Here is a 40,738-nt window from a genome sequence, read left to right on the forward strand (position 1 = left end):
TCGTGGCGGACACGCTGGAGCAGGCCGATTTCCTCCATGCGCGCCAGGATGCCGGCCATGCTGCTGCTGAGGATCTGGCAGAGCGCGCACAGCTCGCGCGGCTCGAGTTGCGCGTGCTCGTCGAGCGCGCGCAGGATGCGCCACTGCTGCTCCGTCAGGCCATAGTGGTTGAGGATGGGACGGAAATGCCCCATCAGCGCGTCGCGCGCATTCAACAGCTGCTGTGGCAAGTTGCGGTGGGTGAAGCGCTTGGCCACGGTGACTCCTGATAGTGGTCGTAATGAATCGGAACAAAAAAGCGGACGCAGGGCGTACAGACACGCCTTGACTTACTCATATGCGAGTGATTTAATCACTCACATGCTAGTGAACTACGCATGACTGCCGTTCCACTTTGACACGAAGGATACAGGATTGACCATGCATGACGAGTACCAGGAGCGCATCCGCCATCCGCTCTTGCGCGAGCGTATCAAGAGTGCCGCCGCTGCGGCGGCGCTGATCGAAGACGGCATGACGGTCGGCATGAGCGGGTTCACGCGGGCCGGTGACGCCAAGGCGGTGCCGCTGGCGCTGGCCGAACGGGCGCGCCATGATCCGCTGCAGATCACCCTGATGACCGGCGCCTCGCTTGGCAGCGACGTCGACAAGGTCCTGACGGAAGCCGGCGTCCTGGCGCGCCGCATGCCTTTCCAGTCCGATGCCACGCTGCGCGCGGCGATCAACCGCGGCGAGGTGATGTTCATGGACCAGCACCTGTCCGAAACCGTCGAACTGCTGCGTACGGGCCAGATCGCCCCGATCGATGTCGCCATCGTCGAAGCCGTCGCCATCCTCGACAGCGGCGCCATCGTCCCGACCACCTCGGTCGGCAACAGCGCCAGCTTCGCGATCCTGGCCGACAAGGTGATCGTCGAGATCAACCTGGCGCAGTCGCCGGCGCTGGAAGGACTGCACGACATCTTCATTCCGAAACACCGTCCGCAGCGCGAGCCGATTCCCTTGATGACACCGCGCGACCGCATCGGCACCAGCGCCATCATGATCCCGCCGGAAAAGATCGCCGCCATCGTCATCACCGAACGCAGCGACAGTGCGTCGACCATCCTGCCGGCCGATGGGGACACGGCGGCGATCGCCGCCCACCTGGTGGCCTTTTTCGAGCGCGAAGTCGCGCTGGGGCGGCTGACCGAGCGCCTGCTGCCGATCCAGGCCGGGATCGGCACCATCGCCAACGCCGTGATGATGGGCTTCATCGACAGTCCGTTCCAGCACCTGAGCATGTATTCCGAGGTGCTGCAGGATTCGACGTTTGATTTGTTCGATGCCGGCAAGCTCGATTTCGCCTCCGGCTCGTCGATCACGCTGTCGGCGGCCAAGGGTGCGCAGGTGTTCGGCGACATCGGCCGCTACAAGGACCGCCTGGTGCTGCGGCCGCAGGAAGTGAGCAATCATCCCGAGGTGGTGCGCCGGCTCGGCATCATCGCGATCAACACCGCGCTCGAGGCCGACATCTACGGCAACGTCAATTCGACCCACGTGGGCGGCACGCACATGATGAACGGCATCGGCGGCTCGGGGGATTTCGCGCGCAATGCCTACCTGGCCGTGTTCGCCACCAAGTCGGTCGCCAAGGGCGGCAAGATTTCCAGCATCGTGCCGATGGTGTCGCACGTCGACCACAACGAGCACGACGTCGATATCATCGTCACCGAAATCGGCCTGGCCGACCTGCGCGGCCTGGCGCCGCGCGAACGCGCACAGGTCATCATCGAGAACTGCGTGGCCGAACCCTACCGCCAGATGCTGCGCGAGTATGTGGCCGAGGCGAACCGGCGTGGCGGCCATACGCCGCACGTGCTGGAGCAGGCCTTGGCCTGGCATGTGCGCTACGGTGCTACCGGCTCGATGCTGCCCGAGCAGGGCATTGAAGCGAGCTGAAGACAAAAACGCCGGTCTGCGAAGGTCGGCGTTTTTGTTTGTACTGCGCAATTCCTGATGGTCCCCCAGCCCGGCACGGTCATCCTCGATGCCGGCAGGCTCATTTCTTCTCTGGATCGTGGCCCCAGTTCATCAATGAATAGCGCCAATCGCTCGATGCCGGATCGCTCCGGGTAGGCCCCTGTGCCAGGTGTCGGTGGATGTACCCGACCACCTTGCGCATGTGCGCGATGTCAGCCGCACTCAGGTCCTGAACATGCCGGTGCAACAGTTCGACGATGCGGCGTCCGGACTGGTGCCCGGTCGATTCGGCATTGCCGTGCTTCTGGCCGACCCGCTTGGAATCGTCGGTGTCGAGCCATTTCTCCAGTTGGGCTGGCGTCATGTTCACCGCCTGCTTGAACTCCGCGACCGTCTGCTGCCTGGCTGCGTCCTCGTCATCGGTGCCTGCTTGTTTTGACATGCGTACTCCAAAGAGCATTGCGATTGGCATCGTCGTACGGCAACCGCAGCCAACCATATCGATCGACCGTACCCATCGTTTTAAAGTATCACGACCCCTGTCTTTCCTGGCGCACCAGAAAACAAAAACGCCGACCTGCGAAGGTCGGCGTTTTTGTTTGTACTACTGAATTCTTGGTGGCCCGGGGCGGAATCGAACCACCGACACAAGGATTTTCAATCCTCTGCTCTACCAACTGAGCTACCAGGCCAAGGCGGAGAATTCTAACACGAAGTGGCGGCTCGTCCATAACTTTTCAGAATGCACGCCGCTCAGCCAGCATGCTGCATGCGCCGCCAGCGCGCCGGCGAGGTGCCGGTTTCGCGTTTGAAGGCGCGGGCGAAGGCCGCTTCCGATTCGTAGCCGACTTCCAGCGCCACCGAGGCGACCGGGGCGCGTCCGCCGCGCAACAGGCCGGCGGCCGCTTCCATGCGCCAGCGCGCCAGGTATTGCATCGGCGGCTGGCCGAGCAGGCGCAGGAAGCGCGCGCAGAAGCTTGATCTCGACAGGCCGGCGGCGCGCGCCAGGTCGTCGATGGTCCAGGGCCGGGCGGGGGAGCGGTGGATCAGCGCCAGTGCGCGTCCGACTTGCCGGTCGCGCAGGCCGGCCAGCCAGCCGGTGCTGCCGGCCGGTAGGCATTCCAGGTAACGGCGCAGGGCGTCGATGAACATGGTTTCGCTGGCGCGCTCGAGCAGGGCGGCCGCGCCCGGCTGGCCGCGGTCGGCGCGCAGGGCCAGTTGCCCCAGTTCGGCGTGCGCGGCGGCGCTGCTGGAGGCCGGCAGATGCAGCAGGCGCGGCAGGGCGTCGAGCAGGGGATTGAAGGGGTGGCGGTCGCAGGACAGGAAACCGCAGACCAGTTCGGTGGCGCCCGGACTGGCCGCTTCGCCCCAGGAGAATTCGTACTGGGAATGAAACACGATCGGGATCGGTTTCGGCGCGTCGCGCGTGGCGGCCACCCAGCCGGGATCGATGCGGGTCGGCTGCAGGTCCGGGTCGTTCGAGAGCACGTGGCCGTCGCCGTGCGGCAGGATGACGACGTCGCCCGGGCGCAGGCGCACCGGCGCCAGGCCGGACACGCAGGCCCAGCCGTCGCCCTTGGCCAGCACGTGGTATTCCATCACATGCTCGGCGTCGGGAAACAGCAGCCGGCCCAGCTCGCGCATCGGCGGCGCTTCCACCGCCCAGACCGCGGGAAAGCTGATCTGGTAGAAGACGGCGCCGCGCAGGCGTACCGAGCGCAACACATCGGAGAGGGTGTCGGTTTCCATGATCGTCAGGACGGCCGGGCAAAGCGCGCCGACGCCTGGTCAAGCACGCCGCGCGCCCACGCACCATACTGAAAATTCGATCTCTCGATTTCTTCGATTTCTCGGTTTGTTATGGGGAGGATGACAGCATGGACAAAACAACGCAATCGGTCCCGGGCGCAGTGCCGGGCTCAGTACAAGGGCGCGGGGCTGCGCAGCCGGACTATGCCGCCATCAAGGCGCGCCAGCAGGCGGCCTGGGCCAGCGGCGACTTCGCCATCATCGGCGTGACCTTGCAGATCGTCGGTGAGACGCTGGCCGAGATGGCCGACATCCGCGCCGGCGAGAGCGTTCTCGATGTCGCAGCCGGCAACGGCAACGCAACCCTTGCCGCAGCACACCACGGTGCCCGCGTCACCTCGACCGACTACGTGCCGGCCCTGCTCGAGAAAGGCAAGACACGCGCCGCCGCCGAGGGGCTGGACATCGCCTTCCAGGTGGCCGACGCCGAAAACCTGCCTTTCGGGGACGGCAGCTTCGACGTGGCAATCTCGACCTACGGCGTGATGTTCGCGCCCGACCATGGGCGCAGTGCAAGCGAGTTGCTGCGCGTGGTGCGCGACGGCGGCCGCATCGCGCTGTCGAGCTGGACGCCGGACAGTTTCATCGGCCAGTTGTTCAAGGTCATCGGCAAGGCCGTGCCGCCGCCGGCCGGGGTGATGTCGCCGCTGCTGTGGGGCACGGAAGCGTATATCGGCGAACTGTTCGGGGATGCGGCGGCCGACATCCGCACGGCGCGCCGCCATTATGCTTTCCGCTACACCTCGGCGGCCCACTGGCTGCAGGTGTTCCGCGATTTCTATGGGCCGGTGAACAAGGCGTTCGGGGCGCTCGACGGCCATGGCCAGGCCTTGCTGGAGCATGACATCCTCGAGCTGCTCGATCGTTTCAATATGGCCGATGGGGCCTCGCTGGTGGTGCCGTCCGAGTACCTGGATGTGGTGATCGTCAAGCGCAGCGCTTGAGCGGGGGAGGGAAATAAAAAGAAAAACCGGGCGGTGGCTTGCGCCGCCCGCCCGGTTGCGATGAAGCTCAGCTTTTAGTGCCGATTACCAGCCCAGGTCCTTCAGCAGCGGCAGGGTCAGGTCCAGCGGCGGCGTGACGGTCAGGGTCAGGTCCGAATTGATGTTCGGTTCCATCAGCAGGTTCGGCGAAGCCGAGACGTCCCAGTGCGACACCGACGAGCCGCCCACCAGCGGGTTCGGGGTGTACAGCAGCGGACGGCCTGCCAGGTCGGCGCCGGCCTTGCGGCTCTGGTCGATCATCAGCGAGGCAACGACCGCGCCTGGCGCGGTGCGCGAGCCGTATGGCTTGGCTTTTTCGACGGCTGCCTTCAGGCGGGTACCGTCATCCAGCGACACGCCGACCGATGGGATCGTCACGCTTGGATCGGAGCCGCCCGGAGCGATGGCGCCCGCGACGTTGTTGACCAGCACCACACCGATCGCACCGGCGTTCTGCGCGTTCTTCACCTTGACGGCGAAGCCGCAGGTGCCACGGCTGATCAGGGCGACCTTGCCTTTGACGGCGGCCGTGTTGGCGGCATTGAACGGTTCGCAGCCAGGACCGGTTTCACCAGCCTGGGCGGTGATGTTCGCCAGCGTGCCCAGCTTGCCGGTGCTCGGCACTGCCGGACCGAAGGCCGATGCGTTGTACGTGATCGTCGGCAGCGTCTCGGCCGGGCTGGTGGCTTTCACCACTGGCAGCGGCTTGAGGATGGCGGCGCCGGCGACGGCGTTCGGGCCGATCCAGGCCAGTTGCAGCGGGTTGATCGCCGACGCCTTGCGCTCGGCCGGGGTCATGTTCAGCCAGGTCTTCTTGGCCGTGTTGTCGTACATGAAGCGTTCCCAGATGCTCGGCAGGCCGTCCGGGGTGTAGGCGGTGTATTCCGCGTTGATGCGGTTACCCGACGAGGTGCTCACGCTCATGACCGAGAAGCCCAGGCCGTGGCCCAGTTCGTGCAGCAGGGTAGCGGCGAAGTTCACGGCGGTGCCGGCCTTGCCGTCCAGGCCCAGGTAGAACGGCGCGCCGTCGAGGCAGCCAGGCTGGCCGAGGCGGGCGTTGAACTGGGTCTTGATGTCGACGTTGCCGTAGCCGGTGCCGTCGTCAGGCTGGCCTGCGCTCAGGTTGGTCTTGGCGATCTTGTTGGCCAGGGCCTGTGGGTACCAGGTGCCTGGTTCGCCGCCCGGGAAGTCGTGCCACAAGTTCCATGCCGAAGCGCTGCCCAGCGTGGCCGAGGTCGAGGTGCAGGTCAGGTTTTCCCAGCCGGCCGAGACGACGATCTCGACGTCGCTCTGCAGGTTCTTTTCCCAGACATCGGCGACGTAACGGTAGACGTTGTAGCGCTGCTGGCCAAGCGTGGTGCCCATGTTGCCGCCCACCGGTGCGACCGGGGTCGTGTCATTGAAGCCGTAGCCGGCCGGGTCGCGGCTCTGGATCTTGATGGTGGCGGCTTCAGCGGCCAGGCAGGTCAGGGCGCAGGCGGCGGCGATCAGCGAGCGAGCGGCGGAACGCGAAAATTGAGTGGTGCGCATGTTTACTCCGTTTCAACCTTGGTGGTGTTATGGACGTGACCGGCAGCAGGTGCGGACTGGTCGGCATTGCTCGACTCGTAGGTCGAGATGCTGCCGTCCGCTTGGCGGACCGCATGTACGGAGTTGGTGAACTCGTCGGTCAGGCGCACGCCGCGGGCGCCGCTCTTGTGGTATTTCTGCTGGAAGGCCTGTGGCGCAGCGCGCAGGGTGCGCACGCGGGCGGTCGACGATTGGGCTTGCGCCTTCAGTGCTTCATGTTCCACGGCGGTGGCGTTACGCAGCTTGCCGGTTTCGGCGTCGCGCACGACGGTCAGCGAATCGCTTTGCACTTCCTGGGCGGTCGCGGTGGTGACGAGGCCCATCAGGGCCAGGGTGATGCCGGCGGCGCACAGCAGGCGCTGGCCGGACTGGTGTTTCTGGGACATGACTATCTCCTGGTATTGGGGTATGCGGAGCGCCTTGCGCTCCGGCTTGCAAAAACCGTGTCGCAATCAGCCGCGCTTGCGGCGGCGCGACATTGCCAGGCCCATTGCGCCGGCCAGCAGGATTGCCGTGGTCGCTGGTTCAGGCACTTCGGCGACTTGCAGGCGGTCGATGCCGACATAGTTGGCGAAGTCGGCAGCGCCGGTGTATTGCAGGGCAAAGCGGGCATTGCCCAGGCCACCGCCGATGTTCGCGGCGTAGCGAACCCAGCCGTCAGTACCGACGGTCACGGGCGAGGCCAGCACGAAGTCGCTCAGGGCCTTGCTGCCGTCGCTGAAGCCGAAGGCGATCTGGTCGCTGTAGCCTTCGGCCGCGGCGGCGCGCAGCCAGAACGAGACGGTTGCGCCATTGATACCGGTGGAGAACTCTGGAGTGATCAGCCAGTTGTCGAGGTTCCCGCCTGCGGCAGCGTTGTTATAGTTGGCGGCGGCGTAGCTGTTGGCCGCGCCGTTCTGGGCACGGAATTGCGTCTGGTCGCCCTGATACCAGCCAGTGGTGCCGGCTGGGGTGCTGGCATTGTTCAGCACCCAGCCCTTGGCGGCCAAACCGCTTACGTCGTCAAAACCTTCATTCAACAATGCACCGGCTTGGGCCGACATAGTCATGCCCGAAATCGCTAATGCAACAAGTGCTTTCTTCATCATCTGATGCGCCTCCAAAGTTTTAGACGTTGGGGCAGCTCCCGAAGTGCCGATGGGTGCTACCCCACAATTTCGCGGCAATGTGTCCCTGCCGACCTCAACCGGATATGCATTAAGCGTGCCAGGAAACTATGTCGTTGTTTTCTCAGGAGAAAATTTTCTTGACGAAAAATTTGATGAAGAAATGTAAGAATTTTCGACAAAACTGAGACAGATGATTACATTTTCGCACCAATATGGTGCATTTATTACAACTTATTGTCAATACACTCAATTCAGGCCAGGGATGCCAGCCAGGGCCGCAAGCCGTCGATCGCCTCTTCCTTGGACTTGGCTTCGATCTCGATCCATGGCGCACCGGCGTAACAGGAGGGCATCGTCTCGATCAGGTCGGCATGCTGGCGGTCGTTGAAACCGCTGCGCCCGTTCGAGATGTGGACCAGCTGGTGCGCAGGCTCAGCCCAGGTCTCACGGGCCTTGCGCAGCATCTCGTCCACGCTCGGGTGGTCGTAGCTGGGCAGGTCTTCGTGGACGATGTGGTGATGGGCATCGAACACCATCGGTACCCCGCTGCGCATGCAGATGTCATGGATCTCCTCGGCGCTGTAGGCGTATTCGTCGTTCTCCAGGCCGAGCCGGCAACGGATCGCGTCGGGTAGCGTGCCGATGCACCTCACCAGTGCATCGGCACGCTTGGCCTTGCCGCCGTGGATTTCCAGCAGCGCCCAGGGCGAGCGCGGCTGTGCCAGCAAATCCATGATGTCCGCGTGCATCTGCAGGATCTTGATGCTGTTGGCGACGACCTCCGGCGAATCGGAACTGAGCACGACGAACTGGTCCGGGTGCATCACCAGGCGGATGCCGGCGTCGAGCGCGCGCTTGCCCGAATGCGCCAGGCTTGCGGACAGGGTCTGCAGGATGGCGAGACCCTCCGGCGTGTCGGCGAAGGGGAAGATCGAGGACGGCAGGCGGTACAGCGAAATGCCATTCTGCTGGCAGTAGCGCATGGCCGCGTCGAAGGTCTGCAGGTTGTCCCGATAGATGTCTTCCAAAATCCTGGCTTGGGCATCCGGCGACTGCGCATGCAGGCGCGTGCGCGTGACCGTGCGGTAGCGAATATCTTTTGAATTGGTAATGCAGACCAGGCCCAGATGCGGCATGCGAACCTCGCGTAGTGAGTGAAACGTGAAGAAAAAGTATATGCCGAAGCGTTTCGTGCCCGGATTCAGTTGGCTCTTGGCACGAACGAAGGACCTCCATGCATTGAACCCCAATCGTGTCCAAGGCTGGGCACCGTATAATGCCGTCGACGGGACAACTTCGGGACAATAACGATGAACTCACCACAAAAGACTGAACAAGACCGCATCATGTATCGCAGCGGCGCCGCCGCGCGCCTGGCCGGGCTGCCGGTGGAAACGCTGCGCATCTGGGAGCGCCGCTACAGCCTGTCGGATGCCGAGCGCTCCGAGCATGGCCAGCGCCTGTACTCGGCCGAGCAGGTCGCGCGCCTGAGCCTGCTGAAGCAGCTGGTCGACCAGGGCCATGCGATCGGCGTGCTGGCCGGGCTGGCGCGCGAGCAGCTGCAGGCGATGCTGGCCGCGAACGCCGCCGATGCGCGCGTGGGTACCGGTCCCGTGCCGATCATGCTGGCCGGGCCCAGCCTGGCGCGGCGCGTGGCGGCCGAACGCCAGCCGCTTGGACTCGACGTGCGCGCCAGCTGCGCCCGGCTGGATCAGGTAAGCGAGCTCGGCAATGGGAGTGGCGCCCAGGTACTGGTGGTCGAATTGTCCGAGCTGGACGACAGCGCCATGCCGCTGCTGGCCGCGGCGCGCGACGCGGCCGGGGTTGCCGCCACCGTCGTGCTGTACCGCTTCTGTTCCAGCGCCACGATCCGCGCCTTGCGTGCCCAGGGCTACCTGGTCGCGCGCGTGCCGGCCGACCTCGGCGAACTGGCGCTGCTGTGCCGTTCGGCCTTGGCCGGGCAGCGCCTGCCGGCCGTCGAGGCCAGCGCCGTCGCCGTCACGCCGCCGCGCTTCGACGAGGAGGCGCTCTCGGCCATCGCGGCGGCGGGCAACCGCCTCAGCTGCGAATGCCCGCGCCACCTGACGGACTTGCTGCTGCTGGTCGGCAGCTTCGAGCGCTACAGCGCCCAGTGCGCCAACCGCAATCCGCAGGATGCGCAGCTGCACAAGCAGCTCGAACTGGCCTCGGGACAGGCCAGGGTGGTGCTGGAAGACGCCTTGATGGCGCTGGCGGTGCAGGATGGCTTGCCGCTGCCGCACAAGCTGGCCGGCTCGACTGGATGACAGGGCACACCGCGCCCGGCGCTGGTGGCGGGCGCGGCTCCTTGCTATGCTAGCGCCTATCTTTATAGGAGCGCCGACGATGGCATCGTTGCAGGACCAATTTCTCAAAGCCGGCCTGGTGAACAAGGGCAAGGCAAAACAAGTTCAGCAGGAAAAGAGCAAGCAGCAAAAGATCGAGCGCCGCACCGGCACGCAAAGTGTCGACGAGTCGAAGCTGGCGGCTGCCGAGCTGCAGCGCAAGAACGCCGAACGCGCACGCGAACTGAACGCCCAGCGCGACGCCGCTGCCCAGCAAAAGGCGATCATGGCGCAGATCGTGGACCTGGTGCAGAAGAATCGCCAGAGCAAAGGCAATGGCGACGTCGCCTACAATTTCACCCACGGCACCAAGATCGAGCGCATCCACGTCTCGAACGCGGTGCAGCAACACCTGATGGCCGGCCGCCTCGTGATCGTGCGCCTGGGCGACAGCACCGAGCTGGTGCCGCGCGTCATCGCCGATAAAATCGCCGAGCGCGATGCTTCATTGGTGGTGCGGGTCAAGAAGAGCGAGGCCGTGTCCGAGGAAGACGATCCGTACGCGGACTTCAAGATTCCAGACGACCTGATGTGGTGAACCAGGGGCGCTCTTCTCACCGGGGGCGCTCTTCTCTTAAGATGCGCTTCATGTTGCAGGCTTACGCTGGCGGTTCCTGACCGCCCCGACCGGAACCTCCATGCGCATCCTGCTTGTCGAAGACGATACCTCCCTTGGTGAAACCATCCTCGCCTGGCTGCGCCTGGACGGGCACGCGGTGGACTGGGTGCGGCGCGGCGATTCGGCCCAGACTGCCTTGCTGGCGCACCATTACGACTGCGTCCTGCTCGACCGCGGCCTGCCCGGCCTGTCCGGCGACGCCGTGTTGGGCGCCTTGCGCGCGGCGGGCAATACGGTGCCGGTAATCCTGATCACCGCCTTCAATGCGCTGGCCGACCGGGTCGAGGGCCTGGACCTGGGCGCCGACGACTACCTCGTGAAACCCTTCGAGCTCGAGGAACTGTCGGCGCGCATCCGGGCCGCGGTTCGGCGCGGCGCCAGCCAGGCCAGTAACGCACTCACCCATGCCGGCATTGCCCTCGATGCCGAGTCCCGGCAAGCCAGCCTGCACGGCCGGCAGGTGGCGCTCACCAGCCGCGAATACCACGTGCTCCATGCACTGCTGCTGCGCAGGAACGGCATCGTCACCCGCGCACAGATCGAGGAAAGTCTGTATGGCTGGGGCGAGGAGGTCGAAAGCAATGCGATCGAGGTCTACATCCACAACCTGCGTAAAAAATTCGGCAGCGACAGCATCGTTACCGTGCGCGGCCTCGGCTACCGCCTGAGGGACGATGCCTAGCGCGGGCGCGCCGCCCTGGTCCCTGCGCCGGCGCCTGCTGGCCGCGATCCTGGCCGCCAGCACGGTGCTGTGGCTGGGCAGCCTGGGCACCGTCACCGTGATCGCCTGGCAGGAAACGGGAGAGGTGTTCGACGACGCGCTCGAGGAATCGGCGTACATGCTGATGGCCGCCACCACCGATCTCGACGCACGTGGCCTGCTGGCACCGCTGCCGGCCTCGGAACGCAATGCGCGCAAGGTCGACATGCAATACCAGGTGGTCGCGAACGGCCGGGTGCTCCAGCGTAGCGCCGGCGCACCCGCCGCACCCTTCGTCGCCGCTTTCGACGACGATCACGGTTTCGTCGACCTCGCCGCGATGGGTGAGCGCTGGCGCGTGTTCGTGGTGCGTGACGAGGCGCGCCGCTTCGAGGTACAGGTCGGCCAGCAGGCCGACAAACGTCTCGACATCCTGGAAGAACTGGGCGAAGCGCTGTGGTTGCCGGTGCTGGGTTTTCTCGTTCTGCTGGCCCTAGTGTGCTGGTGGCTGACCGGGCGCGTGTTGCAGCCGCTGCGCCGCACCGCCGCCGCGATCGGCGCCAAGACCCCGGACGACCTGGCGCAGGTGGACACAAGCGGCCAGCCGCGCGAACTGCTGCCGATGACCAGGGCACTCAACGAGGTGCTGGCGCGCCTGGACGCGGCGCTGCAGGCCGAACGCCGCTTCACCGCCGATGCCGCCCACGAACTGCGCACGCCGCTGGCCGGCCTGCACATGCACGTACAGCTGCTGCAGCGCCAGCATCCCGACCTGCTTGCGCCCTTCCAGAAGCTACGCCAGGACATCGCCCGCCTGACGGCACTGGTCGACAGCCTCTTGATGCTGGCGCGCCTCGATCCGCTGGTGCGCAAGCAGCTGGAAGGGCAGGCGCTAGAGTTGGCGCCCCTGTTCGCGCAATTGCAGGCCGAGCATGCCGATGAGGCGGCCCGACGCGGTATTGCCCTGTCGCTGCGCTGCGACATCGAATCCGTGCGGGCGGATCCGCAGATGCTCGCCATCGTACTGCGCAACCTGGTGAATAACGCGCTGCGCTATTGCCCGGCGGGCAGCCGGGTCGAGGTCGAGGCCTGCCGTCATGCGGGCCGCGACCGGATCATGGTGCGCGACGACGGCCCCGGCGTGGACGAGACCAGCCGCCGGCGCCTGACCGAGCGCTTTTTCCGTGTGCTGGGCCAGGAGGAGGGCGGCAGTGGGCTGGGCCTGTCGATCGTCCAGCGCATCGCGGATTTGCACGGCATCGCGCTCACCTTCGGTCCGGGCCTGGAAGGACGTGGACTGGGCGTGACGCTCGATTGGCCTTCTCAAGATCGCGCTTCTTAAGATCGCATTAATGTCGCGCCGGTGTAATGGGCCATCCATTCACCAGACAAGGAGCGACCATGCACCGCATTTTTCAACTGTCCACCATCACGACCCTGCTCGCCGCCTCGGCCTTCGCCATCGCCCAGCCAACCGGCTACACGGACCCCTCGAACAAGCCTGCCGCCGCGGCCGGCTACACCGGGCCGACCAGTGTGCCCCTGGTGACGGCCAAGGATTTACTGGACAAGGGCAAGGACGACCAGGTCGCGCGCCTGCAGGGCAAGTTGCTCAGCCACAAGGGCGGCGAGGACTATGAATTCGCCGACGCCAGCGGCAAGATCACGGTCGAAATCGACGCCAAGTATTTTCCGGCCGGCGTGAGCATCGACCAGAATACGGTGGTCGAGCTGACCGGCGAATTCGATAAGGAAACCTTTGGTGAATCGAGCTTCGACGTCAAACAGCTGAAGGTCGTCGGCAAATAAACAAACAAAACGCCACCGCGGGGTGGCGTCGTGTCGCGTCTTCCAGGCGCTTCAATGATGGAGCGATGCTCCGGTCGTTGCCTGGCCGGGCTGGCCGGGCCGATAGGCCTTTTCGCCTGCCGCGGTGTCGTGATAGTCCTGGAAGCGTACCACTTTACCGTCGCGTATCGTGAACACGTGCACCCAGGGACTGTCGTAGGTGCGTCCGGTTTGCCGGACCAGCCAGGTTGCTTCGCCGGTGACGACGACCTTGTCGCCTTCGGCGATGATGTCCTTCGGTTCGAAGCGCAGCGCCTGCGCGGCCTCGTCGAGTTCCTTGAAGAATCGGGCAATCGCGGCCTTGCCTTTGTGTAGGCCGGAGAAGGGAACGTTGTCTACCTCGGGTTCGATCCAGAGCGCGTCCTCCTGGTAACTCTCCAGGAGCTGCGGGATATCGCCCTTCTGGAACATCTGGTAGCCTTCCATGATTAGCCGCTTGTTTTCCTGTGCATCCATGTCAGCCTCCTGGTATAGCCGGTGAAATCGGCCGTCCAGCGGCAATCGCGTCCGTTCATGCCACGGCCGATCGATCCTTTCAGCGTAATGCGCGGCGCATGGATGTCAAGCCGGACAGGTGGTTCATTCACACAAAGGAGCGCAACATGACGGACGGATTCAAGGTTGGCGACAAGGTGCAGTGGCATTCTTCCCAGGGAACGGTAACCGGCACGGTCAAGAAGAAGCTGACGGAGCCGACCGATATCAAGGGCCACCACGTGGCCGCTTCCAAGGAGAATCCGGAATACCTGGTCGTCAGCGACAAGACCGGCGCCGAAGCGGCGCACAAACCCGATGCGCTGAGCAAGGCATGAGCGCACCAACGACGGCGAGCTCGCCCTCCGAGCTGATCGACGGGCGTATCCGCGAACTGGGCGGCTGGCGCGGCGCCTTGCTGGAGGAGGTCCGGCGCCTGATCCTGCAGGCCGACCCCGAGGTGGTCGAGGAGTGGAAATGGCAGGTGCCGGTATGGTCGCAGGACGGCATCCTCTGCACCGGCGAAGCCTATAAAGCGCACGTGAAGCTGACCTTCCCGAAAGGCGCGGCGCTCAGCGATCCGGCCGGCCTGTTCAATGCCAGCCTGGACGGCAATGCGCGGCGCGCGATCGACCTGAAGGAAGGCGAGCGCCTCGACGCCGACGCCTTCGTGGCGCTGATTCGCAGGGCCATTGAAGCAAATCGTAGTAAAAAGAAGCCATGACCACAAAAACGCCATCGGCAGGCGGCCGCTCCTGACCAGCCGGGTTGTCCGGTGGTAAGCTATTCATGTTGTCACTTCCAACCTGAAGGAATGCCATGAAACCGCTGTTCTCCTCCGACGACGAAGCGAAGGCGGCCGCCTCGCCAGCCGCGCCTGTTGCCACGCCAGCACCCGCCTTCCCGCCGCTGGTGGATCCGGCCCGTTCGCCGGACATGCTGCCGGCATCGCTGTCGGATCCGAGCCCGGCACCCGTCGTGCGCGTCGATATCTCCGGTATCGACGACAAGGCCATCGAATCTCTGGGCGGCTCCACCGGCGCCGGCGTGGCCAAGGTCTCGGCCAAGCTGCTGGGCACCGTGCGCGCGTCGGACGCCGACGTGTTCGGCGCGCAGCTGAACGAACTGATCGCCGCCTCGAAGGGCCTGGACCCGGCCAAGCTGCGCTCGGGCGGCCTGCTGTCGCGCGTCACGAACATGTTTGGCTCGGTCAAGGAAAAGATGCTGTCGCAGTACCAGGTGGTCGAATCGCGCATGGACACCCTGGTGTCGGAGATGACGCGCCATGCCAACGTGCACCGCAATCGCATCCACGACTTCGACGAGATGTACAAGGGCCTGGAAATGTACTACCAGGGCCTGGATGCCGACGTGAAGAAGGGCGAAGCCTGGGCCGACCGGCTGCGCCAGGCGGTCGCGCAGCAGGCTGCACCGGCGAATGCCTTCGAGGCCCAGCAGGCCACCGAACTCAAGCGCCGTCTGGAACGTCTGGAAAAGCGCATCGACGATTTAAAACGCGCCATGTTGATGGCCACGCAGATGGTGCCGCAGATCCGCCTGTCGCAGGACAACGCCCGTGCGCTGACGGACACCTTTACCGACATCGTCAACGTCTCGATCCCCGCCTGGCGCAACGTGTTCTCGCTCTACCTGCTGCAGCTGGAAGCCAAGCAGAGCGCCGCGGTGGCGAATGCCGCCTACGACGCCACCGACGCGGCCTTCCGCGCCCAGGCCGACATGCTGCTGGAGAATACGGAGACGGTGGCGCGCGCCAAGCAGCGTTCCCTGGTCAGCCTGGAAACGGCCCAGCACGTGCAGGCGCAGCTGGTGACGGCCTTCGACAAGCTCGAACAGATTTCGCACGAAGGCCAGCAGCGCCGCAAGGACGAGCTGCCGAAACTGCAGGAACTGGAGCGCGAGCTGATTGCGCGGTTCTCCACGGCTGCGCCAGCGGCCTAACTATCATTTTCACCATAAGGAAAATCAAGCCATGTCGACGACGCTGCAAACCGGCCACCGCATCAACCTCGAAAAGACCGCCCCGGGCTTGAAGCGCGTCCGGATCGGTCTCGGCTGGAAGGTCAACGCGGCCGAGGGCCAGGCCTTCGACCTCGACTCGTCGGTATTCCTGTGCAGGAAAGACGCGAACGACGATCCGGTCATGATCAGCAACGCCCACTTCGTCTATTACAACCACACGACTTCGCCGGATGGCGCGGTCGTGCACTCGGGCGACAACCGCACGGGCGACAAGGATGGCGACGACGAAGTCATCACCGTCGACCTGGCCCGGGTCGAGCCGGAAGTCATGGAGATGCCGATCGTGGTGACCATCCACGAAGCCGAGGCGCGCAAGCAGACCTTCGGGCGCGTCACCGACGCCTACGTCAAGGTGTACAACGACGACACCGGCGAGGTGATCGCCGAATACGACCTCGACGCGGACTACTCGGACAAGACCGCGCTGCAGTTCGGCTCGCTGTACCGCCGTGATGGCGAATGGCGCTTCCAGGCCGTCGGCGCCGGCTTCAAGCTGAACCTGGCGACCTTTATTCGCAAGCTGGGCGGCACCGTCTGAGGACGGCCGCGCTCCTGGCATATCGTGTGACCGATGACACCCAAGGCATTCGAGTTCGGCGCGCAGCCAGAGCCTGCTCCTGATCCGGTACAGCCCCAAGCTGTGCCGCGTGCCTTCGACTTCAGTGACGCCGCTGCACCGGCTACACCTGCTGGTCCGCCGAAGGCGCTGTCCTTCGACGACCTGCCGCCGGTACCGGCATCGTCGAGCCTTACCGCAAAAGCTCCGGCCCGAGCGCTGTTCGAAAGCGAAGACCATCCGGCGGTGCGCGACGCCCTCGCCATCGCGCGGGCCGAGCATCCCTTGTTGTTCGAGCAGGAGGAGGGACGCCTGGCAGTCCTGTTCAGGCGCATCCTGCCCGTCAGGCTGGGCCTGGTCACGCAGTGGGCGGAGGAGCCCCTGCACGAGCAGGCCGCGCTGCTGCAACCGATCACCGAGCTGGTCCTGAAGTTTTCGGAGATAGGCGTGCCCGCACTGCTGGACGCCGCGCTGGAAAGCACCAGAGCGCCAACGGGCATGTTCGAGAAACTGTTCCGCCGGCCGGCGCCGCCCGCCGAATACAAGCCGGCCCTGCTTGCCAGCCGCGCGCAGCTCGTCCAGCTCATGGCAGACAGCGAAGTGGCCCTGCGCAAGCTGGAAGCGTCGGCCAAGGAACTGAATCTGCACGGGCTGGTACTGGCCGTCGTCTCGACGCTGGCCGCCGGCGCCTCGGACGTGACCCTGGATGCGCTGCTGCAGCGCCGCACCCTGATCGGGCAGGCGGTGCGCCAGGCCGAGCTGTCGACGCTGCAGATGGAGCAGGTGCGCCAGCAGGCCGCCGACCTGATTGGCCAGGTGTCGTCCTTCCTGACGGTGACCTTGCCGGCGCTCGAGATGGCGCAGGCGCAGGGAGGCGGATAGCGCGCGTCCGCGTTGCCTTGTGCCGTTCAGGTGCGCCCTGATGGCGCGCTCGGTGAAGCTCACTGATCAAGGAGACGCGCGAATCGAACTATCCTTTCATGTTGTTTCAATGATACTGATGAGCTATGATGTCCTTGCACCGGGTCATGGTGCCCTCTCATTCGCATGCGCAAGTCATTCCGCCAAATGTGAGCGAAAAGATGTACCGCAGACACCCGCGTCCGTGCAGCTTTCCCCTGGAGAATATAGATGAGTAAGATCGTGCTGCGCGCCACTGAACGGTCCGCACTTGAGCGCGCGCTCGACCATTGCAGACAATGGGCTGCACGACATCAGGCAGAGGTAGGGGTTGCAGAGATGGCACTTGGTGCTGCAATCGTGTCGTGGGGCGTAACGAGTGGCCAGATCGTATTGGGCCGGGACGTGGCAGGGAGCCGGCTGCGGGACATCGGTGGCTTGGCGGGACTTGGGGTCGGAGCTTCCGCGTCAGCGGCTCTGGCGATGACGCTGCTGAAGGGCGTGTTTGTCGGCGGTGTCGGAATGGTTGCTGGGGTTACTTGTGTTCCCGCAGCGGTCATCATCGGGGGAGGAGCCGCAATTCTGGGTAGTTTCGGTTACGTGTTGGGAGACCAGCTCGATGCGCTACTCGAGGTATCCGGCGGATTCGGTGACTTGCTGCTCGATGGGGCGGCTGTCGCGGTCGGTGTGGCATTAATCATTGATGGGGCACGTCGAGTCGTGAACGATGAACGGGTATTGTCGTCGGCTTCGAGGTTCAGGGAGGGCGTGATCAGTCTCGTTCCTCAGGCGTCCGAAGCGGTTGCCGCCACGTGGGATGACCTGCAAGCGTTTGTAAAGGAAGCCGCAGACAGTCCTTCGGCATACGCAGCCAGCGGTGCAAGCGCCTTGGCCGGTGCCGCCATCGGAAGTTCCATCGCTGCCGGTTCGGTAACGGTACTGGGATCGAGCGGCCTTGGCGCAGCCGCATTATCCCTGGGCCTGGTTTCCGCACCTGTCTGGCCTATCGTAGCCTGCGGCGCCGCCGGCCTGGCGCTTGGATTAGCGGCATGGAAGGGTGTCCACCATCTACGAGACCGCGACAATTCTCCTACCCCTGCAACTGACGAACCTCCTCATGTTTGACTGAAACAGGACACCGTCAAAGCCGTCCAATCTCATGCATATCGACCAGAATCTTCTCGACTTACTCGCTGAACAAGGTATCAATCCCGAAGCGCAGCAAATTACACTCATGCGCCACGCGGACAAACGTTACCCGCTTGTCAAATACATCGGTACGCGTGCTCTCAACCTGTATCAAGCGGTGCAACCAAGGCGCATGCCGGAAGGAAGTCTTGTAGCATCGTTTTTTGGACACCGGCCTGGTCATGGCCTGTTGCTTGGCGTCTGGCGTGTGCAAGCTGTAATGCCAGCAGGCGAGGCGGTCCGCCAAGGCTTAACCGCAGGCAGCTTCGAGCCGCTGCATGAAGAGTGGACCGGATATTTCCACGATCTTCAGGAAACCGGTTTTCTTGCGGAGCAGCGATTGAAGTTGGAAATCAAGTGGCTGGGCAAGGAGTTGGCCTGGCGAAGGGTCTTGTATCCGGCTGACGCGGCCACTGCCAGAGCTTCCTATCCAGTTTCCATACGACAGGAATGCGCAATCCCGTTCGGCGGGCTGGCCGGTGCATCGCTGGTCATGTCCGAATTGAAAATCGCATTGCAGGATGCCGCCTGGCAGCAAGGATTGCTGGGAATTAGTGCGATCTACCTGATCACGGATGAGCGTAGCGGCGCTCATTACATCGGCTCGGCGAGCGGTCGCCAGGGTCTGCTAAGCCGTTGGGGGAATTACGCAGCCAGCGGGCACGGAGGGAATATTCGGTTGATGCAACTCCTTGCCGACAATCCGGGACGCGAGCTCGACTTCCGGTTTACCGTGTTGGAAGTGTTGCCTGCCGACCTGCCAAAACGTGCGGTCATTCTACGAGAGTCGTATTGGAAAATTGCGCTAGGTTCGCGGGTATTTGGATTGAACCTGAACTAAACAAAAACGCCGACCTGAGGAGGTCGGCGTTTTTGTTTGTACTGCTGAATTCTTGGTGGCCCGGGGCGGAATCGAACCACCGACACAAGGATTTTCAATCCTCTGCTCTACCAACTGAGCTACCAGGCCAAGAGAGGCATGATTATAGCCAGCCGATTCCGGCTCTGCAAGTCCTCGTTGCAACTTTCTTCGGCCAGGGCCGCCGGCGGACCTGAGGTGCGCAGGGGACATCCCGCTATAATGCCTGGCATGACGACCTCAAACTCTTCCTCCGCATCCATCTCAGTTACCCGCTGCGACGTCTGCATCGTCGGCAATGGCGCCATCGCCAAGACGGCCGCACTCGGCTTTGCCCAGGCCGGGCACAGCGTCACGCTGCTGGTGCCGAGCAGCACCGCACCGCATGAGAGCAGTGCCGCCGGCACCGGCGAGCGCCCCTGGGACGTGCGCGTCTACGCGCTGAACCACACGGCGCGCGACTTGCTGTCTTCCCTGAAGGTATGGGATGCGCTCGATCCGGGCCGCGTGGCGCCGGTCGATGCGATGGCGGTCAACGGCGACGGCAAGAATGGCGGCAGCCTCGGCTTCGATGCCTTCGGCGCCCATACCGGAGCGTTGGCCTGGATCGTCGAGGACAGCAATCTGAACGGAGCGCTGGACGCCGCCCTGAAGTTCGCCCACAAGGTCGAGATCGTCAAAGGCTGCGGCTCGCGCCTGACGTGCGGTCCGGACGGTGCCGCCGTGCAGCTGGAAGACGGGCGCCGCATCGATGCCCAGCTCGTGCTGGGCGCCGACGGGCGCGATTCCTGGGTGCGCGGGCAGTGCGACATCGGCATCGATTACCGTTCCTACCACCAGAAGGCGATCGTCACCAATTTTGCTTGCGAAAAGCCGCATCACGGCGTGGCCCACCAGTGGTTCACCTGCGCGGACGGCATCATCGCGCTGCTGCCGCTGCCTGGCAACCGGGTCTCGCTCGTCTGGTCGGCGCCGGAAACCCTGGCCGCTACCCTGGCCGAAGAATCGATGAGCGAGCTGGCCGTGCGACTGTGCGAGTATGCCGACGGACCGCTGGGCGCGCTGAAACCGCTGCAGCCGGAAGCGTTCAAGGCGGTGCCGCTGGCGCTGGTGCGCCCGCATGCCTTGACCGCGCCGCACGTGGCCCTGATCGGCGACGCCGCGCACGCCGTCCACCCGCTGGCCGGGCATGGCATGAACCTCGGCTTCGGCGACATCGTCGACCTGCTGCGCGTGGTGCGCGAGCGCGAGGAGCACCGCGGCATCGGCGACGAGCGCGTGCTGGCGCGTTACGCCCGCGCACGAAAGGAAGATGTTCTTTTAATGCAACTAGCGACCGATGGTCTTGAACGTTTGTTCGGCGCGAACCTGGAACCTTTGCGCGTTGCACGCAATTTGGGCTTAAACTTGCTCGATAAGTTGCCCTTCATTAAGCGTCGCCTGATGGCGCACGCCATTGGACAGTCGTAAAACCTTGAGGAACAAGATAGTGATGTTGAAAACCAAGCTGGCCGTGCTGGCGATGACGGGCCTGATGGCGTCCTGCGTGGGTGCCGAGAATACGACGGAAGCGAGCATCCGCAAGAACATCGAGCCACGCCTGGGCGGGGCCAAGATCGATTCGATCACGGCGACGCCCTACAGCGGCCTGTACGAACTGCGCATCGGTACCGACATCCTGTATGCCGACAAGAAGGGCGAGTTCCTGTTCATCGGCCAGGTGTACGACGCCAAGACCTCGAAGAACCTGACCAAGACGCGCATCGACGACCTCACCAAGATCAAGTTCTCCGACCTGCCGTTCAACATGGCGCTAAAGCAGGTGAAGGGCGACGGCAAGCGTACCATCGCCGTCTTCGAGGACCCGAACTGCGGCTACTGCAAGCGCCTGCGCCAGACCACGCTGAAGGACCTGGACAACGTCACCATCTACACCTTCATGTACAACATCCTGTCCGAGGATTCGTTCGTGAAGTCGAAGAACATCTGGTGCGCGCCGGACCGGGTCAAGGCCTGGGACGACTGGATGATCAACGGCAAGCTGCCACCGGCGGCGCCCGAGAAATGCGAGACCCCGAACGACAAGATCGTCGAACTGGGCCACAAGCTGAAAATCCAGGGTACGCCGGCGATCTTCTTCACCGACGGCACCCGCATTCCGGGCGCGGTCGACCTGGCGGGGCTGGAAGAGAAACTCAAGTCGATCAAATAAGCATGTTGCAGCTGAACGTCAATGGCCGCGACACCGAGATCGACGCCGATCCGTCCACGCCCATCCTGTGGGCGCTGCGCGACAACCTGAACCTGACCGGCACCAAGTTCGGCTGCGGCGCCGCCCTGTGCGGCGCCTGCACCGTGCACTTGGACGGCGCCCCGGTGCGTTCCTGCGTCACGCCGGTGTCGAGCGCCGTCGGCCACAAGCTCACGACCATCGAGGCCGTCGGCCAGGACCCGGTCGGCCAGGCGATACAAGCCGCCTGGATCCGCCACGACGTGCCGCAATGCGGCTACTGCCAGAGCGGGCAGGTGATGAGCGCCACCGCACTGCTGCGCACCAACAAGACGCCGAGCGACGCCGACATCGACAGCGCCATGAGCGGCAACATCTGCCGCTGCGGCACCTACCAGCGCATCCGCGCCGCGATCAAGGATGCGGCCGGCACGCTCGCGTAAGCGGTCGTGAATCCGGTCGGCATTCTGTTGGCGGCCGGACGCGGACGCCGCTTCGACCCCGAGGGCCTGCGCAACAAGCTGTTGCAGCCGCTTCCCACAGGTGAGGCCGTCGTTGTCGCCAGCGCCCACATTCTCCTTTCCGTTGTACCCCGTGTGATCGCCGTCGTGCCGCCGCAGGATGGCGGCGTGGCCGCAGCCTTGCGCGCGCTCGGCTGCGAAGTCACGACCTGCCAGGATGCCGACAGCGGCATGGCGGCCTCGCTGGTGCACGCGATCGCGCACTCGCTGCCGCAGGCGGACGCCTGGCTGGTGGCGCTGGGCGACATGCCGTATGTGGCCCCGGGCACCCTGCGCGCACTGCTCGCCGCGCTGGAAGAGGGCGCCGGCATTGCTGCACCCGTATTCGAAGGACGCCGCGGCAATCCGGTTGCCTTCGGCCAGCAGCACTTGCCGGCCTTGCTGGCCCTGAAGGGCGAGCACGGCGCCCGCGTGCTGCTGAAGTCCGAACCCGTGGCCGAGGTCGCGGTGATGGATCCCGGCATCCTGCGCGACATCGATACGCCGGCCGATCTGTAATCCCTGCCGCGTCGCGGGTTTTGCCGAATCCGTTACACTATGGGAAATCGGCCCGTTCCCTATGTGATCATGAAAAAAACAGCCCAAAAAAAGCAGAGCGCAGTCCACTACACCATTGTCCCGAAAGACCTGGCGGGCCACCTGTTCAACGTCAGCGTCACCGTGCCGGTGCCAAGTCCCGAGGGCCAGGTGTTCGCCCTGCCGGCCTGGATCCCGGGCAGCTACATGATCCGCGAATTCGCGCGCAACATCGTGCGCATCCGCGCCGAAGCGAACGGCGCCCCGGTGGCGCTGACCAAAATCGACAAGCATTCCTGGCGCGCCGCTCCCTGCGCCGGCCCGCTGACCCTGCACTATGAAGTCTATGCCTGGGACCTGTCGGTGCGCGCCGCCCACCTCGACCAGACCCACGGCTTCTTCAACGGCACCAGCGTGTTCCTGCGCGTGCTCGGCCAGGAAGCGGGTCCGCACGAAGTCGACATCCAGCGCCCGGGCGACCCGCTTGCCAAGACCTGGCGCGTCGCCACTGCGATGAAGGAACTGGGCGCCAAGCGCTACGGCTTCGGCAGCTACGTGGCCGCCGACTACGACGAACTGATCGACCACCCGGTCGAAATGGGCGACTTTGCCCTCGCCAGCTTCAAGGCGCACGGCATCCCGCACGACATCGTCATCACCGGCCGCGTGCCGAACCTGGACATGGCGCGCCTCCAGGCCGACCTCAAGGCAATCTGCGAAGCGCAGATTGCGCTGTTCGAACCGGGTACGAAGAAGGCGCCGGTCGACCGCTACGTGTTCATGACGATGGCGGTCGGCGACGGCTACGGCGGCCTGGAACACCGCGCCTCGACCGCGCTGATCTGCGCCCGCGCCGATTTGCCGAGCACCGCCTCGCCGCAGGTGGGGGAACCGAACGAGGGCTACCTGAAATTCCTCGGCCTGTGCAGCCACGAGTACTTCCACACTTGGAACGTCAAGCGCATCAAGCCGGCCGTGTTCGCGCCCTACGACCTGCAGGTCGAGAACTACACGCCGCTCTTGTGGCTGTTCGAAGGTTTTACCAGCTACTACGACGACCTGATGCTGGTGCGCGCCGGGATCATCAAGGAAGCGACCTATTTCAAGCTGCTGGGTAAAACCATCGGCAGCGTGCTGCGCGGCAGCGGTCGCCTGAAGCAGAGCGTGGCCGATTCCAGCTTCGACGCCTGGAGCAAGTACTACCGCCAGGACGAGAATTCGCCGAATGCGATCATCAGCTACTACACCAAGGGTTCGCTGATCGCGCTGGCCTTCGATCTCACCATCCGCGCCAGGACGGGCGGCGCCAAAACGCTCGACGACGTCATGCGCGCGCTGTGGGAGCGCTATGGCCGCGATTTCTATCCGACGATTGGGCGCGGCGTCACGGAAGCCGAAGTCGAGGCGCTGTTCGACGAAGTCAGCGGCCTCAAATTGCGCACCCTGTTCGACAAGTTCGTGCGCGGCACCGACGATCTGCCCCTCGCCAAACTGTTCACGCCGTTCGGCATGAAGCTGGTCGACGAGCGCAAGAGCGGCAAGCCTTCCTTCGACGCCGGCATCGGCCGCGATCCTCTCGGCGCCAAGCTGACGCAAGTGCACGAGGGCGGGGCGGCGCACCAGGCCGGCCTGTCGGCGCTGGACATCGTGATCGCCATCGACGGCCTGCGCGTGAACGGCAACCCGTCGAATGTCGACGCCCTGCTGTCGCGCTATCGCGTGGGCGACAAGCTCACCGTGCACGCCTTCCGCCGCGACGAGCTGATGGCCTTCGACGTGACCCTGCAGGGTGATCGCGTGCCGGGCATCACCCTGGCGCCTGCCGTCGCCGGCAAGAAGTCGGTGGCCTTGCCGCGTCCGAGCGCCGCGTAAATTGCCAGGCCTGGCGCCGCGCCGGGCCTTTGCTGTCTGGTTCCCGTTCTCCCATTCGATGAGGTGCCCGTTGAAAAAGCCGATCGCAGCCGCTGTTCTCGCTCTTGCCATGCCTCTCGCGCTGGCCCAGTCTCCCGCACCGCTGAAGGACGACATCAAAACGCGTCTCGACGGCATGTACCCGTGGCTGGACACGGTCTATAAAGACTTGCATGCGCACCCGGAGATCGCCTTCCAGGAAGTGCGCACGGCGGGCAAGCTCGCCGGCGAAATGCGCAAGCTCGGTTTCGAGGTCACGGAAAAGGTCGGCAAGACCGGCATCGTCGCCGTCTATAAAAACGGCGCCGGCCCGACGGTGCTGGTGCGCACCGAGCTCGATGGCTTGCCGATGGAAGAAAAGACCGGCTTGCCCTACGCCAGCCGCGCCAAGGCGGTCAGCGACGGGCGCGAGAGTTTCGTGACGCACAGCTGCGGCCACGACATCCACATGGCCAGCTGGCTCGGCGCCGCGCGCACGCTGGTGGAACTGAAATCGCAGTGGAAGGGCACCCTGGTCTTCATCGGCCAGCCGGCCGAGGAAACCGTGTCGGGCGCGAAAGCCATGCTGGACGACGGCCTTTTTAAGCGCTTCCCGAAGCCGGACTATGCTTTTGCCCTGCATTCCTGGCCGCTGGCCTATGGCACCGTGGGCTATAACGCCGGCGCCGTGTCCTCGAATTCGGACGCATTGGAAATCGTCTTCAAGGGCCGCGGCGGCCACGGCTCCGCGCCCGACAAATCGCTGGACCCGATTACCATCGCGGCGCGCTTCGTCGTCGACGTGCAGACCATCGTCAGCCGCGAAAAGGACCCGAAGGAATTCGGCGTCGTGACGATCGGCGCGATCCAGGGCGGCACGGTGGGCAATATCATCCCGGATAGCGTGCAGGTGCGCGGCACCATCCGTTCCTACAGCCCGGCCGTGCGCGCCAAGCTCTTGGATGGCGTACGCCGCGTGGCCTTCGCCTCGGCGGCGATGGCGGGCGCGCCGGCGCCAGACGTGCAGCTGATCAGCGGCGGTGCCGCCATCGTCAACAGCGAGGCGCTGGTGACGAAGCTGGAGCCCGTGTTCAAGGATGCCTTCGGCGACGCCAAGGCCCAGCGCATGCCGGCCATGACGGCGAGCGAGGATTTTTCGCAGTACGTGAACCAGGGCGTGCCGGGGATGTTCTTCTTCACCGGGGTGTACGACCCGAAGATGATCGAGGAAGCGGCGCGCGAGGGCGGCAAGCCGATCGCGTTCAATCATTCGCCATTCTATGCGCCGGTGCCGGAACCGTCGATTAAGACCGGGGCGCAGGCGATGAGTCTGGCGGTGTTGAGTGTGATGAAGCGGTAAACGACCGCTGCGGACGATTGGCGGCCGTGCGGTTGATCGACCGTCCGACCGCGTGGGCATGCCCACCCTACGTTACGCCGCTGCCTCGTGACTTTGCCTGTGACGTTGGTGCATCGTAGGGTGGGCATGCCCACGCGTTTTCGTGTCCCGGCATACCCGACGTTTGGCCTCCGCCGCATCGATTGAACACCATTATTGCGGCCCTGCCAGCGACCTCAACTGAAACCGATACTGGTGATCAAACAAGAACGTCTCCGAAAACGTCAGGGCCCGCATGTTCGCCGCCAGCAAATGTGATGGCCTTGGCAAGCGTCCGGTGCGCCGCATCGACGCCAGCGCCACTTCCGACGCATCCGGATCGCGCGAGCGCTGCACCACCACATCCTGCAGTTCCCCATCTTCTCCCACGGTGATGTTCACCACCACGATCGCCGGCAGCATCGGCGGCAGGCGGCCGCTGAAGGTCTGGCCGCTGTTGGCGCGCATGACGTGCTGGGCCACTTCGGCCTTGTAGGCGTCGAGGGTGGGCGACGGCGGTGGAACCGGCGCTTCGGTTTCAGGCGTGGGAAGAATGGCGGCGACGATGCGCTTGGCCGTGGAAGCGACGGGCTGGACCGTGCTGCATCCGCCCAGGGCTGCCAGAAGAAGGAGAAGAGCGGCCCGGGTGCGGATGGAAGTGAACATATCAGTCGAATAATCGTCGTAGTTCGGCGCCAGGGTTGGAAGCGCGCATGAACGCTTCGCCCACCAGGAACGCGTGCACGTTCGCCTCGCGCATGCGTTTTACGTCGTCCGGCACCATGATTCCCGACTCGGTCACGACCAGCCGCTCGCTGCCGATGCGGGGCAGCAGGCCGATGGTCGTATCCAGCGAGACCTCGAAGGTGCGCAGGTTGCGGTTGTTGATGCCGACCAGCGGCGTTTTCAGCTTCAGGGCCGCGGTCAACTCATCACCGTCATGTACTTCGACCAGCACATCCATGCCAAGTTCCATGGCACAGGCTTCCAGTTCCGCCATCAGGCCGTGATCGAGGGCGGAGACGATCAGCAGGATCGCATCGGCGCCCATCGCGCGCGCTTCGTAGACCTGGTACATGTCGACGATAAAATCCTTGCGGATCACGGGCAGTTCGACGGCCGCACGCGCCTGGCGCAGGTAATCCACGCTGCCTTGGAAAAAGTTCACGTCGGTCAGTACCGACAGGCAGGCGGCGCCCCCGTTCGCATAGCTTTCGGCGATCTCGGCCGGACGGAAGTCGGCGCGCAGCACGCCTTTCGAGGGCGAGGCCTTTTTCACTTCGGCGATCACGCCGGCGTGGCCCGCGGCGATGTGCTTGCGCAGGCTCGCTTCGAAGCCGCGGATGCCGGCGCGCAGTTCGGTGTCGGTTTCGACTTCGCGGCGCAGGCTGGGCAGGTCACGGTGCCGTTTGGCGGCGGCGACTTCGTCGGCTTTGACGGCCAGGATTTTATTCAGGATGTCGGACATGCTTGATAAACCTTAATGAGACTTGGACAGCGCCAGCTTGACGCCGAGCCAGACGAACAGGCCGCCGGTGGCGCGGTTGAGCCAGAGCGAGACCGCCGGGCTGAGCTTGATGCGTGCGCTGGCCTTCGCGGTCGTGACCGCCAGTCCCAGGCACCACAGCATGCCGTTGACGTTGAAAATGCAGCCCAGGACGATAAAGGCGAGCGCCTTGTTCGGCGCATCGGCGCTGATGAATTGGGGAACGAAGGCGAGGAAGAAGATCGCGACCTTCGGGTTCAGCACATTGGTGAGAAAGCCCTGGCCGAAGATGGTGCGGTAGGGCAGGGGCGGCAGCACCGGCGCCGCCGACTCGCCATCCTGCCTGCGGCTGCGCAGCAGGCCGATCGTCATGTAGAGGATGTAGGCTACGCCGACCAGCTTCACCACGGTGAACGCGGTGGCCGACGTCGCCAGCACCGCCGACAGTCCCAGCGCCGCGGCAAAAACATGGACCAGGGTGCCGGTCCCGATGCCGAGCGCGGCCGCGCAGCCGGCGCGCCAGCCCTGGGTCGCGCTGCGCGTCATGATCAGCAGCGAATCGGGGCCGGGCATGATGTTCAGGAGCAGTCCGGAAAGCACAAACAGGGGCAGGTCGTGGATTCCGAACATGTTGGCTCCTCAGGCCTGGCCGCCCAGCTGGCGCGTGACGCTGACGAATTGCTCGAGCTTGGCCATGGCCGCACCGGAGGTGATGGCCGCGCGCGCCTTGGCCAGGCCGTCCTCGATCGAGGAGGCCACGCCGGCCGCGTACAGGGCGGTGCCGGCGTTCAGCGCCACGATGTCGGTGGCCGGGCCCGGCTCGCCGCGCAGCGCTTCCATCACGCGCAGCTTCGATTCGGCGGTATCGGCCACCTTCAGGTTGCGGCTGGCGATCATCGACATGCCGAAGTCTTCCGGATGGATTTCGTATTCGCGGATCTCGCCGTCGACCAGTTCGCCGACCAGGGTGCCGGCGCCGAGCGAGACTTCGTCCATGTTGTCGCGGCCCCAGACCACCAGCGCATGCTGGGCGCCGAGGCGCTGCAGCACACGGACCTGGATACCGACCAGGTCCGGATGGAACACGCCCATCAGGATGTTCGGCGCGCCGGCCGGGTTGGTGAGCGGTCCGAGAATATTGAAAATGCTGCGCACGCCCAGTTCGCGGCGCACCGGCGCCACGTGCTTCATCGCGGCGTGGTGGTTCGGCGCGAACATGAAGCCGATGCCGGTCTGCGCGATCGACTGCGCAATCTGCTCGGGCTTCAGGTCGATGTGGGCGCCCAGCGCTTCGATCAGGTCGGCGCTGCCCGAGGACGACGAGACGCTGCGCCCGCCGTGCTTGGCCACGCGCGCGCCGGCGGCGGCGGCCACGAACATCGAGGCGCTGGAGATATTGAAGGTGTTGGCGCCGTCGCCGCCCGTGCCGACGATGTCGAGCAGGTGGGTAGTGTCGGCCATCGGCACCTTGGTCGAGAACTCGCGCATGACTTGCGCGGCGGCGGTGATCTCGCCGATGGTTTCCTTCTTCACGCGCAGGCCGACGGTCAAGGCCGCGACCATGGTCGGCGACATCTCGCCCGACATGATCTGGCGGAACAGGTGCAGCATCTCGTCGTGGAAGATCTCGCGGTGTTCGATACAGCGCAGCAGCGCTTCTTGCGGGGTGATTTTCATGACCGTTCCAGGAAGTTCTTAAAAAGCGCGTGGCCGTGCTCGGACAGGATCGACTCGGGGTGGAACTGCACGCCCTGGATGTCGAATTCCTTGTGGCGCACACCCATGATTTCGCCGTCGTCGGTCCAGGCGGTCACCTCGAGGCAGGCGGGCAGCGAGGCGCGCTCGATCGCCAGCGAGTGGTAGCGGATCACGGTGAACGGGCTCGGGATACCTTTGAAGACGCCGACGCCGGTGTGGGCGATCATCGAGGTCTTGCCGTGCATGACCTGCTTGGCGCGGATGATCGTGCCGCCGAAGGCTTCGCCAATGGCCTGGTGCCCGAGGCAGACGCCGAGGATCGGCAGCTTGCCGCCGAATTCCTTGATCACGTCGACCGAGACGCCGGCATCGCTCGGCGCCTTCGGGCCCGGCGAGATGCAGATGCGGTCGGGCTTCATGGCCGCGATCTCCTGGATCGTGACTTCGTCGTTGCGCACCGTGCGCACGTCTTCACCCAGCTCGCCGAAGTACTGGACGATGTTGTAGGTGAAGGAATCGTAGTTGTCGATCATGAGCAGCATGTTCAGAACTCCCCATCCAGTCCGTCTTGCACTTGTTCGGCCGCGCGCAACACGGCGCGCGCTTTTGCTTCGGTTTCCTGCCATTCCATCTCGGGGATGGAATCGGCGACGATGCCGGCCGCGGCCTGCACGTAGAGGTTGCCGTCCTTGATCACGCCGGTGCGGATCGCGATCGCCACGTCCATCTCGCCGCCAAAGGAGAGATAACCGCAGGCGCCGCCGTAGATGCCGCGTTTCACGGGCTCGAGTTCGTCGATGATTTCCATCGCCCGCACCTTCGGCGCGCCGGTCAGCGTGCCGGCCGGGAAGGTCGCGCGCAGCACGTCGAGGTTCGACATGCCTTCCTTCAAAGCGCCTTCGACGTTCGAGACGATGTGCTGCACGTGCGAGTATTTTTCGATGACCATGCGGTCGGTGACTTTTACCGTGCCGATGTCGGCGATGCGGCCGATGTCGTTGCGCGCCAGGTCGATCAGCATCACGTGCTCGGCGATCTCCTTCGGATCGGCCAGCAGTTCGGCGGCCAGCTCGGCGTCGCGTTCCGGCGTCGAACCGCGCGGGCGGGTGCCGGCGATCGGGCGCAGCGTGACCTTGCGTTCGCCCGCGGGCGAGGTCTCGTTGCGGACCAGGATCTCGGGCGAGGCGCCGACGATCTGCATGTCGCCGAAGTTGTAGTAGTACATGTACGGGCTCGGGTTCAGCGAACGCAGCGAGCGGTACAGGGATAAAGGCGAATCGACGTAGGGCTTGCGGATGCGCTGGCCGATCTGCACCTGCATCAGGTCGCCGGCCATCACGTATTCGTGGGCCCTGGCGACTGCCTTCAGATAGTCTTCCTTGCTGAAGTCGCGCACGGCTTCGGTCCGTACCGAGGCTGTCGTGACGGGCGCATCGACGCTCCGGCGCAGCATCACGCGCAGGTCTTTCAGACGCTGGCGGGCTTTGGCAAAGGCTTCCGGCTGCGACGGGTCGGCATACACGATCAGGTAGAGTTTACCGGACAGGTTGTCGATCACGGCCAGCTCTTCGGTCACCAGCAGCTGGATGTCGGGCAGGCCGAGGGTGTCTTGCGGCGCCTTGCCGGCCAGCTTGCGCTCGATGTGGCGCACCGTGTCGTAGCCGAAGTAGCCGGCCAGGCCGCCGCAGAAGCGCGGCATCCCGGGACGCAGCGCGACCTTGAAACGCGATTGGTACGCTTCGATAAAGTCGAGCGGGTTGCCCTCGTGCGTTTCGACGACGCTGCCGTTGGTGACGATCTCGGTCACGTTGCCGCTGCTGCGCAGCAGGGTTTTCGCCGGCAGGCCGATGAAGGAGTAGCGTCCAAAACGCTCGCCGCCGACGACCGATTCGAGCAGGAAGGTGTTCTTGCCGGTGTCCTGCGACTGCGCCAGTTTCAGGTACAGGCTCAGCGGCGTTTCCAGGTCGGCGAAGGCTTCGGCGATCAGTGGAATGCGGTTGTAGCCCTGGTTGGCCAGCGATTTGAATTCGAGTTCGGTCATGTTCTTCTCCGGGCCGCCAGCGTTCAAGGTGGAGGAAGGGCGGCGGTAGTGTAAAAAACCTGCCGGGTGCGCGTGCAGCCGGCAGCAATCAAGACGGGTTAGTTAGCCCAGGATTGCCAGCGTCGCCAGACCCAGGCCTCAGGGGCGCCGGTCTGGTTGACGGTGTGTTTTTTAGTGAAGAACATGTATAGATGAGTTAGTTTTCGGTGCTGTTGTGCGCACGAATCAGCTCGGCGGCATCGAGTAGCGAATTAACTATACCATCGGAATCGATGCTTTGCACAGGCCTTCCGTGGTTATAACCATATGGCACTGTGAGCACATAGCAACGCGCGGCGCGCGCCGCTTCGGCGTCGTTCGAGGAGTCGCCGATTGCCACGACCGAGGGCGGCGCCAGGTCGAAGTCGCTGCAGACCTGCAGCAGGGGCATGGGATCGGGTTTCTTTTTGGGGAAGGAATCGCCGCCGTAGACCAGCTCGAAAAAGGGCGATAAACCCTTCTGCGCCAGCAGCGGCGTGGCGAAGGCGATCGGCTTGTTGGTCACGCAGGCCAGGCGCAGGCCCATGTCGCGCATGGCCTGCAAGCCTTCGATCACGCCCCCGTACAGCACACTGCGTTGGCCGTTGATGGCGAGGTAATGGCGCTGGTAGGCGGCCATCGCCTCCTCAAAACAGGCGTCGATGCGCGCTGCCTCGTAGTCGAGCGCGAGCACGTCGCGGATCAGTTTTTCGGAGCCCTTGCCGACCATGGGCTTGATGACATCCTGCCCGATCGGCGCGAGCTTGAAGTCGGCGCGCATGCCGTTCAGGGCCAGTTCAAAGTCGGGCACGGTGTCGAGCATCGTGCCGTCGAGATCGATGATGGCGGCCCTGATGGCCGCTGCGCCCGGGCGCATTATTTGCCGACCGTTGCCAGCTCGGCGCGCATGGCGTCGATCACGGCCTTGTAGTCGGGCTTGCCGAAGATGGCCGAGCCGGCGACAAAAGTGTCGGCACCTGCGGCCGCTGCGGCGGCGATGTTCTCGGCCTTGATGCCGCCATCGACCTCGAGCATGATGTCGCGGCCCGATTCGTCGATCATGCGGCGCGCGATCGCGATCTTCTTGAGTGCCTCGGGTATGAAGGACTGGCCGCCGAAGCCCGGGTTGACCGACATAATCAGGATCATGTCGATCTTGTCCATCACGTGCTCGAGATAGTGCATCGGCGTGGCCGGGTTGAACACCAGGCCGGCCTTGCAGCCGTGGTCGCGGATCAGCTGCAGGGTACGGTCGATGTGCTCGGACGCTTCCGGGTGGAAGGTGATGATGTTGGCGCCTGCCTTGGCGAAGTCGGGAATGATGCGGTCGACCGGCTTCACCATCAGGTGGACGTCGATCGGCACCTGCACGTGCGGGCGGATCGCCTGGCAGACCAGCGGGCCGATGGTGAGATTCGGCACGTAATGGTTGTCCATCACGTCGAAGTGGATAATGTCGGCGCCTGCCTCGACGACGTTGCGGACTTCCTCGCCCAGGCGGGCGAAATCGGCGGACAGGATGCTGGGAGCGATGCGGTAGGTGGTCATAAGTAAGGTGGCGCTGCGGACGTTGCGGTTGGGTTGAAGCCGCTATTTTACGCCGAGCCGGGATGGAGGCGCGCAGCCTCGATTTGCGGGGCGGAGTATCATGAGCCTTTGCGCACCTGCGTCTCCACCAATAAGAAAGAGGGAAGCCGATGGCTGCCTACGAGTTCACCGTCAACGTCCGCACCAAATACCTGGCCGAGCAAAGCAAGCCGGAGCAGGACGAATATCTGTTTTCCTATACGATCACGATCCGCAATACCGGCGACGTGCCGGCCCAGCTGATTTCACGGCACTGGGTAATTACCGACGCCAATAACCGGGTGCAGGAAGTGTCGGGCCTGGGCGTGGTCGGGCACCAGCCTCTGCTCAAACCCGGCGAGGAGTTCGAATACTCGAGCGGTACGCCGCTGGCCACGCCCCAGGGCACGATGCGCGGGGAATACTTCTGCGTGGCCGAGGACGGTCATCGTTTCGAAGCCTTGATTCCGGAATTCGTCCTTTCGCTGCCGCGCATGCTGCACTGATCATTCCTGGCGCGGTTCGCTCCCTGGCTCGCGCTCTTCGCGCAGCGGCCGCTTGCGGGTTTCGGGCCTGCCATGGAACATCGTCCACCAGACGATAAACACGAGCAGGAAGAGCGCCACGCCCGCTTCCAACATCAAGATCCACATAGACTGTCCTTATGCAAACGATACGTCGCAGTGTACCTACTTCGCTTGCCCTCGTCGCCCTTCTTTTGGCCGCCTGCGGCACGCCGCCGCCCGCACCCGTGAAGCCGGCGCCGGTGCCGCCGCCGGCGAAACAGCCCGACATCGTGATGCCGCCGCCGGTCGGCCCGGTCGCGATTCCGGCGCCCACGCCTGTGCCGCCGCCCGTGCCGCCGATGACGCCGGTCTCCTTCGAGTCGCTGCCCGGCTGGCAGCAGGACGACCTGCGCCAGGCCTGGCCGGCCTGGCTGGCTTCCTGCCGTGCGCTGGCGAAAAAGCCGCAGTGGAGCGCCCCGTGCTCGGCTTCTGCCACGGTCGATGCCGGCGACAGCGCCGCCATTCGCCGCTATTTCGAAACGTATTTCGTTCCGAACCAGATGCGCACGCCGGACGGCGCCGACACGGGCCTGATCACCGGCTATTACGAGCCGATGCTGCGCGGATCGCGCAAGCGCGGCGGCGCCTTCCAGACGCCGCTGTACCGGGTGCCGGACGACCTGATCACGGTCGACCTGGCCTCCGCGTACCCGAGCTTGAAAAACATGCGCCTGCGCGGACGCCTGGTCGGCAAGACCGTGGTTCCCTACAGCACCCGCGCCGAGATCGAACGCGCGCCTCTCAATGGAAAAGAGCTGCTCTGGGTCGACGATCCGGTCGAGGCCTTCTTCCTCGAAGTGCAGGGTTCGGGCCGGGTACAAATCGCCGAAACGGGCGAAACCGTGCGCATCGCCTTCGCCGACCAGAACGGCCATCCGTATAAGGTGATCGGGCGCTGGCTGGTGGAGCAGGGAGAGTTGCCGGCCAACGGCGTCTCGGCACAGAGCATCAAGGCCTGGATCGCGGCCAACCCGGCGCGGCGCCAGGAACTCTTGAACGTGAATCCGAGCTATATCTTCTTCCGCGAAGAGCGTTTACCGGATCCGGGCGTGGGTCCGAAAGGAGCGCTGGGTGTGCCCTTGAGCCCGGAGCGTTCGGTGGCGGTCGACCCGTCTATCGTGCCGCTCGGGGCGCCGCTGTTCCTGTCGACCACGCATCCGGCCGACGGGGCGGCGATCCAGCGCCTGATGATGGCGCAGGATACGGGCGGGGCGATCCGCGGACCGGTGCGGGCCGATTTCTTCTTCGGTTTCGGCGGGAATGCGGCCGAGTATGCGGGGCGCATGAAGCAGCAGGGATTGGTGTGGGTATTCTTGCCTAAATAAGCGACAGGCATTGCGGGCCTGTTCGATTTGAGCTAGGGTGATGGTGTTTCTGGTGTGCAACTACTGATGTGCACAACCTTGACCGCCGTCCCTGGCTCGATGATTGGATAGACCATGCGCCCACGTTCACTGCTTGTCCTTACCGTCGCCGCGGCGATTGCTACGCCGGTCTCAGCCGGTGACGGCCATTTGACGTCGACCGACGCCAGTTTGATCAGTGCGCTCGTCGTCGTCGCCGCGCCTTTTTCGCTGGCATCTGCGGCCGGCGAGGTGCTGTCCCAGGCTTCGTCCACCGAAAAGCTCGAACGCAACAAGCAGTGGCGGGTGGCGGCTGTGCGTCCCCAGGGCGACAAGACCGCGCTCGAGCTGCGCAGCGAAGACAAGACCCTGAAGCTCGAGACCATCGTGGCGACTACCACCGCACGCGCACAGAAGCTGCAGGTAGAGGACGAGATCGGTCTCGAGACGATCGGCAAGAGCGGCTATACCTTGAAGAAGGCCGGCACGACGATCGGCGTGCTGGTCCGTCCGGAAAGCGGCCTGGTGCACTCGAAGGCGCGCGCCTGATCATGCGCCGAGTCCTGCGCCGTGCCGCGCTGGCGGCCCTCTTCGTCGCCGCAAGCGGCGGCGCGGCCGCGGGCACGCCCTGCGAGGGACGGGAAGCATCGCCGGAAACGGGCCGCATGAGCGTCGAGATGGCCGATGCTACCCGCACCGCGCTCGACAGGATGGACGATGAGGTCGTGCTCATCGCCCGCGCCGGCCAGGACCTCTCCAGATACCAGCTGACGTATTCGCACATGGCCTTCGCGGTGCGGGAACATCCGGCCGGCGCCTGGTCGGTCGTCCACAAGCTCAATGCCTGCGGCACCGCCACCTCGGCGCTGTACGACGAGGGGCTGGTGAACTTCTTCTCGGATTCGCCCTTCCGCTACCAGGCGGGCATCTGGCGCCTGGCGCCCGAGGCGCAGGCGCGCCTGAAGAAGGCGCTGCTCGGCAAGAAGGCGAAGGATTACCTGGAGCCGCACTACAGCCTGGTGGCCTATCCGTTCAGCCAGCGCTACCAGAATTCGAACGGCTGGGTGCTCGAGATGCTGGCCTTTGCCGTGGCGCCCGAGGACGAAGCGAATACCCGCGTCACGGCGCAAGCCTGGTTGAAGTCGCATGGCTATGTACCGACCCAGTTCGAACTCGGGACCCTGACCCGGCTCGGCGCGCGCGTCAGCAAGGCCAACATCGCCTTCGACGACCACCCGCCCGAGCTGCGCTGGAGCGGCAAGATCCAGACCGTCACCGTCGATTCCATCGTCACCTGGCTGCGCACGCTGCCCAACGGCTGCCAGTCCATGGGTTGTCCGGAAACGCAGGTAGCACTGCCCGGCGCGGCAAGATAAGACTCAGTCGTTCACATGGCGCAGCCGGGTCCCCGCCACCGCGGCGATGGCAAGTAGCAGCGCGCCGCCCGCGACGCAGGCGAGTCCCGTGCGCACGCTGAAACGCTCGGCCAATGCGCCGGCCGCCAGGGCGCCGAGCGGGGCGCTGGCCACCGTCAGCGAACGCATCGTCGCCACCATCCGGCCGAGTACCGCGTCCGGCGTCACGCGCTGGCGCAGCGCGATGTAGGGCACGAAGAACAGGGTGGCGCCGCAGTCGAGCAGGAACACCACGCTGCCGTAGGCGACGGCGGTCAATGCCGTGCTGCCCAGCAGGGCGGCGGGAATCGCCGGCATCAGCGCGAAGCCGCAGACGCAGGTGCACAGGCCGACCAGGATCGCGCGTCCGGTGCCGAAGCGCTTCGACAGCGGTTTTACGAGGATCGAGCCGGCCAGGATGCCGGCGCCGCCCAGCATCTGCGCCGTCCCCATCACGCCGGGCGCCATGCCCAGCGCGCGGGTGGCGAACAGGACGTGCAGGGCCAGGTAGCCATAGAACAGGAAATGCCAGGCGCCCGAGGTCCAGGCCAGGGTGCGCAGCACCGGATGCTGCCAGACGAAGGCCAGGCCGTCGCGGATGTCGTGCAGGGGATGGGTGGTCGCGGGCGCCGGCTGCGGTTCGCGTGCGCGGATGCGGCGCAGATTCGCCAGCGAGACGATGAAGGCGCCGACATTGCAGAGGATGGCAAAGGGCGCGCCCAGCAGCTGCACCAGGGCGCCGGCCATGCCGGGTCCGATCAGGCGCGCGGCCGATTCGGTGCCGGCCAGCTTGGCGTGGGCGTCGACCAGGCGCTCGCGTCCGACGACGAAGGTCAGAAATACCTGCTCGGCGCTGCCGCCGACGGTGAGGCCGGTGCCGAGCACGAAGCCGACCGCATACAGCCAGTAAATGGTCAACAGGTCGAGCCACCAGGCCAGCGGCACGCTTGCCAGCGCGGTGGCGACCATCACGTCGCTGCACATCATGATCGGCAGGCGCCGGCTGCGGTCGAGCAGCACGCCGGAGGGCAGTCCGAACAGGAGGAAGGGCAGGGATTCGAGCGCCGCCAGGGTGCCCATCTGGCTCGGCGTCGCGTGCATCAGCAGTACCGCGCAGATGGGCAAGGCCAGCAAGGTGATCTGGGAGCCGAACTGGGTCAGCGCGCTGCTCAGCCAGAGGCGGCGGAAGTCGGCGCTGCGCAACAGGCCGTCGGTGGCCAGGCGGTTCAGGGTCGTGCGTAGCGTGCTGATGATCTGCTCGTTATGGCTTGCTTAAATCGCAATGATAACCGCCTTTCCCGGCCGTGGAGGCGCTACAATCGCGGCACTGATCAATCCCTTATATAGAGGTGTCCCATGGAATACGCTGACCTGCTGATCGAAAACCACGGCAAGGTGGCCGTCATCCGCCTGAACCGCCCGAAGGCGATGAATGCGCTGAACGACAACATGATGAACGAGCTGGGCGACGCCCTGTACAAGTTCGACGCGGATCCGGGCGTCAACGTCATCATCCTGACCGGCAGCGAAAAGGTTTTCGCGGCAGGCGCCGACATTGCCGCCATGGCGAACTACACCTATGCGGACACCTACCAGGGCAATTACATCGGCCGCAACTGGGAGCACATCCTGAACGTGCGCAAACCCGTGATCGGCGTCGTCGCCGGCTATGCGCTGGGCGGCGGCTGCGAACTGGCGATGATGTGCGACTTCCTGATCGCCGCCGACAGCGCCAAATTCGGCCAGCCGGAAATCAAGGTCGGCGTGACCCCGGGCGCCGGCGGCACCCAGCGCCTGCCGCGCACGATCGGCAAGTCGAAAGCCATGGACATGCTGCTGACCTCGCGCATGATCGACGCGGCCGAGGCGGAGCGTACCGGCCTGGTGTCGCGCGTCTTCCCGGCGGAATCGCTGATGGAAGAAGCGTTGAAGGTGGCGAACACGATCGCCGACATGCCGGTATCGGTGGCGATGGCGGTCAAGGATTCGGTCAACCGCGCCTTCGAGACCACGCTGACCGAAGGCGTGCGCTACGAGCGCCGCTTCTTCCACGCGGGCTTCGGTACCCCGGCGCAGAAGGAGGGGATGTCCGCCTTCCTCGAGAAGCGCAAGCCGAATTTCGAGGGGATGTAAGCGATGCGGGCGCCGGTCTTCCTGAAGGGAGCCGCGGCGCTCGCGATCCTCGCGGCGGCAGGCTATGCCTGTACGTCGCTGCCGCCTTTGGCGCCGCGGGTCGCCACGGTGGCGCTGGCCGACACCGGCGCGACCCGGCTGGGGCAGGCGATCGCGCCCCTGGCCGCGGCGCACCCAGGCACGTCCGGTGTGCTGGCCTTGCCGGACGGGCGCGACGCCTTTGCCGCGCGCGCACTGTTCGCCCGTGGCGCCGAGCGCAGCCTCGACGTCCAGTACTACATCTGGCGCGATGACCTCACCGGTGTGCTGCTGTTCGACGAACTGCGCAGCGCGGCGGCGCGCGGTGTGCGCGTCCGTCTGCTCCTGGACGACAACAATACGGCCGGACTCGATCCGCTGCTGGCCGCCCTCGACGCCGATCCCAACATCGAGGTGCGCCTGTTCAATCCTTTTGGTGCGCGCAGCTGGCGCAGCCTGGGCTATCTGTTCGACTTCAGCCGGCTGAACCGGCGCATGCACAACAAATCCTTCACGGCCGATAACCAGGCGACGATCGTCGGCGGGCGCAATATCGGCGACGAGTACTTCGGCGCTGCGGGCGACATGCTGTTCGTCGATCTCGACGTCATCGCCGTCGGTCCGGTCGTCGGCGCGGTGTCGCGCGATTTCGATCGTTACTGGAACAGCGCCTCGGCCTATCCGGTTGCCGCACTGGTGCGTCAGCAGGCCGCCGGGTCCGACGCTGGGCTGGCGGCGCGCGCCGCGCAGCTGCGTAGCCGGCCGGACGCGCAAGCTTATCTGGAGGCGATCAAGGCCTCGGCCTTTGTCGAGCAATTGAAGAGCGGGCGCCTGCCGCTGGAATGGAGTAGCGTCCGCCTGGTCAGCGACGATCCGGCCAAGGCCGTTGGCGCTGCCAAGGCTGAGGACCGCCTCGCGGTCCAGCTGCAACGCCTGTGGGGCACGCCGCAGAGCCGGCTTGACCTGGTGTCTCCGTATTTTGTCCCGGGAAGGGTGGGTGCGCACGCCCTGGCCGACATCGCCCGCAGTGGAGCGCAGGTGCGGATTCTCACCAATTCGCTGGAAGCGACCGACGTCGCTGCCGTTCACGCCGGCTACGCCAAATGGCGCCGCGAACTGCTGCAGGCGGGCGTCTCCTTATATGAGCTGCGCCGCAGCTGGGGCCCCGACCTGCCCGAGAGCGGGCGTGGCCGCTTCGGCAGCTCCGCATCGAGCCTGCACGCCAAGACCTTCAGCGTCGACGGCCGCAGCGTCTTCGTCGGCTCCTTCAACATGGACCGGCGTTCGATCGACCTGAATACGGAGATGGGTGTCGTGATCGACAGTCCCCGCATGGCGCAAGCGCTGGACCAGGCGCTGGACGAACGCATGCCGGAGCGTGCCTATGAGGTCCGCCTGGACGGGAAGGGGAAGCTGTACTGGATCGAGCGCTCGGCCGGTGCGGAGCGCCGCCATGAGGAAGAACCGGGCGCCAGTCTCTGGAAGCGTGCCGGGGTCGATGCCCTGTCTTTCCTGCCCATTGACTGGCTGTTGTAGAAAGTCACGCGAAGGGCTTGCCAGACGCGAGTCCCGTTTGCTATAGTTCGCGTCCTTCGCGAAACGCCAACGAAATCAAGTAGTTGAGCTGGCAACGAAGACGCAGAAACTCTGCGGTGTAGCAAAAAAGAGATTGACGAGAATCACGAAACGCTGCATAATCTCATTCCTCTGCTGCTGACGAACAAAACGATTCGCAGAACGCAGCAAGGCAGTACCGAATAAGTTCTTTAACAATTAACAGTCGATAAGTGTGGGCGTTTGATGAGGGTGCCAGCTGACTTGTTCAGCTGATTACTTAAATTATCAAATGTTCGCACAAAGTATTAAACGTTGTCTCAGCAATGAGATGACGGTCAGTATTTTGAGTGAGCGACTCCGCAGCAATGCGGATGACTCGAAAGAGTCAACAAACAGAGATTGAACTGAAGAGTTTGATCCTGGCTCAGATTGAACGCTGGCGGCATGCTTTACACATGCAAGTCGAACGGCAGCACGGGCTTCGGCCTGGTGGCGAGTGGCGAACGGGTGAGTAATACATCGGAACGTACCCAGAAGTGGGGGATAACGTAGCGAAAGTTACGCTAATACCGCATACGTTCTACGGAAGAAAGTGGGGGACCGCAAGGCCTCATGCTTTTGGAGCGGCCGATGTCTGATTAGCTAGTTGGTGAGGTAAAGGCTCACCAAGGCGACGATCAGTAGCTGGTCTGAGAGGACGACCAGCCACACTGGAACTGAGACACGGTCCAGACTCCTACGGGAGGCAGCAGTGGGGAATTTTGGACAATGGGCGCAAGCCTGATCCAGCAATGCCGCGTGAGTGAAGAAGGCCTTCGGGTTGTAAAGCTCTTTTGTCAGGGAAGAAACGGTAGGAGCTAATATCTCTTGCTAATGACGGTACCTGAAGAATAAGCACCGGCTAACTACGTGCCAGCAGCCGCGGTAATACGTAGGGTGCAAGCGTTAATCGGAATTACTGGGCGTAAAGCGTGCGCAGGCGGTTTTGTAAGTCTGTCGTGAAAGCCCCGGGCTCAACCTGGGAATTGCGATGGAGACTGCAAGGCTTGAATCTGGCAGAGGGGGGTAGAATTCCACGTGTAGCAGTGAAATGCGTAGAGATGTGGAGGAACACCGATGGCGAAGGCAGCCCCCTGGGTCAAGATTGACGCTCATGCACGAAAGCGTGGGGAGCAAACAGGATTAGATACCCTGGTAGTCCACGCCCTAAACGATGTCTACTAGTTGTCGGGTTTTAATTAACTTGGTAACGCAGCTAACGCGTGAAGTAGACCGCCTGGGGAGTACGGTCGCAAGATTAAAACTCAAAGGAATTGACGGGGACCCGCACAAGCGGTGGATGATGTGGATTAATTCGATGCAACGCGAAAAACCTTACCTACCCTTGACATGTCAGGAAGGCCG

45 protein-coding genes, 2 tRNA genes and 1 rRNA gene (1 of these 48 only partly in view) are annotated in these 40,738 nt (G+C 64.4%); 28 read left to right on the forward strand and 20 right to left on the reverse strand.

All coding sequences use genetic code 11. The features are described 5' to 3' along the window. A protein-coding gene (hpaR, locus tag C2862_RS10665) for a homoprotocatechuate degradation operon regulator HpaR (protein WP_136220095.1) crosses the window boundary here: on the reverse strand, positions 1-257 show its beginning. It extends 265 nt beyond the left edge of the window; only the first 257 of its 522 coding nucleotides appear in the window; its start codon is at positions 255-257; the stop codon falls past the left edge of the window. Between the two features lie 163 nt (positions 258-420). Between hpaR and C2862_RS10670 the strand changes: the two genes are divergently transcribed. Continuing rightward, positions 421-1,941 carry an acetyl-CoA hydrolase/transferase family protein gene (locus C2862_RS10670; RefSeq protein WP_136220096.1) on the forward strand — a complete coding sequence of 507 codons (1,521 nt, stop codon included), beginning with the start codon at positions 421-423 and terminating at the stop codon, positions 1,939-1,941. A 100-nt stretch (positions 1,942-2,041) separates the two neighbouring features. Here the strand turns inward: C2862_RS10670 and C2862_RS10675 are convergent, their stop codons facing one another. The 3 genes from C2862_RS10675 to C2862_RS10685 form a co-directional block, all read right to left on the reverse strand. Further along, entirely contained in the window at positions 2,042-2,404 is a 363-nt protein-coding gene (locus C2862_RS10675) for a DUF3140 domain-containing protein (RefSeq protein WP_136220097.1), read from the reverse strand. 174 nt (positions 2,405-2,578) lie between these two features. Continuing rightward, positions 2,579-2,654: transfer RNA gene (locus C2862_RS10680), tRNA-Phe, on the reverse strand. A 61-nt stretch (positions 2,655-2,715) separates the two neighbouring features. After that, positions 2,716-3,711 (reverse strand): AraC family transcriptional regulator, encoded by a 996-nt coding sequence (locus tag C2862_RS10685; protein WP_136220098.1) that lies wholly within the window; start codon positions 3,709-3,711, stop codon positions 2,716-2,718. A gap of 128 nt (positions 3,712-3,839) precedes the next feature. Between C2862_RS10685 and C2862_RS10690 the strand changes: the two genes are divergently transcribed. Beyond that, the gene (locus C2862_RS10690) at positions 3,840-4,715 is read left to right on the forward strand and encodes a class I SAM-dependent methyltransferase (RefSeq protein ID WP_136220099.1); all 876 of its coding nucleotides are present in this window, start codon (positions 3,840-3,842) and stop codon (positions 4,713-4,715) included. An 84-nt stretch (positions 4,716-4,799) separates the two neighbouring features. On the opposite strand, the gene C2862_RS10695 is transcribed toward C2862_RS10690, so the two are convergent. The 3 genes from C2862_RS10695 to C2862_RS10705 form a co-directional block, all read right to left on the reverse strand. Continuing rightward, a complete protein-coding gene (locus C2862_RS10695; protein WP_136220100.1) occupies positions 4,800-6,284 on the reverse strand; it encodes a PA domain-containing protein in 1,485 nt (494 codons plus the stop codon). Positions 6,285-6,286: 2 nt separating this feature from the next. Further along, the gene (locus C2862_RS10700) at positions 6,287-6,709 is read right to left on the reverse strand and encodes a post-PEP-CTERM-1 domain-containing protein (protein WP_136220101.1); all 423 of its coding nucleotides are present in this window, start codon (positions 6,707-6,709) and stop codon (positions 6,287-6,289) included. Between the two features lie 66 nt (positions 6,710-6,775). Then, complete coding sequence (locus C2862_RS10705; protein WP_168710041.1) at positions 6,776-7,372, reverse strand: choice-of-anchor J family PEP-CTERM protein; 597 nt, start codon at positions 7,370-7,372, stop codon at positions 6,776-6,778. An 88-nt stretch (positions 7,373-7,460) separates the two neighbouring features. On the opposite strand from C2862_RS10705, the gene C2862_RS25235 reads away from it, so the two are divergent. Beyond that, positions 7,461-7,598, forward strand: a complete 138-nt coding sequence (locus tag C2862_RS25235; protein WP_168710042.1) for a hypothetical protein — start codon at positions 7,461-7,463, stop codon at positions 7,596-7,598. 85 nt (positions 7,599-7,683) lie between these two features. Here the strand turns inward: C2862_RS25235 and uvsE are convergent, their stop codons facing one another. Beyond that, positions 7,684-8,568 (reverse strand): UV DNA damage repair endonuclease UvsE, encoded by an 885-nt coding sequence (uvsE, locus tag C2862_RS10710; protein ID WP_136220103.1) that lies wholly within the window; start codon positions 8,566-8,568, stop codon positions 7,684-7,686. A gap of 174 nt (positions 8,569-8,742) precedes the next feature. Here uvsE and C2862_RS10715 point away from each other — a divergent pair, with 174 nt between their 5' ends. From C2862_RS10715 to C2862_RS10735, 5 genes are all read left to right on the forward strand, one after another. After that, the gene (locus C2862_RS10715) at positions 8,743-9,717 is read left to right on the forward strand and encodes a MerR family transcriptional regulator (protein ID WP_229467376.1); all 975 of its coding nucleotides are present in this window, start codon (positions 8,743-8,745) and stop codon (positions 9,715-9,717) included. Between the two features lie 79 nt (positions 9,718-9,796). After that, positions 9,797-10,333, forward strand: a complete 537-nt coding sequence (locus tag C2862_RS10720; protein ID WP_136220104.1) for a DUF2058 domain-containing protein — start codon at positions 9,797-9,799, stop codon at positions 10,331-10,333. A gap of 100 nt (positions 10,334-10,433) precedes the next feature. Beyond that, the gene (locus C2862_RS10725) at positions 10,434-11,096 is read left to right on the forward strand and encodes a response regulator transcription factor (protein WP_136220105.1); all 663 of its coding nucleotides are present in this window, start codon (positions 10,434-10,436) and stop codon (positions 11,094-11,096) included. Beyond that, positions 11,089-12,456, forward strand: a complete 1,368-nt coding sequence (locus C2862_RS10730) for an ATP-binding protein (protein ID WP_136220106.1) — start codon at positions 11,089-11,091, stop codon at positions 12,454-12,456. The genes C2862_RS10725 and C2862_RS10730 overlap by 8 nt, the downstream gene beginning before the upstream one ends. Positions 12,457-12,515: 59 nt before the next feature. Then, positions 12,516-12,923, forward strand: a complete 408-nt coding sequence (locus C2862_RS10735; RefSeq protein WP_136220107.1) for a YgiW/YdeI family stress tolerance OB fold protein — start codon at positions 12,516-12,518, stop codon at positions 12,921-12,923. Between the two features lie 51 nt (positions 12,924-12,974). Here the strand turns inward: C2862_RS10735 and C2862_RS10740 are convergent, their stop codons facing one another. Next, on the reverse strand, positions 12,975-13,418 hold the full coding sequence (locus C2862_RS10740) for a nuclear transport factor 2 family protein (RefSeq protein ID WP_136220108.1): 444 nt from the start codon (positions 13,416-13,418) through the stop codon (positions 12,975-12,977). A 146-nt stretch (positions 13,419-13,564) separates the two neighbouring features. Between C2862_RS10740 and C2862_RS10745 the strand changes: the two genes are divergently transcribed. From C2862_RS10745 to C2862_RS10775, 7 genes are all read left to right on the forward strand, one after another. Beyond that, positions 13,565-13,774, forward strand: coding sequence for a DUF2945 domain-containing protein (locus C2862_RS10745; RefSeq protein ID WP_136220109.1), 210 nt, complete (start codon positions 13,565-13,567; stop codon positions 13,772-13,774). After that, positions 13,771-14,160 (forward strand): DUF1801 domain-containing protein, encoded by a 390-nt coding sequence (locus C2862_RS10750; protein ID WP_136220110.1) that lies wholly within the window; start codon positions 13,771-13,773, stop codon positions 14,158-14,160. Before C2862_RS10745 ends, C2862_RS10750 begins: the two co-directional genes overlap by 4 nt. A 95-nt stretch (positions 14,161-14,255) precedes the next feature. After that, positions 14,256-15,395, forward strand: coding sequence for a toxic anion resistance protein (locus C2862_RS10755; RefSeq protein WP_136220111.1), 1,140 nt, complete (start codon positions 14,256-14,258; stop codon positions 15,393-15,395). A gap of 31 nt (positions 15,396-15,426) precedes the next feature. Next, the gene (locus tag C2862_RS10760) at positions 15,427-16,014 is read left to right on the forward strand and encodes a TerD family protein (RefSeq protein WP_136220112.1); all 588 of its coding nucleotides are present in this window, start codon (positions 15,427-15,429) and stop codon (positions 16,012-16,014) included. Between the two features lie 33 nt (positions 16,015-16,047). Beyond that, positions 16,048-16,914: a hypothetical protein gene (locus C2862_RS10765; RefSeq protein WP_136220113.1), complete on the forward strand. Its 867-nt coding sequence runs from the start codon at positions 16,048-16,050 to the stop codon at positions 16,912-16,914. A gap of 249 nt (positions 16,915-17,163) precedes the next feature. Beyond that, a complete protein-coding gene (locus C2862_RS10770; protein ID WP_136220114.1) occupies positions 17,164-18,057 on the forward strand; it encodes a hypothetical protein in 894 nt (297 codons plus the stop codon). A gap of 34 nt (positions 18,058-18,091) precedes the next feature. Further along, positions 18,092-18,961: a GIY-YIG nuclease family protein gene (locus C2862_RS10775; protein WP_136220115.1), complete on the forward strand. Its 870-nt coding sequence runs from the start codon at positions 18,092-18,094 to the stop codon at positions 18,959-18,961. Between the two features lie 53 nt (positions 18,962-19,014). Here the strand turns inward: C2862_RS10775 and C2862_RS10780 are convergent. Continuing rightward, a tRNA-Phe gene (locus C2862_RS10780) sits at positions 19,015-19,090 on the reverse strand. A gap of 120 nt (positions 19,091-19,210) precedes the next feature. Here C2862_RS10780 and C2862_RS10785 point away from each other — a divergent pair. From C2862_RS10785 to C2862_RS10810, 6 genes are all read left to right on the forward strand, one after another. Next, complete coding sequence (locus C2862_RS10785) at positions 19,211-20,449, forward strand: FAD-dependent monooxygenase (protein ID WP_168710043.1); 1,239 nt, start codon at positions 19,211-19,213, stop codon at positions 20,447-20,449. 22 nt (positions 20,450-20,471) lie between these two features. Then, positions 20,472-21,191 carry a DsbC family protein gene (locus tag C2862_RS10790; protein ID WP_136220117.1) on the forward strand — a complete coding sequence of 240 codons (720 nt, stop codon included), beginning with the start codon at positions 20,472-20,474 and terminating at the stop codon, positions 21,189-21,191. Positions 21,192-21,193: 2 nt separating this feature from the next. Next, positions 21,194-21,652, forward strand: coding sequence for a (2Fe-2S)-binding protein (locus C2862_RS10795; RefSeq protein ID WP_136220118.1), 459 nt, complete (start codon positions 21,194-21,196; stop codon positions 21,650-21,652). Between the two features lie 6 nt (positions 21,653-21,658). Continuing rightward, positions 21,659-22,228: an NTP transferase domain-containing protein gene (locus C2862_RS10800; RefSeq protein ID WP_136220119.1), complete on the forward strand. Its 570-nt coding sequence runs from the start codon at positions 21,659-21,661 to the stop codon at positions 22,226-22,228. A gap of 69 nt (positions 22,229-22,297) precedes the next feature. Next, positions 22,298-24,118 carry a M61 family metallopeptidase gene (locus tag C2862_RS10805; protein WP_136220120.1) on the forward strand — a complete coding sequence of 607 codons (1,821 nt, stop codon included), beginning with the start codon at positions 22,298-22,300 and terminating at the stop codon, positions 24,116-24,118. A 109-nt stretch (positions 24,119-24,227) separates the two neighbouring features. Continuing rightward, positions 24,228-25,496 (forward strand): amidohydrolase, encoded by a 1,269-nt coding sequence (locus C2862_RS10810; protein ID WP_229467381.1) that lies wholly within the window; start codon positions 24,228-24,230, stop codon positions 25,494-25,496. Between the two features lie 192 nt (positions 25,497-25,688). Here the strand turns inward: C2862_RS10810 and C2862_RS10815 are convergent, their stop codons facing one another. From C2862_RS10815 to rpe, 8 genes are all read right to left on the reverse strand, one after another. Further along, a complete protein-coding gene (locus C2862_RS10815; RefSeq protein ID WP_136220122.1) occupies positions 25,689-26,180 on the reverse strand; it encodes a TonB C-terminal domain-containing protein in 492 nt (163 codons plus the stop codon). A 1-nt stretch (position 26,181) separates the two neighbouring features. Further along, the gene (gene trpC, locus C2862_RS10820) at positions 26,182-26,982 is read right to left on the reverse strand and encodes an indole-3-glycerol phosphate synthase TrpC (RefSeq protein ID WP_136220123.1); all 801 of its coding nucleotides are present in this window, start codon (positions 26,980-26,982) and stop codon (positions 26,182-26,184) included. 12 nt (positions 26,983-26,994) lie between these two features. Next, on the reverse strand, positions 26,995-27,630 hold the full coding sequence (locus tag C2862_RS10825) for a LysE family translocator (RefSeq protein ID WP_136220124.1): 636 nt from the start codon (positions 27,628-27,630) through the stop codon (positions 26,995-26,997). Between the two features lie 9 nt (positions 27,631-27,639). After that, entirely contained in the window at positions 27,640-28,677 is a 1,038-nt protein-coding gene (gene trpD / locus C2862_RS10830) for an anthranilate phosphoribosyltransferase (protein WP_136220125.1), read from the reverse strand. Then, complete coding sequence (locus C2862_RS10835; RefSeq protein WP_136220126.1) at positions 28,674-29,240, reverse strand: aminodeoxychorismate/anthranilate synthase component II; 567 nt, start codon at positions 29,238-29,240, stop codon at positions 28,674-28,676. The genes trpD and C2862_RS10835 overlap by 4 nt, the downstream gene beginning before the upstream one ends. Before the next feature lie 2 nt (positions 29,241-29,242). Beyond that, on the reverse strand, positions 29,243-30,739 hold the full coding sequence (trpE, locus tag C2862_RS10840) for an anthranilate synthase component I (protein ID WP_136220127.1): 1,497 nt from the start codon (positions 30,737-30,739) through the stop codon (positions 29,243-29,245). Between the two features lie 196 nt (positions 30,740-30,935). Continuing rightward, positions 30,936-31,634, reverse strand: coding sequence for a phosphoglycolate phosphatase (locus C2862_RS10845; RefSeq protein WP_136220128.1), 699 nt, complete (start codon positions 31,632-31,634; stop codon positions 30,936-30,938). Next, positions 31,634-32,305 (reverse strand): ribulose-phosphate 3-epimerase, encoded by a 672-nt coding sequence (gene rpe / locus C2862_RS10850; protein ID WP_136220129.1) that lies wholly within the window; start codon positions 32,303-32,305, stop codon positions 31,634-31,636. The genes C2862_RS10845 and rpe overlap by 1 nt, the downstream gene beginning before the upstream one ends. A gap of 149 nt (positions 32,306-32,454) precedes the next feature. On the opposite strand from rpe, the gene apaG reads away from it, so the two are divergent. Further along, positions 32,455-32,829: a Co2+/Mg2+ efflux protein ApaG gene (apaG, locus tag C2862_RS10855; RefSeq protein ID WP_136220130.1), complete on the forward strand. Its 375-nt coding sequence runs from the start codon at positions 32,455-32,457 to the stop codon at positions 32,827-32,829. Here the strand turns inward: apaG and C2862_RS25240 are convergent, their stop codons facing one another. Then, positions 32,830-32,976 (reverse strand): hypothetical protein, encoded by a 147-nt coding sequence (locus C2862_RS25240; protein WP_168710044.1) that lies wholly within the window; start codon positions 32,974-32,976, stop codon positions 32,830-32,832. A gap of 11 nt (positions 32,977-32,987) precedes the next feature. Between C2862_RS25240 and C2862_RS10860 the strand changes: the two genes are divergently transcribed. The 3 genes from C2862_RS10860 (at position 32,988) to C2862_RS10870 (ending at position 35,608) form a co-directional block, all read left to right on the forward strand. Continuing rightward, positions 32,988-34,214 carry a murein transglycosylase A gene (locus C2862_RS10860; RefSeq protein WP_136220131.1) on the forward strand — a complete coding sequence of 409 codons (1,227 nt, stop codon included), beginning with the start codon at positions 32,988-32,990 and terminating at the stop codon, positions 34,212-34,214. Positions 34,215-34,328: 114 nt separating this feature from the next. Beyond that, on the forward strand, positions 34,329-34,781 hold the full coding sequence (locus C2862_RS10865) for a hypothetical protein (protein ID WP_136220132.1): 453 nt from the start codon (positions 34,329-34,331) through the stop codon (positions 34,779-34,781). A gap of 2 nt (positions 34,782-34,783) precedes the next feature. After that, positions 34,784-35,608, forward strand: a complete 825-nt coding sequence (locus C2862_RS10870; RefSeq protein ID WP_136220133.1) for a DUF2145 domain-containing protein — start codon at positions 34,784-34,786, stop codon at positions 35,606-35,608. 3 nt (positions 35,609-35,611) lie between these two features. Here the strand turns inward: C2862_RS10870 and C2862_RS10875 are convergent, their stop codons facing one another. After that, complete coding sequence (locus tag C2862_RS10875; protein WP_229467377.1) at positions 35,612-36,829, reverse strand: MFS transporter; 1,218 nt, start codon at positions 36,827-36,829, stop codon at positions 35,612-35,614. A 153-nt stretch (positions 36,830-36,982) separates the two neighbouring features. On the opposite strand from C2862_RS10875, the gene C2862_RS10880 reads away from it, so the two are divergent. The 3 genes from C2862_RS10880 to C2862_RS10890 form a co-directional block, all read left to right on the forward strand. Continuing rightward, positions 36,983-37,759 (forward strand): enoyl-CoA hydratase, encoded by a 777-nt coding sequence (locus C2862_RS10880; protein WP_136220135.1) that lies wholly within the window; start codon positions 36,983-36,985, stop codon positions 37,757-37,759. Between the two features lie 3 nt (positions 37,760-37,762). Then, the gene (locus C2862_RS10885; protein WP_136220136.1) at positions 37,763-39,313 is read left to right on the forward strand and encodes a phospholipase D family protein; all 1,551 of its coding nucleotides are present in this window, start codon (positions 37,763-37,765) and stop codon (positions 39,311-39,313) included. Positions 39,314-39,735: 422 nt separating this feature from the next. After that, positions 39,736-40,738, forward strand: a 16S ribosomal RNA gene (locus C2862_RS10890); the annotation flags it as partial.

The organism is Massilia sp. Mn16-1_5 (assembly GCF_004798585.1).
GTDB lineage: Bacteria > Pseudomonadota > Gammaproteobacteria > Burkholderiales > Burkholderiaceae_D > Telluria.

Bases quoted from the DNA above. Each gene is read 5' to 3' on its own strand.
- C2862_RS10670 (WP_136220096.1), top strand. From the start codon at position 421: ATGCATGACGAGTACCAGGAGCGCATCCGCCATCCGCTCTTGCGCGAG.
- C2862_RS10675 (WP_136220097.1), bottom strand. From the start codon at position 2,404: ATGTCAAAACAAGCAGGCACCGATGACGAGGACGCAGCCAGGCAGCAG.
- C2862_RS10685 (WP_136220098.1), bottom strand. From the start codon at position 3,711: ATGGAAACCGACACCCTCTCCGATGTGTTGCGCTCGGTACGCCTGCGC.
- C2862_RS10690 (WP_136220099.1), top strand. From the start codon at position 3,840: ATGGACAAAACAACGCAATCGGTCCCGGGCGCAGTGCCGGGCTCAGTA.
- C2862_RS10695 (WP_136220100.1), bottom strand. From the start codon at position 6,284: ATGCGCACCACTCAATTTTCGCGTTCCGCCGCTCGCTCGCTGATCGCC.
- C2862_RS10700 (WP_136220101.1), bottom strand. From the start codon at position 6,709: ATGTCCCAGAAACACCAGTCCGGCCAGCGCCTGCTGTGCGCCGCCGGC.
- C2862_RS10705 (WP_168710041.1), bottom strand. From the start codon at position 7,372: ATGACTATGTCGGCCCAAGCCGGTGCATTGTTGAATGAAGGTTTTGAC.
- C2862_RS25235 (WP_168710042.1), top strand. From the start codon at position 7,461: ATGGGTGCTACCCCACAATTTCGCGGCAATGTGTCCCTGCCGACCTCA.
- uvsE (WP_136220103.1), bottom strand. From the start codon at position 8,568: ATGCCGCATCTGGGCCTGGTCTGCATTACCAATTCAAAAGATATTCGC.
- C2862_RS10715 (WP_229467376.1), top strand. From the start codon at position 8,743: ATGAACTCACCACAAAAGACTGAACAAGACCGCATCATGTATCGCAGC.
- C2862_RS10720 (WP_136220104.1), top strand. From the start codon at position 9,797: ATGGCATCGTTGCAGGACCAATTTCTCAAAGCCGGCCTGGTGAACAAG.
- C2862_RS10725 (WP_136220105.1), top strand. From the start codon at position 10,434: ATGCGCATCCTGCTTGTCGAAGACGATACCTCCCTTGGTGAAACCATC.
- C2862_RS10730 (WP_136220106.1), top strand. From the start codon at position 11,089: ATGCCTAGCGCGGGCGCGCCGCCCTGGTCCCTGCGCCGGCGCCTGCTG.
- C2862_RS10735 (WP_136220107.1), top strand. From the start codon at position 12,516: ATGCACCGCATTTTTCAACTGTCCACCATCACGACCCTGCTCGCCGCC.
- C2862_RS10740 (WP_136220108.1), bottom strand. From the start codon at position 13,418: ATGGATGCACAGGAAAACAAGCGGCTAATCATGGAAGGCTACCAGATG.
- C2862_RS10745 (WP_136220109.1), top strand. From the start codon at position 13,565: ATGACGGACGGATTCAAGGTTGGCGACAAGGTGCAGTGGCATTCTTCC.
- C2862_RS10750 (WP_136220110.1), top strand. From the start codon at position 13,771: ATGAGCGCACCAACGACGGCGAGCTCGCCCTCCGAGCTGATCGACGGG.
- C2862_RS10755 (WP_136220111.1), top strand. From the start codon at position 14,256: ATGAAACCGCTGTTCTCCTCCGACGACGAAGCGAAGGCGGCCGCCTCG.
- C2862_RS10760 (WP_136220112.1), top strand. From the start codon at position 15,427: ATGTCGACGACGCTGCAAACCGGCCACCGCATCAACCTCGAAAAGACC.
- C2862_RS10765 (WP_136220113.1), top strand. From the start codon at position 16,048: ATGACACCCAAGGCATTCGAGTTCGGCGCGCAGCCAGAGCCTGCTCCT.
- C2862_RS10770 (WP_136220114.1), top strand. From the start codon at position 17,164: ATGAGTAAGATCGTGCTGCGCGCCACTGAACGGTCCGCACTTGAGCGC.
- C2862_RS10775 (WP_136220115.1), top strand. From the start codon at position 18,092: ATGCATATCGACCAGAATCTTCTCGACTTACTCGCTGAACAAGGTATC.
- C2862_RS10785 (WP_168710043.1), top strand. From the start codon at position 19,211: ATGACGACCTCAAACTCTTCCTCCGCATCCATCTCAGTTACCCGCTGC.
- C2862_RS10790 (WP_136220117.1), top strand. From the start codon at position 20,472: ATGTTGAAAACCAAGCTGGCCGTGCTGGCGATGACGGGCCTGATGGCG.
- C2862_RS10795 (WP_136220118.1), top strand. From the start codon at position 21,194: ATGTTGCAGCTGAACGTCAATGGCCGCGACACCGAGATCGACGCCGAT.
- C2862_RS10805 (WP_136220120.1), top strand. From the start codon at position 22,298: ATGAAAAAAACAGCCCAAAAAAAGCAGAGCGCAGTCCACTACACCATT.
- C2862_RS10810 (WP_229467381.1), top strand. From the start codon at position 24,228: ATGCCTCTCGCGCTGGCCCAGTCTCCCGCACCGCTGAAGGACGACATC.
- C2862_RS10815 (WP_136220122.1), bottom strand. From the start codon at position 26,180: ATGTTCACTTCCATCCGCACCCGGGCCGCTCTTCTCCTTCTTCTGGCA.
- trpC (WP_136220123.1), bottom strand. From the start codon at position 26,982: ATGTCCGACATCCTGAATAAAATCCTGGCCGTCAAAGCCGACGAAGTC.
- C2862_RS10825 (WP_136220124.1), bottom strand. From the start codon at position 27,630: ATGTTCGGAATCCACGACCTGCCCCTGTTTGTGCTTTCCGGACTGCTC.
- trpD (WP_136220125.1), bottom strand. From the start codon at position 28,677: ATGAAAATCACCCCGCAAGAAGCGCTGCTGCGCTGTATCGAACACCGC.
- C2862_RS10835 (WP_136220126.1), bottom strand. From the start codon at position 29,240: ATGCTGCTCATGATCGACAACTACGATTCCTTCACCTACAACATCGTC.
- trpE (WP_136220127.1), bottom strand. From the start codon at position 30,739: ATGACCGAACTCGAATTCAAATCGCTGGCCAACCAGGGCTACAACCGC.
- C2862_RS10845 (WP_136220128.1), bottom strand. From the start codon at position 31,634: ATGCGCCCGGGCGCAGCGGCCATCAGGGCCGCCATCATCGATCTCGAC.
- rpe (WP_136220129.1), bottom strand. From the start codon at position 32,305: ATGACCACCTACCGCATCGCTCCCAGCATCCTGTCCGCCGATTTCGCC.
- apaG (WP_136220130.1), top strand. From the start codon at position 32,455: ATGGCTGCCTACGAGTTCACCGTCAACGTCCGCACCAAATACCTGGCC.
- C2862_RS25240 (WP_168710044.1), bottom strand. From the start codon at position 32,976: ATGTGGATCTTGATGTTGGAAGCGGGCGTGGCGCTCTTCCTGCTCGTG.
- C2862_RS10860 (WP_136220131.1), top strand. From the start codon at position 32,988: ATGCAAACGATACGTCGCAGTGTACCTACTTCGCTTGCCCTCGTCGCC.
- C2862_RS10865 (WP_136220132.1), top strand. From the start codon at position 34,329: ATGCGCCCACGTTCACTGCTTGTCCTTACCGTCGCCGCGGCGATTGCT.
- C2862_RS10870 (WP_136220133.1), top strand. From the start codon at position 34,784: ATGCGCCGAGTCCTGCGCCGTGCCGCGCTGGCGGCCCTCTTCGTCGCC.
- C2862_RS10880 (WP_136220135.1), top strand. From the start codon at position 36,983: ATGGAATACGCTGACCTGCTGATCGAAAACCACGGCAAGGTGGCCGTC.
- C2862_RS10885 (WP_136220136.1), top strand. From the start codon at position 37,763: ATGCGGGCGCCGGTCTTCCTGAAGGGAGCCGCGGCGCTCGCGATCCTC.